At 42.4% G+C, this 49,011-nt stretch carries 38 protein-coding genes and 3 pseudogenes; 20 read left to right on the forward strand and 21 right to left on the reverse strand.

Annotated elements, in window-relative coordinates; all coding sequences use genetic code 11:
• Positions 1–101 (reverse strand): annotated as a pseudogene (locus tag C8D76_RS07880) (IS1595 family transposase); the annotation flags it as partial.
• 14 nt (positions 102–115) lie between these two features.
• Here C8D76_RS07880 and C8D76_RS07885 point away from each other — a divergent pair.
• The 4 genes from C8D76_RS07885 to hemN all read left to right on the forward strand — a co-directional run bounded on the left by C8D76_RS07885 (position 116) and on the right by hemN (position 4,960).
• A complete protein-coding gene (locus tag C8D76_RS07885; RefSeq protein ID WP_116632241.1) occupies positions 116–2,110 on the forward strand; it encodes a TonB-dependent receptor plug domain-containing protein in 1,995 nt (664 codons plus the stop codon).
• 413 nt (positions 2,111–2,523) lie between these two features.
• Complete coding sequence (gene yihI, locus C8D76_RS07890) at positions 2,524–3,087, forward strand: Der GTPase-activating protein YihI (RefSeq protein WP_116632242.1); 564 nt, start codon at positions 2,524–2,526, stop codon at positions 3,085–3,087.
• A 6-nt stretch (positions 3,088–3,093) separates the two neighbouring features.
• A complete protein-coding gene (locus C8D76_RS07895) occupies positions 3,094–3,531 on the forward strand; it encodes a DUF2489 domain-containing protein (protein ID WP_116632243.1) in 438 nt (145 codons plus the stop codon).
• A gap of 61 nt (positions 3,532–3,592) precedes the next feature.
• Complete coding sequence (gene hemN / locus C8D76_RS07900) at positions 3,593–4,960, forward strand: oxygen-independent coproporphyrinogen III oxidase (RefSeq protein WP_116632244.1); 1,368 nt, start codon at positions 3,593–3,595, stop codon at positions 4,958–4,960.
• A gap of 93 nt (positions 4,961–5,053) precedes the next feature.
• Here the strand turns inward: hemN and gdhA are convergent, their stop codons facing one another.
• The 5 genes from gdhA to hemC all read right to left on the reverse strand — a co-directional run bounded on the left by gdhA (position 5,054) and on the right by hemC (position 11,074).
• Positions 5,054–6,403: an NADP-specific glutamate dehydrogenase gene (gdhA, locus tag C8D76_RS07905; RefSeq protein WP_116632245.1), complete on the reverse strand. Its 1,350-nt coding sequence runs from the start codon at positions 6,401–6,403 to the stop codon at positions 5,054–5,056.
• A 291-nt stretch (positions 6,404–6,694) separates the two neighbouring features.
• A complete protein-coding gene (locus C8D76_RS07910; RefSeq protein WP_116632246.1) occupies positions 6,695–7,927 on the reverse strand; it encodes a heme biosynthesis protein HemY in 1,233 nt (410 codons plus the stop codon).
• 11 nt (positions 7,928–7,938) lie between these two features.
• The gene (locus tag C8D76_RS07915; RefSeq protein WP_116632247.1) at positions 7,939–9,345 is read right to left on the reverse strand and encodes a uroporphyrinogen-III C-methyltransferase; all 1,407 of its coding nucleotides are present in this window, start codon (positions 9,343–9,345) and stop codon (positions 7,939–7,941) included.
• 13 nt (positions 9,346–9,358) lie between these two features.
• Positions 9,359–10,126: a uroporphyrinogen-III synthase gene (locus C8D76_RS07920; protein WP_116632248.1), complete on the reverse strand. Its 768-nt coding sequence runs from the start codon at positions 10,124–10,126 to the stop codon at positions 9,359–9,361.
• 21 nt (positions 10,127–10,147) lie between these two features.
• A complete protein-coding gene (hemC, locus tag C8D76_RS07925; protein WP_116632249.1) occupies positions 10,148–11,074 on the reverse strand; it encodes a hydroxymethylbilane synthase in 927 nt (308 codons plus the stop codon).
• Positions 11,075–11,233: 159 nt separating this feature from the next.
• On the opposite strand from hemC, the gene C8D76_RS07930 reads away from it, so the two are divergent.
• The 5 genes from C8D76_RS07930 (at position 11,234) to ppx (ending at position 22,005) form a co-directional block, all read left to right on the forward strand.
• Positions 11,234–13,786, forward strand: coding sequence for a class I adenylate cyclase (locus C8D76_RS07930; RefSeq protein ID WP_116632250.1), 2,553 nt, complete (start codon positions 11,234–11,236; stop codon positions 13,784–13,786).
• Between the two features lie 63 nt (positions 13,787–13,849).
• Entirely contained in the window at positions 13,850–14,479 is a 630-nt protein-coding gene (locus tag C8D76_RS07935) for a response regulator (protein WP_116632251.1), read from the forward strand.
• Positions 14,480–14,655: 176 nt separating this feature from the next.
• Positions 14,656–16,512 carry an autotransporter assembly complex protein TamA gene (tamA, locus tag C8D76_RS07940; RefSeq protein WP_116632252.1) on the forward strand — a complete coding sequence of 619 codons (1,857 nt, stop codon included), beginning with the start codon at positions 14,656–14,658 and terminating at the stop codon, positions 16,510–16,512.
• Between the two features lie 9 nt (positions 16,513–16,521).
• Positions 16,522–20,448 carry an autotransporter assembly complex protein TamB gene (gene tamB / locus C8D76_RS07945; RefSeq protein ID WP_243405832.1) on the forward strand — a complete coding sequence of 1,309 codons (3,927 nt, stop codon included), beginning with the start codon at positions 16,522–16,524 and terminating at the stop codon, positions 20,446–20,448.
• Between the two features lie 12 nt (positions 20,449–20,460).
• Positions 20,461–22,005 (forward strand): exopolyphosphatase, encoded by a 1,545-nt coding sequence (ppx, locus tag C8D76_RS07950; protein ID WP_116632253.1) that lies wholly within the window; start codon positions 20,461–20,463, stop codon positions 22,003–22,005.
• Positions 22,006–22,065: 60 nt separating this feature from the next.
• Here the strand turns inward: ppx and polA are convergent, their stop codons facing one another.
• Together polA and C8D76_RS07960 are read right to left on the reverse strand one after the other, a co-directional pair.
• Positions 22,066–24,936 carry a DNA polymerase I gene (gene polA, locus C8D76_RS07955; RefSeq protein WP_116632254.1) on the reverse strand — a complete coding sequence of 957 codons (2,871 nt, stop codon included), beginning with the start codon at positions 24,934–24,936 and terminating at the stop codon, positions 22,066–22,068.
• A 113-nt stretch (positions 24,937–25,049) separates the two neighbouring features.
• Positions 25,050–26,834 (reverse strand): ABC transporter ATP-binding protein/permease, encoded by a 1,785-nt coding sequence (locus tag C8D76_RS07960; RefSeq protein WP_116632255.1) that lies wholly within the window; start codon positions 26,832–26,834, stop codon positions 25,050–25,052.
• Between the two features lie 167 nt (positions 26,835–27,001).
• On the opposite strand from C8D76_RS07960, the gene C8D76_RS07965 reads away from it, so the two are divergent.
• Together C8D76_RS07965 and srmB are read left to right on the forward strand one after the other, a co-directional pair.
• A complete protein-coding gene (locus C8D76_RS07965) occupies positions 27,002–28,666 on the forward strand; it encodes a putative transporter (RefSeq protein WP_116632256.1) in 1,665 nt (554 codons plus the stop codon).
• 108 nt (positions 28,667–28,774) lie between these two features.
• Positions 28,775–30,100, forward strand: coding sequence for an ATP-dependent RNA helicase SrmB (gene srmB, locus C8D76_RS07970; RefSeq protein WP_116632257.1), 1,326 nt, complete (start codon positions 28,775–28,777; stop codon positions 30,098–30,100).
• 126 nt (positions 30,101–30,226) lie between these two features.
• Here the strand turns inward: srmB and purB are convergent, their stop codons facing one another.
• The 4 genes from purB to tsaA are packed head-to-tail and all read right to left on the reverse strand — an operon-like array spanning position 30,227 to position 33,411.
• A complete protein-coding gene (purB, locus tag C8D76_RS07975; protein WP_116632258.1) occupies positions 30,227–31,594 on the reverse strand; it encodes an adenylosuccinate lyase in 1,368 nt (455 codons plus the stop codon).
• A 14-nt stretch (positions 31,595–31,608) separates the two neighbouring features.
• Positions 31,609–32,223 (reverse strand): high frequency lysogenization protein HflD, encoded by a 615-nt coding sequence (gene hflD, locus C8D76_RS07980; RefSeq protein WP_116632259.1) that lies wholly within the window; start codon positions 32,221–32,223, stop codon positions 31,609–31,611.
• A gap of 44 nt (positions 32,224–32,267) precedes the next feature.
• Positions 32,268–32,690 carry a GNAT family N-acetyltransferase gene (locus C8D76_RS07985; RefSeq protein WP_116632260.1) on the reverse strand — a complete coding sequence of 141 codons (423 nt, stop codon included), beginning with the start codon at positions 32,688–32,690 and terminating at the stop codon, positions 32,268–32,270.
• A gap of 10 nt (positions 32,691–32,700) precedes the next feature.
• Positions 32,701–33,411 carry a tRNA (N6-threonylcarbamoyladenosine(37)-N6)-methyltransferase TrmO gene (tsaA, locus tag C8D76_RS07990; protein ID WP_116632261.1) on the reverse strand — a complete coding sequence of 237 codons (711 nt, stop codon included), beginning with the start codon at positions 33,409–33,411 and terminating at the stop codon, positions 32,701–32,703.
• A 152-nt stretch (positions 33,412–33,563) separates the two neighbouring features.
• Between tsaA and C8D76_RS07995 the strand changes: the two genes are divergently transcribed.
• Both C8D76_RS07995 and rraA read left to right on the forward strand, forming a co-directional pair.
• Entirely contained in the window at positions 33,564–34,469 is a 906-nt protein-coding gene (locus C8D76_RS07995; protein ID WP_116632262.1) for a 1,4-dihydroxy-2-naphthoate polyprenyltransferase, read from the forward strand.
• 44 nt (positions 34,470–34,513) lie between these two features.
• Positions 34,514–35,014 carry a ribonuclease E activity regulator RraA gene (gene rraA / locus C8D76_RS08000; protein WP_116632263.1) on the forward strand — a complete coding sequence of 167 codons (501 nt, stop codon included), beginning with the start codon at positions 34,514–34,516 and terminating at the stop codon, positions 35,012–35,014.
• 142 nt (positions 35,015–35,156) lie between these two features.
• On the opposite strand, the gene C8D76_RS08005 is transcribed toward rraA, so the two are convergent.
• The 6 genes from C8D76_RS08005 to C8D76_RS08030 all read right to left on the reverse strand — a co-directional run bounded on the left by C8D76_RS08005 (position 35,157) and on the right by C8D76_RS08030 (position 40,534).
• The gene (locus C8D76_RS08005) at positions 35,157–36,533 is read right to left on the reverse strand and encodes a GntP family permease (protein ID WP_116632264.1); all 1,377 of its coding nucleotides are present in this window, start codon (positions 36,531–36,533) and stop codon (positions 35,157–35,159) included.
• Between the two features lie 204 nt (positions 36,534–36,737).
• On the reverse strand, positions 36,738–37,088 hold the full coding sequence (gene rplS, locus C8D76_RS08010) for a 50S ribosomal protein L19 (protein ID WP_116632265.1): 351 nt from the start codon (positions 37,086–37,088) through the stop codon (positions 36,738–36,740).
• A 35-nt stretch (positions 37,089–37,123) separates the two neighbouring features.
• Positions 37,124–37,861 (reverse strand): tRNA (guanosine(37)-N1)-methyltransferase TrmD, encoded by a 738-nt coding sequence (gene trmD / locus C8D76_RS08015; RefSeq protein ID WP_116632266.1) that lies wholly within the window; start codon positions 37,859–37,861, stop codon positions 37,124–37,126.
• 49 nt (positions 37,862–37,910) lie between these two features.
• A complete protein-coding gene (gene rimM / locus C8D76_RS08020; RefSeq protein WP_116632267.1) occupies positions 37,911–38,438 on the reverse strand; it encodes a ribosome maturation factor RimM in 528 nt (175 codons plus the stop codon).
• Positions 38,439–38,472: 34 nt separating this feature from the next.
• On the reverse strand, positions 38,473–38,718 hold the full coding sequence (gene rpsP / locus C8D76_RS08025; RefSeq protein ID WP_116632268.1) for a 30S ribosomal protein S16: 246 nt from the start codon (positions 38,716–38,718) through the stop codon (positions 38,473–38,475).
• 241 nt (positions 38,719–38,959) lie between these two features.
• On the reverse strand, positions 38,960–40,534 hold the full coding sequence (locus C8D76_RS08030; RefSeq protein ID WP_207775014.1) for a glycosyltransferase family 2 protein: 1,575 nt from the start codon (positions 40,532–40,534) through the stop codon (positions 38,960–38,962).
• A gap of 165 nt (positions 40,535–40,699) precedes the next feature.
• On the opposite strand from C8D76_RS08030, the gene C8D76_RS08035 reads away from it, so the two are divergent.
• The 4 genes and pseudogenes from C8D76_RS08035 to C8D76_RS08050 all read left to right on the forward strand — a co-directional run bounded on the left by C8D76_RS08035 (position 40,700) and on the right by C8D76_RS08050 (position 43,628).
• Positions 40,700–41,455 (forward strand): M48 family metallopeptidase, encoded by a 756-nt coding sequence (locus C8D76_RS08035; RefSeq protein WP_116632270.1) that lies wholly within the window; start codon positions 40,700–40,702, stop codon positions 41,453–41,455.
• A gap of 119 nt (positions 41,456–41,574) precedes the next feature.
• Positions 41,575–41,679, forward strand: a pseudogene (gene lptM / locus C8D76_RS10045) (LPS translocon maturation chaperone LptM); the annotation flags it as partial.
• Positions 41,680–41,751: 72 nt separating this feature from the next.
• A complete protein-coding gene (gene lysA / locus C8D76_RS08045) occupies positions 41,752–42,999 on the forward strand; it encodes a diaminopimelate decarboxylase (RefSeq protein WP_116632272.1) in 1,248 nt (415 codons plus the stop codon).
• A gap of 11 nt (positions 43,000–43,010) precedes the next feature.
• Positions 43,011–43,628: a glutathione S-transferase family protein gene (locus tag C8D76_RS08050; RefSeq protein WP_116632273.1), complete on the forward strand. Its 618-nt coding sequence runs from the start codon at positions 43,011–43,013 to the stop codon at positions 43,626–43,628.
• Between the two features lie 94 nt (positions 43,629–43,722).
• Here C8D76_RS08050 and pgeF read toward each other — a convergent pair whose 3' ends face one another.
• Entirely contained in the window at positions 43,723–44,457 is a 735-nt protein-coding gene (pgeF, locus tag C8D76_RS08055) for a peptidoglycan editing factor PgeF (RefSeq protein ID WP_116632274.1), read from the reverse strand.
• Positions 44,458–44,630: 173 nt separating this feature from the next.
• On the opposite strand from pgeF, the gene cyaY reads away from it, so the two are divergent.
• The 3 genes from cyaY (at position 44,631) to C8D76_RS08070 (ending at position 47,349) form a co-directional block, all read left to right on the forward strand.
• Positions 44,631–44,939, forward strand: a complete 309-nt coding sequence (gene cyaY, locus C8D76_RS08060) for an iron donor protein CyaY (protein WP_116632275.1) — start codon at positions 44,631–44,633, stop codon at positions 44,937–44,939.
• Positions 44,940–44,954: 15 nt separating this feature from the next.
• A complete protein-coding gene (gene recQ / locus C8D76_RS08065) occupies positions 44,955–46,829 on the forward strand; it encodes a DNA helicase RecQ (RefSeq protein ID WP_116632276.1) in 1,875 nt (624 codons plus the stop codon).
• A gap of 145 nt (positions 46,830–46,974) precedes the next feature.
• The gene (locus C8D76_RS08070; RefSeq protein WP_116632277.1) at positions 46,975–47,349 is read left to right on the forward strand and encodes a hypothetical protein; all 375 of its coding nucleotides are present in this window, start codon (positions 46,975–46,977) and stop codon (positions 47,347–47,349) included.
• Positions 47,350–47,408: 59 nt separating this feature from the next.
• On the opposite strand, the gene C8D76_RS08075 is transcribed toward C8D76_RS08070, so the two are convergent.
• Complete coding sequence (locus C8D76_RS08075; protein WP_116632278.1) at positions 47,409–48,731, reverse strand: anaerobic C4-dicarboxylate transporter; 1,323 nt, start codon at positions 48,729–48,731, stop codon at positions 47,409–47,411.
• A 204-nt stretch (positions 48,732–48,935) separates the two neighbouring features.
• Positions 48,936–49,011, reverse strand: a pseudogene (locus tag C8D76_RS08080) (IS1595 family transposase); the annotation flags it as partial.

Below are 49,011 nucleotides of genomic sequence, written 5' to 3' on the forward strand. Positions count from 1 at the left end.
CCAAGTAAATCTGCAGCTGAGCGAGCCGTGACTTCTAGCACAAAAAATTCAAGTAATTTTCTCTGTATAGATTTCTTTAGTTTACAATGAGTTATCTTCATTTTTGTAGATTAGCATAGTACCTAATCTACGTCAGCCCCAAACATTATTATGTACGGCAATAGCGCTCGCTTGCACGCCAAGTTATGCCGAAGTTTTCCAACTTGGCGAGATTGAAGTGGTGGCAAACCAAACGGATATTAGCACTGCAACAGCTGATCAGGCAGAACTCCGCAAAAATCAAATTACAAATGTCGCACAAGTCGCCAAAATCTTACCTGGTGTTTCTTTTCATCGTGGCGGTGCAAGAGGAGAACAAAATGTGATGGTGCGGGGGTTTGATGCTCGTCGAGTGCCAGTATTTATTGACGGCATCCCTGTTTATGTGCCTTATGATGGCACGATGGATTTGGGGCGTTTTACTACTTTTGACCTTGCGAAAGTGGATATTTCCAAAGGGGCAAGTTCAGTCTTATATGGCGCCAATACTATGGGTGGTGCGATTAATTTAGTCAGCCGCAAGCCAAGCCAGCCACTAGAGGGAGTGATCGGCTATGGTTATCAATCTGGTAAAAATGCGCATACTGCGACCAATCAACCTTATTTCAGCTTAGGTGCAAAGCAAGAAAAATTCTATGCTCAAATCAGCGGTAGCTTTGTAGAACGTCAAGGTATGCAACTTTCCCATCATTTTAAACCAACGACTTATGAAGATGGTGGACGTGCAGAAAATTCTACAAGTCGTGACCGCAAATTAAGCGTACGATTAGGTTATACCCCAAATGAAAGCGATGAATATACCCTTTCCTACACCACACAAAAAGGTGAAAAACAACAACCGCTTTATACAGGCAAGGGAACGCCTCGAGCATGGCGCTGGCCAGCTTGGGATAAGGAAAGCCTTTACTTCCTTTCTCATACCGAATTTGCACAAGGCAAATATTATCTAAATGGCAAATTATTTCACGATACGTTTAAAAATGATCTCTCCGCATTTGACGATCCGACTTTCAAAACACAAAAGAAAGGCAGCTCATTTAATAGCCATTATCGGGATTACTCCTATGGCGCAGGTTTAGAATTTGGTGCGAAAACTCACAAAAATAACGAGTTAAAACTTTCGGCATTATATAAATTTGATGTGCACCGTGAGCATAATGACGGCGAACCTGTTGCTCGTAATGAAGATCGTACTTACAGCGTGGGCTTAGAAGACACTTATCGTTTCAGCGAAAAAACGCGTTTGACAACAGGGCTAAGTTATGACTACAAAGATGCAGTACAAGCACAAAACTATCAACGATTGAGTGCAAGTAGCCCATTGAAAGGCATTTATCATTTTGAAACGGGTTCGCAACATGCGTTAAATTATCAAGCGAAATTAGCGCATAATTTTAGTCAAAACGATGAATTAGGTTTCAGTTATGCCCATAAAACACATCTGCCAACAATGAAAGAACGCTATTCTCGCGGTTTAGGAAGAAACCCTAAAGCGCCGAATCCATTCCTAAACCCTGAAATTGCGGATCATTTTGAATTGAGTTACTACCGCTCTTTCGCCGATAAAATAAGCGTTGAAGGGGCTGTATTTTATAGCCGCATAAAAGATGCTATTGAAGCAGTGAATATTGGCGGCAATACCGAGCAAAATCAAAATGTTGGCAAAGCAACGCACAAAGGTGCAGAACTCAGTATCACCGCATTCGTGAACGATAAACTAACATTAGGCGCAAATTATAGCTATATTCGTGCGAAAAATAGTCATCGTGACATTGTGATCACGGATTTACCCCGCCACAAACTCTTTGCTTATGCCGATTGGAAAGCTACGCCAAACCTTTCCGTTTATGTGAGCCAAAGTGCAGAATCAGGGCGTTATAGTCAAGTAGATAGCAAATATGAAAAATTATCAGGATTTAGCACGACTGATGCGAAACTGACTTATGCGTTCACTGACAATTTCACCGTTGATGCAGGTGTATCCAACATTTTTGATAAAAACTATTACCTTGCTGAAGGTTATGCAGAAGAAGGACGCGTGTATTTTGCCAATGTAAAATATCAGTTCTAAATGTATTAAACATAAAATAAATAACTATGGGCGGTGAAAGCTGCCCTGCTAAATAGCCCCATTGACAAATCCATTATCGCAGTGGGTATTCTTAATGAATATTCGCGAATAATTTATTAAAGTGAGTCATTAATTAGCAAAAAGTGCGGTCATTTTTTCAAAAATTTTTCTATCATATTGCCATTAAGCAATATTTCCCCGTGTTTCTGTTATATTTTCATCCTATTCCATTACATAATAAGAAAACTGAGCGCCCCCCTTCTAATGCTCTTCGCCTTGTTCTAAGGTTAAAGATATCGAAAGATCGAGATTAAATTTAAGTGTAACAATTATTCACCCATGCTGAAAATTTCATAAATCCAAGGGCTTTTATGTTACAATTCAGTCAATTTTAGCTAAAACCCCATTTTATTATGTCTAGACAAAAAAAATCCCGTCGTATTACCGACACTATGCCTGTGCGCAAAACCGATAAAAAACCTGAGGGCAAACCGCTTTCGGGTAAGAAATTAACGCGTTATGAATTAGACGCCAAAGCGCGTGAAGAAAAACGTAAGCGTAAACATAAGGGCTTGGATTCAGGTTCTCGCCATAGTGCTGCGGAAGCTAATCATAAGCAGACAGCGGCAGAGAAAAAAGATCCGCGCATTGGCAGCCGTAAGAAAGTGCCATTGGTGGTAGAGTTCGTGAATAAGCCAGAGAAAGGTCAGCAAATTCCGCCAGTTAAAATTGAGCAAAAACCGACCGCACTTTCACCAGAATTAGAACTGGAGCAACTTGAAAATAACGAATGTTTAAATGATTTGCTCGATCAACTTGATGCAGGGAAAGCCATTAGTGCGGACGATCAAAAATTTGTCGATGAATGTTTAGATCGTATCGCCGAATTAATGGATGAATTAGGCATTGAAGATGAAGAGGGCGAAGATGATTTACTCAATACCTTCGAGAAAATTGATATTAACCAATTTAGATAAGCGTTTATGTGGACTACCATTTTACTTGTTATCGCCGCGCTAATTTTAGTTGCTATGGGCATATACACCATCTATCTGCTCGCCCAATTACGCAAGCAAAAGCAGTTATTCGAGCAAGCCAAACAAGCGCGAATTATTCGCCTGAAAGAAAGCATTGAGATTATTGCGCGTGCGATGCACTGCGGCGAATGTAACCATTCCGAAGGCGTGTTGCGTCTTCGAATGTTGCTTGAACCGTTGGGGCAAAAACGTTTAAATGATTATCCTGCGATGTGGGCATTATATGATGTGATCAAAGAAATGCCGACCCATGATGAACGCAAAAATTTGAAGAAAAATGTGCGTATGAAACTCGATCTTGAGCGTGAAAGCAAAGAGGTTGAACTCGAAGATCAAATCAAAGCAGAAACCTTGTTGCTGTTAGAAGATATAAAAATATGCTAAATTTTGACCGCACTTTTGGCGAGCCGATACGCTCCTTACTCTTAGCGATAACCAAAAACTCATGAACAATATTACTTTCGATCTCGATCTTATCCAAAAATACAATCAATCAGGACCACGTTACACCTCCTATCCTACCGCATTAGAATTTCATGAAAATTACACTAATGAGGATTTCAAAGCGGCGGCAGAACGTTATCCTGATCGCCCGCTGTCGCTTTATGTGCATATTCCTTTTTGCCATAAATTATGCTATTTCTGCGGCTGTAATAAAGTGATTACTCGCCACCAGCACAAAGCAGATATTTATCTCGATTTTTTAGAGAAAGAGATCGCCACGCGCGCACCATTATTTAAAAATCGTGTCGCTACCCAAATTCACTGGGGCGGCGGCACGCCAACTTATTTATCAGAACAGCAATCGGCGCGTTTAATGAAAATGCTCACAACGCATTTCAACATTGCTGAAAATGCTGAAATTTCGATTGAAATGGATCCCCGCGAAATTGAGCTTTCAATGCTCAATCATCTCAAAAAAATCGGTTTCAACCGTATTAGTATGGGCGTGCAGGACTTTAATAAAGAAGTACAAAAAGCGGTGAATCGCGAGCAAGATGAACATTTTATTCATCAATTATTAGAACGTGCGCGCGAGCTAGGTTTTCAATCGACCAATTTGGATCTGATCTATGGCTTGCCATTGCAAACCGTGGAAAGTTTTATGTTTACTTTGCAAAAAGTGATTGAACTCAATCCAGACCGACTCAGTGTATTTAACTACGCCCATTTACCAAGCCGTTTTGCGGGACAAGCTAAAATTAAAAATGAACAGTTGCCCGCGCCGCAAATTAAGCTGACAATTTTAGAAAAAACAATCGAAACCTTGGGTAACGCAGGTTATAAATTTATTGGTATGGATCACTTTGCCAAACCTGATGACGAGCTTGCCATCGCGCAAGATAACGGGGTATTGCACCGTAATTTCCAAGGCTACACAACACAGGAAGAATGTGATTTATTGGGGCTTGGCGTGTCTGCGATCAGTTTATTGGGCGATACCTATGCACAAAATCAAAAAGAATTAAAACATTATTATGCTGATGTGGATGCAACAGGCATTGCCTTGCATAAAGGCTTAGCATTAAGCGAAGAAGATTGTTTGCGCCGCGATGTTATCAAAGCCTTAATTTGTAATTTCAAATTAGATTTTGCGCCAATCGAACAGCAATATCACATTGATTTCCGCACTCACTTCGCAGAAGACTTAGCACTGCTCAAACCGCTAACGGAAGATGGCTTGGTCACAATTCACGAACAAGGCATTGTGGTTTCTTCATCAGGGCGATTATTGATCCGCAATATTTGCCTTTGCTTTGATACTTATTCCCGTCAAGCGGCAAGAAGACAGCAATTCTCAAGAATTATTTAATAAAAAATTTACTCAAAAAAACCGCACTTTGCGATTCTTTTCAAAAGAACAACAAAGTGCGGTTAAATTTTATCTTGTTTTCTAATTCAAAGATTAGTAAACACCTTGTGCAAGCATAGCATCAGCCACTTTTACAAAGCCTGCCACGTTCGCACCAACGACATAGTTGATATTCGCTTTGCCTGGTTGTTGACCATATTTTTTACAGTTAGCGTGAATGTCTAACATAATGTTGTGTAATTTTTGGTCAACGACTTCTGCAGTCCAGTATTCACGTTGTGAACCTTGTGCCATTTCTAAACCAGACGTTGCCACGCCACCTGCGTTAGCTGCTTTACCCGGTCCAAACAACACGTCTGCCGCTAAGAATGCATCTGTTGCTTCAATTGTGGTTGGCATATTCGCGCCTTCAGCCACTAATTGTACGCCATTTGCGATTAATTTTTCTGCATCCGCTAATTCAAGTTCATTTTGAGTTGCGCATGGAAGTGCGATATCCACTTTCACACCCCAAGGGCGTTCACCCGCAACATATTGTAAACCGAATTGTTCTGCATAGTCTTTCACACGGCCACGTTTCACATTTTTAATTTCTAATAATGCCGCTAATTTTTCAGTTGTGAAACCTTCTGGGTCGTAAACATAGCCCGCAGAGTCTGAACAAGTCACAACTTTTGCACCTAGTTGTAATGCTTTTTCAATTGCATATTGCGCAACGTTTCCTGAACCTGATACAGACACAGTTTTGCCTTGGAATGATTGTCCTTTTTCCGCTAACATTGCTTGTGCAAAGTAAACTAAGCCATAACCTGTTGCTTCTGGGCGAATTAAGCTACCACCGAATGATAAGCCACGACCAGTGAACACACACGCTGCTTGGTTAGATAATTTTTTCATGTAACCTGCAAGATAGCCAACTTCGCGACCACCTACACCGATATCACCAGCTGGCACGTCTGTGTCTGGACCAACGTGGCGGTATAATTCAGCGATTAACGCTTGGCAAAAACGCATAACTTCGCCGTCTGATTTGCCTTTAGGGTCGAAGTCTGAACCACCTTTACCACCACCCATAGGTAATGTTGTTAATGAGTTTTTGAAGATTTGTTCAAACCCTAAGAATTTTAAAATTGAAAGGTTTACTGATGGGTGGAAACGCATACCACCTTTGTAAGGGCCGATTGCACTACTGAATTGCACACGGAATGCACGGTTTACTTGTGTTTGACCTTTATCATCAGTCCAAGCCACACGGAATTGGATTGCACGTTCTGGCTCAACTAAACGCTCTAATAACGCTTGTGAACGATATTGTGGGTTCGCTTCCAAAAACGGCCAGATTGAAGTAAATACTTCACGAACAGCTTGTAAAAATTCAGGTTGGTTACCATCACGTTTTGCAACAGATGCTAAGAACTCTTCTAATGATGCTACTTGAGACATGGCGCATTCCTCTTTATGTTGATGTTTACAATTTTATAATTATTACCAAACTCTACTGCGTTCGGCTTGATTACAATATGCAACAAAACATAAAAGAATAGCAACTATTTTTAGCAAATATTTTGATAAACTTAAATAACATTAAATTAAATTTAACAAAACAAAGAAATTATTAAATTTTATATAATTTATCTCTATGTAAATATCCTCTTTTTATATAGACATAAAAAAACGGTGCCAAAAATATTTTGGAACCGTTTTAAATTACAGTATTTGATCACTAAAGTGCGGTCAATTTTCTGCTATTTTTTCATTTTCCGTGATCGCCATAGCAGATTTTAAGATATCTTCACGGATTGCTTTCGCCGCAACAACATCGCCAATCTGCTCAAAAACATAGGCTGCCATTGTTGCATCATATTGTTTCATTTTATCTTTATGGGCTAAGACTTTCTTGAATGCATCACTTGCTTTGTTAAAATCATCAGCGCGAACATAGAGATAACCTAACGCTCGATGAATACAGCCTTCGGCCTCTTCTGGTGATTGGCTTGCACGTTTTTCCAATAATTTCACTAATTTATGGCTATCCATTGGCTGCAAACGTGTAATTTGACCGTATAAAGCGCTGCTGAGCGCTTTGTCCCCTTCAACTTTTTTGAAGGTGTCCAATACAAGCTCATAGGCACTTTCATGATCATTGCAATCAATCAAACGCTGAATTAAACCGATACGCACATAGTTGTCATTACGGCGTTTACGCGGCTGGTCATCCCACCACGCCAATAAACCATCAGCGCCCTCTTCATTCATTTTTTCATCAAGTAAACCGTCTTTCACTTCATGTGTTAGGCTGGTAAACTCCGCCTCGGTATATAATCCGTCCACCGATTCTAAAATATCATCTAGCGCGCTATATGCTTTTGATTTGCGATAGATTTCTACGGCTAATTTCAAGACTTCAGGATTCTTCGGCGCTAATTCCAATAAACTATCAACCGAACTGCGCGCAGCAGGTAATTTATTTTGTTGCAATAAAATACGTGTACGAGCAAGCTCCACCACCAAATTATCAGATCCCGCTAATTCCGTTGCGTCCATCAAATATTTATTCGCCGCAAATTCATCGCCGCGTTGCTGCGCAGCTTCTGCCGCTTTAATGAAATTCAGAATTGGCTTATCAGAATATTTGGCGTTTTTACCAATTAATTTTTCCGCTTTAGAATAATCGCCTTCGTTCATACGCATTAACCCTTCAAGGGTTTGTTTTTGCGCTTTCACACGTTTGCGGCGACTAAACCAACCATAGGTGCTGTTGCTTAATCGGCAGAAACGTCTCAACAACCATTCAATGCTATAAACAATTGCCATGCCAATAACGAAAATCACCACTAATAAGACCACTGACAATTCGTAGTTATTGTTTTCAGTTTGAATTAACACATAGCCTTGTTTGCCTGCAAGATAAGGGCCTGCTATCAATCCCGCAAGCAATACAACCATCAAAAATAAAGATCTAAACATAATTGGCGTCCTTATTGTTGTTCTGCTTTTTGAGATTCATCAGCTGGTGCCGTGGCTGCGGGTTCAGCGTCATCAGATTTCTTCTCTGCTGCTTTGTCATCAGATTTATTCTCTGCCGCTTTGTCCTCAGCCTTAATTTCTTGCGCTGCTGCTTGGTTTGCTTCTGTTAATGCTTTATCTGCAGAAATTTCCACTTTTTGAACTTCTTGTGGCTGTTTATTAAGCACTTTATCTAAAGCAATTAAACTTGAAAGTTGATTTGGCACATCAACATAAATAGATTGATCCGCCAATTCATCTAGCGATTTTAAGAAATTCGCTGCCACTTCAGTATTCGTGTCAAAATAGCTACGAATCCAAGCCGCTACGGTTTCAAGCGATTGTTTGTAAAGCTCATTTTGTTGGCGTGGCACCGCTAAAATCGCAATCTGTAAACGTAAACGAATATTTTCGCGCAAATAAATATCTTGATTCGGCGCTAACAATGCTTGGGAAGCGCTATCTGTACGCGGCGTAATGCGAATAAAGTGATTCATAAACGATCTTGCCGTTTTTTCTAAATTCGCTTTCCAATCCATCACATCATCAGACACTTTGTCATTATTTGCGGCGGGTTCATCACCAAAATTCACATTCATCACCACCAATTCATCGACACTATTGGCAAGCTGCGATAATGTTTGCATTAATGTATTTTGGTCAACACGGTTTAGCGATAATAATTGTTTGAGATCGTTATTAATCGCCACACGCACCGTTTTCGCCGCAGGATCTGACACTTTCGCTAGCACTTCATCAGAAATTTTAAGCAATGAAATACTGGTATCCACATCATTGTCTAACACTAATTTTCGCAACGCATTTGTCAACAAGAAATCCGCTTCCGATAAAAGCCAATCATTTGGCTGCGCAGTTGCATTATTTCCAAGTTTAGCGACGTCATCTCGTAATGCCGCCAACGCTTTTTCTTTATCAGAAAGTGAAATTTCCAAGGCAGAAACTTTGTCTTCTGTTGATTTCAAATTTGCCGCCATATCAGACAATTGGCTTAATTCTTTTTCAACATTTGGCATTTCTGCGCTGTTTTGAGATGCCATCTCTGATTTTTCAGAAATGGTATGCCCCATATGGCTTTCAAGTGCGGTGAATTTTTGATTAATTCTTTCGACTTCTTGCTGACCAAAATAATAACCTGCACCGCCAACGCCCAATGCCACTAACAACGATAAAAATGCGAGACCAGAACCGCCTTTTTTCACAACCACAGTTTCGGTTTTATCCACAGATTTTTCTTGCGCAATTTCCGCTTGCTTATCTGTCTTCTGGCTATCAGCATTTTGCTTCGCGCCATTATCTGTTGTTTCAGCACTGATTTCAGTTTCCACTGCGTCAGTTTGAAGATCCTTTTTATTACTCATTGTCTTGCCCTTCTTAATCGAGTGATGTTCTCGTTGTGACTAAGGTTTCCACCAAGCTCGCATTATCTGCCCTTGCTGAAATTAAAATATTTTCGCTTTTCCAACCGCACTTTATCGCAAAATTTGCAATGCGGCGACTCACCGTGACTAACCGACAAGCTTTTAGCCAGTTCTGTTCTTCTGGCGGCACAAATTCAATTAAAGCCTGCAAAATGGCTAAACTGGTAACAATTAAACTTTCGACACCAGATCGTTTGCATAAATCCACTTGCGCAATATTATCATCGTATGCCACAGGAATGCGTTGATAGCATTCTAACACATCTACTTTTGCACCACGCGCCTTTGCTTGCTCGGCTAACAATTCACGCCCACCATTTCCGCGTAAAATTAACACCGTCTTTTCATGCAACTGTTGCATTTGGGGTAAATTTAGCACCCCTTCGCTATTTTCTTGCGCAAAGGGATAAATTACCGTTTGCTCTGACAGTGAAGACAAGCAGCACGCCGTGCTTTGCCCAACTGCGATATATTGTACATCATTACGCCAATGAAAACCGATACTTTTCAATGTTTCTGCGGCGAATTTGACCGCATTTTTAGACACAACAAAAATAATATCGCCCGCATTTAGCTGATTAATTTTATTGGGCAATTCATTTAGTTCACGCCCTGCAGAAATAGAGAATAAGGGCAAATGAATTGCGGCGATGCCGGATTTATTTAACATTTCGACTAGCTGCGCCCCACGTTCATCAGGGCGTGTCACTAATACCGCCATAGGCTACCTATTCATTGTCATTTAATCTTTATACACGTCTGCCAGAATTTTATCTGCGCCTTGTGCCAACAGCTGTTTGGCAATTTGCACGCCTAAAACTTCGGCATTTTTGACCGCACTTTTGCCTTCCGCGCGGATAATCTGAGAGCCGTCCACTGCGCCCACCAAAGCGCGCAAATGTAATTCATCGTTATGCAACACAGCAAAACCACCAATAGGCACTTGGCAGCCGCCTTGCAAATGGTTATTCATTGCGCGTTCTGCCAATACGCAAGCGGTGGTTTCCGCATCCGCTAAAGGGGCAAGCAATTGTTGCACACGCTGATCATCCACACGGCATTCAATGCCAACCGCGCCTTGCCCAGCCGCAGGCAGCGAAATATCGGTGTCAATAAACGAAGCGATGCGTTCCTTTAATCCCAAACGAATTAAGCCTGCGGAAGCAAGGATAATCGCATCATAATCGCCATTATCTAGCTTACTCAAACGCGTTCCCACGTTGCCACGCAAAGACTGAATTTGTAAATCAGGACGCAATTTTTTTAATTGACATTGGCGGCGCAAACTTGACGTTCCCACAATCGCGCCCTGTGGCAATTCATCTAAAGTTGAAAATTTATTAGACACAAAGGCATCACGAGGATCTTCGCGCTGACAAATCACGCTTAAACCTAAGCCTTCAGGAAATTGCATCGGCACATCTTTCATCGAATGCACCGCAATATCCGCCGAGCCGTTTAATAACGCATTTTCAAGTTCTTTTACAAATAAACCTTTGCCACCAATTTTCGCCAGCGGGGTATCTAAAATCACATCCCCTTTGGTCACCATTGTCACCAGTTCAATGGTTAAATCGGGATAAAGTTCTGTTAAACGGTCTTTCACGAAATTCGCTTGCCACAATGCCAATGGACTTTGACGAGTGGCGATTCTGAGCATATTTTGCATATAAATGATTGATCTAACTATTGATAAATGTGTCTATCCTATCATAATTTTTAGAAAAACCGGCAAAATTTAACTGTACTTTCCTTGATTTCTGTCAATTGCTTTCCCTAACACAAAATGCTAGATTAACGAGCGTGATTTATTCTATCGGGTAGTCCTTTGAAGTACGATATCGAATTTGCACGGAAACAAGTTGCAGATCTTGAGCGTTATCGCACGGTGCGTGCGCTATCAGGCGCGACAGAAGAATTTCGGCATGTTTTTCAACTCATTTCATTGTTGTTACACAGCAATCACCCAAATCTACCAGGGTTCATCCATGATGCACCTTTCGGCATCTTTGATTTCAAATTAAACGACTATCAACGTAAATATCTTCATAATCTCTTTCCTAATACGCCGATTTACCAAATTATTCCCAATATTGACCGCACTTTTTTAGCCATTAATGGCGTTTATGTGATGGGCAGTATTGCCTCTATTTCGCAAACAACCTCTTCCGATTTAGATATTTGGGTGTGCCACCGTGAAGATCTGAGCCCCACAGAATTAGACAAATTACAACAAAAAGTCACCGCACTTGAGAAATGGGCAAAGCAGTTTGATATTGATATGAACCTGTTTCTTATGGATGAAATGCGTTTTCGGGATTTTCGTTATTCAGAAGCGATGACCAAAGAAAATAGCGGTTCAGCTCAATATATGTTATTGCTTGACGAGTTTTATCGTTCCGTCATTCGCCTTGCGGGAAAACCGTTGTTATGGCTTCATTTATTAGTGGAAGATGAAACCGCTTATGAAGACGAAGTAGAAAAACTGATTAAAAATAAAGAGATCGATCCGCAAGAATGGGTGGATTTTGGTGGCTTGGGGAAATTTTCCGCCAATGAATATTTTGGCACGAGTTTATGGCAATTATATAAAGGAATTGATTCCCCCTATAAATCCACGATTAAAATTCTATTATTAGAGGCCTATTCTTGGGAATATCCGAATACGCGGTTAATTTCTTCTGATTTTAAATTCCATTTATTAATGGATCATACCGAAGATCATCACTTCGATTCTTATTTAGAAATGCTTGAGCGCGTTACAGCCTATCTCACTTATCATAAAGATTTCAAACGTCTTGATTTCGTGCGCCGCTGTTTCTATATGAAAGCCACGGAAGATCTCTGGTATTATCGGGGTAGCAACTGGCGTTTTGACTTGCTGAATGAACTCACTCAACAATGGGGGTGGGATCAAAAAACCATTGATGATTTGAAACAACGCCCCTTCTGGAAAATCCGCCGTGTGAAAAAATCTTACAATATGGTGGTACAAATGTTGATGTTAAGTTATCGCCATTTAATCCATTTCGCACGGAAGAATAATGTGAATGCGAGCATTATGCCGCAGGATATTAGCGTGCTAACCCGTAAAATCTACACCGCATTCGAGGAATTGCCGGGCAAAGTGATGCTGATTAATTCGCAGCTGTCTAATGATTTAGCCGAAAGCGATTTAACTTTTATTGAAATACCGAAAACAACCAAAACGCACAAGGCAGGTTGGTATCTATTAAATCAAGCGCACAAGGCAGGTTGGTATCTATTAAATCAAGCGCCCAATATGAGCTGTTTTCTGCAACCGCGCCATGTTGAATACAATCCCAATTTACACAAATTAGTCGCTTGGGCATATTTCAATACCTTGCTCACCCCTAAAACTCGGGTGCATATCCATAGTGACAATGTTGATGCAACAGTATTAAATGAATTTATCGCGGATCTGGCGAATACCTTTCCAGTAAAAGTGCCACCACCAACAAATGAAGAACTGAACCACCCCTGTGAAATTCGTCAATTGTTGGTTGCAGTGAATTTAATTTCGGATCCCACCAAAAATTTAGCGCCCGTTGGGTATGACGTAAAACAAAGCGATTTATTCAGTTTTGGTGCAGATGAACGCAGCCTTGTCGGCAGTATCGACTTAATTTATCGCAATTTATGGAACGAGGTACGAACCCTGCATTTTGAAGGAGCAAACGCGATTTTATTAGCCTTAAAAGTGCTTTCCAATAAAATCCACCGTGGCTCCACCACGCCACGCTCTGTACATGTATTTAGTTATAGCGAAAACTATCGCCGCACCTTGGCAGAAGCCGTTTCCACCTTAATTAATAAATGTATCAGCATTCAATCTGGCAACACGCCACCGTCAAAAATCCACAACTTATTGCGTGTGGCAGGGAAAAACTGGCAATTTTTCTTTGAAGATCGCGGCATTAGTTTGCAAGAGTTTCAACAAAGCAATATTCCTCAATATCGCGACTTTGGCGATGATTTACACGAAAAACTCGCGCAAAATGAACCGCACTTTAAGCGTTCTAATATCAAACAAATCCGCAAAGCCAATAAAGAATTATACCCCGCAGAACTAGATGCGTTTGCCAGCGAAGGTTTTTTGCAATTTTTCTTTGAAGATACCGTTGATGGTTTGTTTAACGTCTATATTTTAGATGAGCAAAATCGTATTGAAGTTTATCGCAATTGTGATGGCGAAAAAGAACAAAAAATTCGTGAAATCAATCACATCTATGCTACGGCAGATAAAAATGGCAATAATCCCTATGGCATCGTACAGCGTGACTTCAACTACCCACAATTTTATCGCCTACAACAAATTGATAATCAGACCAAAATCACCCCTTTCCAGCGTTATCTCTAACGCCTAGAATTTAAACTTTGATTAGTCTATAATAGCCAGCCTAACCCAAATAGGTAACTTAATATGACAGATAAAACCAAAGTATTGTTGATTGACGACCACCCGCTTATGCGTCGCGGCATTAAACAATTAGTTGAATTAGACGAAAATTTTGAAGTCATCGGCGATGTCGGTAACGGCAATGACGGCATTGCGATTGCCCTAGAAAAAGAACCTGATCTCATTGTGTTAGATCTCAATATGAAAGGTTTATCGGGTTTAGACACATTAAAAGCATTGCGCACAGAAGGCGTGGACGCGCGTATTGTGATTTTAACTGTATCTGATGCGAAAAATGACATTTTTTCTTTAATTGATGCAGGCGCTGACGGCTATTTATTAAAAGATACTGAGCCTGATACCTTGCTCAATCAAATCAAACAAATTGCCCATGGCGAAGTTATTCTCAGTGACAGCATTAAAAATCTATTAATCGAACGCCATTCTATCCAAGGCCCATTAGATTCCTTGACCGAACGCGAAATGGATGTATTGCAACAAATCGCCACAGGCTTATCCAATAAACAAATCGCGGCAAAACTCTTTATTTCTGAAGAAACCGTAAAAGTGCATATCCGTAATTTATTGCGCAAACTGAATGTACACTCTCGTGTTGCCGCGACAGTGCTATATTTAGAGCAGAAAGGCACGTAAACCACGCTTCTAATAATTCCTAAAGCACGTAATTAACGTGCTTTTTTATTGTCATCAGTTTTCTACCCCAAAACTTCAATCTTAGCGACATTGTTACCAATTTCCTGCCTGTGGAAAAAAGAGAATAAACCCGTTAGAATACGTATAATTTTGACTTGCTATTATTGAGAATAAAGATGAAATTAACCACCAGACTCACTGGTATTTTGCTAGCATTTGGGGCTTTGGGATTTGGCTCTGCGATAGCTGCTCAAGAAGCACAAACAGGCATCGCAGAAAACCGCGAACAGACAATTTCAGATCAGACTGAAAATGACACTAAAAGTGCGGTCAATTCTGAGCAAGAAATTTCAGGTGCGATCCCTAAAGTGAATGTGAAAATCCAAGGCATTCATCAAGAAAAACTCAATAATAACGTCCAAATTTATTTACAAACGATAGACAAGGATGAATTTGACGGTTCTGAACATCATCAGCATTTATTAACTGAAAATATCGATAAAGCCTTGCGCCCATTTGGTTATTACAATAGCCGCGTGTTTTATCAACTGCAACCAACTCACCCAAAGCCGACTCTTGTTGCCACTGTTGATGTGGGAGAGCCTGTTAAACTCGAAGGCACGGATATTAAACTGACGGGGGCAGCGACGACTGATCCCGAATTTCAGAAACTTGATAAAAAAGTGCCCCCAAAAGGCGCTATTTTAGAACATGAAGCCTACGATAATTATAAAAATTCGCTAGAAAAACTTGCACAGCAACGTGGTTATTTTGATGCCGACTTTCCTGTCCATCAGTTACAAGTGATGCCATCAACGAATCAAGGTTGGTGGTATATGGTATTTAATAGTGGCGAACGTTATCGCTATGGCAATATTTCCTTTAAGCACGCTCAAATTCGCGAAGATTATTTGCGTAATATCCTAAAAATCAAATCGGGCGATGAATATCTGATTAATGATATATCAACCATGACCAGTGATTATTCCTCCTCTGGCTGGTTTCAATCTGTCATGGTGAAACCAACCTTGCATGAAAAGAGCAAATTGGTCGATTTGGACGTGCTCATGTATCCCAAAAAGAAACACAGTATGGAACTTGGGGTGGGCTATTCTACGGATTTAGGTCCACATGCGAAAATTGGCTGGACGCGTCCATGGATTAATAGCCGCGGCCATAGCGTGCATTCCAATTTGTATATATCTTCGCCCAAACAAACCTTTGAAGCCAGCTACAAAATGCCGCTACTAGAAAACCCGTTGAATTATTATTACGAATACGCAGTGGGTTTTGAGAAAGAAAATAATACTGATATTGACACCGAGTCAACGGCAGCAACGGCAGCAGCATTGCGCTATTGGAATAATCCCACTGGTTGGCAATATTCTGTGGGTGTGCGAGCACGTTACGACAAATTTACCCAAGCAAATACCAGTGAGAAAACGTGGTTGCTCTACCCGACCACGACCATCAGTCGTTCACGTTTAAGCGGTGGTTCATTTCCTGATCGCGCCGATACGCTGAGCTTAACCGTCGATTTAGGGAATAAGATCTGGACATCAGATGTGAATTTCTATCGTGTTCGTGCTACCGCAGGTTGGATCAAACGATTTGCCCATAATCACCGTTTCTTAACGCGAGCGGAATTGGGCTATTTGCATACCAGTGAATTTAATCGCATCCCCCCTGCCTTGCGCTTTTTTGCTGGCGGCGATCGCAGCGTGCGTGGTTATGGTTATAAAAAAATCTCGCCAAAAGATAAAAATGGCAAGCTGCTGGGCGCTTCACGTTTAGCCACAGCGACTTTGGAATATCAGTATCAAGTGGTTGATGGCTGGTGGTGGGCAAGTTTCTTTGATGCAGGTCTTGCCGCCGATCAATACAAAACCGATGAATTACGTTATGGCGCTGGTATGGGGGTTCGTTGGGCATCGCCTGTGGGCGCAATTAAATTTGATATTGCCACCCCTGTGCGCGATAAAGATGACAGCAAAAATATTCAATTTTATATTGGCTTAGGCGCGGAATTATAGGATAAAACGATGACAATGAATAATCCAAACCAAACACAAAGTGCGGTCAAAAATGACAAAGTTTCCTCCGCGACAAAGCCAACTCAAAATAACAACAATAAAAAAAATAAGAAAATTTTTCGCCGCACTTTAGCGGTTATTGGCATATTTCTAGGCTCAACACTTGCTGGAACAGTAGGCATTATCAGCACGGAAAGCGGCACCAAATGGGCGCTAGGTTTAGTGGATGATATGGTTGACGGCTTGAGCATTGGTGAAGTGAGTGGCAAATTACAAAATGGTTTAACGCTAAAAGACGTGAAATTTGTTACCGATGGCGTGGATGTCAATGTAGCGAATGCGCACTTACAATTGGATTTTGGCTGCTTACTTCACCGTGAAATCTGTATCGAAGATGCCAGCATTAAGCGCACTTATGTTGCGGTAAACACCGCTTTGCTCCCCCCTTCACAAGAGCAGAAAGAAGAAAGTGGCCCGATGAAACGCATAAGCTTGCCGATTTCTGTTAAGGTGAAAAATATCGCTGTTGAAGAGACGCAAGTACAAACCGATCAGCAGCAATTGACGCTCGCTAAATTGCAAAGTGCGGTCAGTTTAAACAATAATTCTGGGCTGACATTAGCGCCTACGCTAATTGAGCATTTCCGCGTTGAAACTGCACTCAGCAAAGAGCAATTTGAACAGCAGCAAAAACAAGCAGCAGAGAAAGCGCAGTCCGTAACACCTATTGATTGGAATGCCCTTGAGCAAACTTTAACACCTGCGCTTTTGGGCAATCTTAAGGAAATTACCTTGCCATTTGATATGCACATAGAAGATCTGCAAATCAAAGAAATGCGCTATCAATCGGAAGTGGATAATAAAATCACACAACAGATCACGATCCCAGAGGCGCAACTGCAAGCCCATGTGAATGGCTATAATGCTGAATTGAAAACGATGGCCATCACCAGTTCGTTGGGCAATGTGAACGGCAATGGCACAATGCAACTTGATGGCGATATGCCGCTGAATATTCATCTTCAAACGGAGATTGCGCCAATAAAATCAGATAAGGATCTCTTATTCCCACGTACCACAGCGGATTTGGTTCTATCAGGTTCACTGAAAAATGTTGCCGCGCTAGAACTCAATACCAAAGGGGGAATTAATGCGAATTTGAAAGGGCAAGTGGAGCTCAACAAAGAAAAAACGCCCCTACAAATCAGCCTAACCAGCCAAGCGTTACAATATCCTTTTTCTGGCAATGATCCACTTAAAGTGAAAAATCTCAATTTGAACGTGACGGGCGATTTATTAGATTATCATGCCAGTTTACAAGCCCAAGCTGAAGGAATGGGCGTGCCGAAAAGCGAGCTAGATTTTTCCGCCGCGGGCAAACTCTACCAAGCCAATATTGAAAAACTTCATCTTCAAGCCTTAGACGGAAAAGCTGATGTGAGTGGCAACGCCAATTGGAAAGAGGGTATCAGCTGGCAAAGTGCGGTCAAATTAGACAAAATTAATCTCGGTGCTTTTGTGAAAGATTTCCCTGCTGTACTCTCGGGCAATTTGGCTTCAACGGGGGCGGTCAATCACGACGGCTGGTCGATTAACGTTCCTGAATTAGATATTAATGGTTCGGTAAGCCGACACCCACTCACCTTGAAAGGTGTGTTCACATCGAGCCGAACAGAACTGGTGAATGTGCCTAATTTATTGCTCACTTATGGCGAAAATAAAATCACCGCACAAGGTATATTAAGTGAGAAATCAGATTTTCATCTTGATGTCCAAGCCCCTAATTTACGCGGTTTATTACCAGATTTAACCGCATCTTTAAATGGCAAAGCCATACTAACAGGGAAAATCACTGAGCCGCATCTTGATTTAGATCTCAATGGCGGAAATATCCAATTCCAAGATCTCAAACTCAGCAAAATCAACGCCAAAGGCAAAATTGATTCTCTGCCATTGATACAAGGCAATTTGAACATCAATGCGGAAGGTTTCAAATATGCTGACAATGTGGAATTAAAATCTATCAGCTTAACAGCCAATGGCGATGAAAAAGCCCATAAATTACAGCTCCGCTCACAGGGTGAGCCTGTGGCTGCCAATCTTGATTTAGTGGGAAGTTTTGACCGCACTTCGCAAGTGTGGAACGGCACAATCAGCCAAACCAATATAAAATCACCAGTGGGCGAAATTAAAAATAATCAGTTTAGCGTGAGTTATGACAACAAAGCAGTGAACGCCAATATTTCCGCCCATTGTTGGAATAATCCAGATATTGAGCTTTGTTTTCCACAAGCCTTTAATGCGGGCAAGAGTGGTGAAATTCCGTTTAATCTGAAAAAATTAGATCTCAATTTAGTGAATAAGCTAGCGGAAAATGAGCTGTTAAAAGGGCAGCTCACAAGCCAAGGAAAGTTCGCGTGGTACACGGATAAACCCATAAAATTAGATCTACAAGTCAATGGCAAAAATATTAATTATGCGCAGAAAATAGATTATCGCACCTTTAAACTAGCCGTGCCGAGCCTAAACCTTAATGCACAAATTGCAGATAATAATCTCAATGCGAAGACGGATATTCGTATCCAAGATCAAGGCAATATCAATGCGGATGTAAAAATTACCGATCTTGCGAAAGCGCGTAAATTAGACGGCAAACTAAAAATTGCGGGATTAAATTTAAATGTTCTAAACCAACTGCTAACAAATAAAGAAAAAGTTTCAGCAGATGTGAATGCCAATCTCAATTTCGCAGGCAGTTTAAACGCGCTATTGATCAACGGTTCATTCAATATCAATCACACCAAAGCGGTAATTGGCGCGATGCCTTTTGATATTAATGACGGTGAGTTAGCCTTACAATTTCATGGCAACAGCTCTACCCTAAGAGGGCATATTACTACGCCTGAAAGCCGTTTAGATTTAGACGGCAACGCGAGTTGGAAAGATCTCAATGATTGGCGCACCCAAATACACGCCAAAGCCCATGAGTTCTATCTCAATATCCCATCAATGGCGAAACTCAAAGTTAGCCCTGATGTGAAAATGGAAGCCACGCCAACAGTCTTAGATTTAACTGGGGAAATTGATATTCCATGGGGGCGAATTGCCATAGAAAGTTTGCCTGAAAGTGCGGTGACCACAAGTAGCGATGAAGTGATTTTAGATGAAAAAACTGATCAGGCATTGCTGCCTTTAGCTACGAAAACACAAGACGGACAAATGATTCGATCCGATCTACAAATTCACATTGGCGATGATGTTACCGTCAATGCCTATGGGCTAAATAGCAATTTAGAAGGGCGATTGCTCGTGAAACAAGCAAAAGGGAAATTGGGCTTATTTGGCGGCATTGATTTAAAACATGGGCGCTATGCTTCATTCGGGCAAGATTTACTCATTCGCAAAGGGCAAATCAGCTTTTCGGGTATGCCATCAAACCCAATGCTCAATATTGAAGCCATCCGTAATCCAGAAGCAATGGAAGATAGCAACATTATTGCGGGCGTGAAAGTCATTGGTATTGCAGATGCCCCTGAAGTTACGGTATTCTCAGAGCCAAGTATGCCACAGGATCAAGCCTTGGCTTATCTGTTAACAGGTCGCTCCCTTGAAAATAGTGGCGAAGCGGGCTCGGGCGGTTCGATTGGCGCGGCATTGCTCGGAATGGGCTTAGCCAAAAGCGGCAAAGCAGTGGGGAAAATTGGCGAAGTCTTTGGTATTTCCGATCTCAATGTCGGCACTGCAGGCGTTGGCGACAGTTCCAAAGTGGTGGTCAGCGGCAATTTGACCAAAGATCTCCAAATTAAATACGGTGTTGGTTTATTTGATGGTTTAGCTGAGATCACACTGCGCTATCGCTTGTTGCCGCGTTTATTTTTACAATCAATTTCTAGCACAAATCAAACAGTTGATCTCATTTATCAATTTGAGTTTTAAATTTTAACTATTATGAATAACGAAAATTTAATCAAAAAAGCGACCGCACTTTCGCTTGAAAAAAATCCGAATATGCGTGAAATTGCTGCGATCGATCTTGGTTCAAACAGCTTTCACATGATTGTGGCGCGCATTGTCAACGGTTCGATCCAAATTCTCTCGCGCCTAAAACAAAAAGTGCAACTCGCCAAAGGTTTAGACGAAAATAATGTCTTAGACCAAGAAGCGATCACTCGTGGCGTGAATTGTCTGGCTTTATTTGGTGAACGCTTGCAAGGTTTCAACCCTGAAAATGTGAGCGTGGTCGGAACTTACACCCTAAGAAGTGCGGTCAATAATGATGAATTTTTGCGCCAAGCACAGCGAGTTTTCCCTTACCCCATTAATATTATTGCGGGCGAAACGGAAGCCAAAATGATCTACGCAGGCGTATCTCATACTCAACCTGAAAGCGGGCGAAAATTAGTTATTGATATTGGCGGCGGTTCCACCGAAATGATCATCGGCGACAATTTTGAACCGCTGATTGCCAACAGTCGAAATATGGGCTGTGTGAGTTTTGCCAAGCATTTTTTTGAGAATGGCGAAATTACTCCGCAGCGTTTTGAACAAGCTCGCCGCACTGCGTTATCGCACATTGCTGATTTGGCTGAACCCTATAAATCTCTCAACTGGCAACACGTTTTGGGTTCATCAGGCACCATTAAAACCGTGCATCAAGTGATCGCCGCCACCTTAGATCCAGACGGTATCATTACTGCGGGGCGCTTAGATTTTTTGATTGAACGCACGTTGAAATTCAGCCATTTTGATGAACTCAAAATTCCAGGGCTAAACGATGAACGCGCAGATGTGTTTGTGCCTGGGCTAGCAATTCTGAGCGCGGTATTTGATACCTTTGATATTGCTCAAATGCGTTATTCCGATGGAGCCTTGCGTGAAGGTGTGATGTATGATTTGGATAAAAATTTCCAAGTGATCAATATTCGTCAACGCACGGCTGAAGGGCTTGCCGAACAGTTTAATATTGATCGTCCGCAAGCAGAACGTGTGAGCAAAAGTGCGGTGCGTTTGGCGCAACAATTTCAAGATTGGCAAGCCAGTGAATTTGCCGAAGAAATGCAAGAAATTTTGCTTTGGGCGGCGTTATTGCACGAAGTGGGCATTGTCATCAATCACAAAAATTCACAAAAACACTCCGCCTATATTCTATCGAATATGGAATTGCCGGGTTTTGACAAAGAGCAACAACGTCTGCTCGCCACGCTAGTGCGCCATCAAATTCATCACTTTCATAATGATGAAATTGGACAATTTGCGCGTTACACGCCACAAGATGTGCTCACGCTGATCCGCTTGTTGCGTTTGGCAGTGCTGCTCAATAAACCGCGCCAAGCCACAGAAACTTGCGCTGAAATTTCGCTAAAAACTGACCGCACTTTGTGGCAGCTAAACTTTACGCATCATTATCTCGCCAACAATCCGTTGATTTTGAATGAATTACGCATGGAACAAAAAGCGCTGATTGAAATTGAGTTAGAACTGAATTTTACCTAGTCCAAACAACAATCACACAAAAAAGGCTTGCCAACGCAAGCCTTTCGTTCATTTAGACAATCAATGAGCTTCGTCCCAATTTTCGCCCACGCCCACATCAACGATCAATGGAACCGCAAGTTGAGCGGCGTTTTCCATTTTTTGTTTAATCAGCTGGCGATAAAATTCCACTTTTTCTGACCGCACTTCAAACACTAATTCATCGTGCACTTGCATAATCATGGAGATTTCATCGTTACCCGCGATTTCTTGATCAATGGCAATCATCGCTAATTTGATAATGTCGGCAGCCGTGCCTTGCATTGGCGCATTAATCGCCACTCGCTCCGCCCCTTTGCGGCGCATTGCGTTGCTGGAGTTAATTTCTGGCAAATACAAGCGGCGCCCGAATAAGGTTTCTACATAGCCTTGAGCTTTGGCTTTTTCTTGAATATCGTGCATAAAGCGTTGTACGTTTGGATAACGTTCAAAATAAAGATTCATATATTTTGTGGCATCGGCACGAGAAATTCCAAGCTGGCGAGACAAGCCAAAAGCCGACATACCATAAATCAAACCAAAGTTAATCGCTTTGGCACTGCGGCGTTGTTCGCTGCTGACTTCATCTAAGGCTAAGCCAAAAATCTCTGCCGCGGTGGCTCGGTGAATATCTTTGCCTTGCGCAAAGGCGGTGGTTAGCCCCTCATCGCCCGATAAATGCGCCATAATGCGTAATTCAATTTGTGAATAGTCCGCGGCAATAATGCTGTAACCCTCGCGGGCGATAAATGCCTGACGAATGCGGCGCCCTGTTTCGTTACGAATCGGGATATTTTGCAGGTTTGGATCGCTAGAAGATAAACGCCCTGTTGCGGTAACCGCCTGATGATAAGAGGTATGCACTCGCCCAGTTTTGGGGTTAATCATTTGTGGCAATTTGTCCGTGTAAGTGGATTTGAGCTTCGACAAACCACGATGTTCCACCAGCAATTTAGGCAATTCGTGATCCAAAGCCAATTCTTCCAGCACTTCTTCTTTCGTGGAAGGATCGCCCTTTGGTGTTTTTTGTAGCACAGGCAAAGCTAATTTATTAAACAGAATTTCTTGCAGCTGCTTTGGAGACGCAAGATTGAATTTTTCTCCTGCTAATTCATAAGCTTGTTGCTCAAGTGCGGTCAATCTGGCGCTAATTTCTTTCGATTGTTGCAACAATGCCTCAGCATTAATTAGCACGCCATTGCGTTCCACGCGCGCTAATACATTCACTAGTGGCAGCTCAATGTCATTAAATAATGTCACCAATTCTGGCGTCTGCGCTAATTCCGCCCACAGGGTTTGGTGCAGTTTCATTGTGATGTCCGCATCTTCTGCGGCATATTCAGCGGCTTTCGCCAATTCAATTTTGTCAAAGGTGAGCTGATTTTTACCTTTACCCGCCAATGCTTCAAATTCAATGGTTTTATGCCCAAGATAACGCGCCGACAAATCATCCATATTATGGCGACCCGTGCTATTTAGCACATAGCTTTCCAACATTGTGTCAAAGGCTAAACCCTGCACAAAAATGCCGTTATTGGCAAAAATCAGCTGATCATATTTGAAATTCTGCCCTATTTTTTGGATAGCAGGATCTTCTAAAAGTGGCTTTAATTGCGCAAGGCAATGGGCTTTATCTAATTGTTCGGGCAGCAATTCCCAATGGGGTTCCGCACTCGCAGTGGGTTCTGCAAATAAGTCTGCTTGCGCCGCGCCACTCTCATTCGCCACTTGATGTTGATGCGCCAATGGAATGTAGCAAGCTTCGCCATTTTCTAGCCCAAAAGAAATTCCCACAAGTTCCGCTTGCATTGCATCTAGCGCATTGGTTTCGGTATCTACCGCAACCAATTTTGCCTGCTGAATTTTTTTAATCCACGCGTCAAGCTGTGCCTGAGTGGTCACTGTTTCATACAAAGTGCGGTCAATTTTCGGGAAGTTTTTTGGCGCGCCTTCCGTTTTCGGGACAGACGGGGTCGCTTGATAATGATTCACTTTAACTGCTTGTTCCATCGGATTGGTGACGGAACTATTCCCAGCGAGCACTTCGTTTAGCCAACGCTTAAATTCATAACGCCCAAACAGCGTAGCGAGTTCATCATTATTTGCGTTGCCAATGGTCAATTCATCAATCGTCACATCCAAGGCAACATCCGTTTTGATTGTCGCCAGCACATAAGATAAATCCGCATCCGCTTTCGCCGCCAACAGTTTTTCGCCCAACTTTTTGGCACCACGAATCGGCAAATCCGCCACTTTTTCCAAATTTTCGTAGATCTCAGTCATTGAGCCAATGCCTTGCAATAAGCCCAAGGAGGTTTTCTCGCCAACGCCTGCCACGCCGGGAATATTGTCCGCACTGTCGCCCATTAAGGCGAGATAATCAATGATCAATTCAGGCGGAATGCCATATTTTTCAATCACGCCATCACGATCTAGCAAGCTGTTATTCATCGTATTAATCAGCATAATGTTATCATCGACCAACTGTGCCATATCTTTATCGCCAGTGGAAATCAGCACTTTTTTGCCTTGCGCCGATGCTTGCAACGCTAATGTACCAATCACGTCATCTGCCTCTACCCCCTCAATGGATAACAAGGGAATGCCTAAAGCGCGAATCATATTGTGTAAGGGCGCAATCTGCTGCCGTAAATCATCGGGCATCGGCGGACGGTGGGATTTATATTGCTCAAATAGCTCATCACGAAAGGTTTTGCCTTTTGCGTCAAATACCACGGCGATATGGCTTGGCTGAACTTGCGAGATCAAACTTTTTATCATATTCAGCACGCCATACATTGCCCCTGTTGGTTCACCTTGTGAATTTGTCAACGGCGGGAAAGCGTGGAAAGCGCGATATAAATAGGATGAACCGTCCACAAGAACGAGTGGGTTTGCAGCAATTTGAGCCATAATATTTCTCTATTCGATTAAAAGTGCGGTCGATTATAGCTTAATTTTACTTATAAATAAAAAAGCACGAACCGAAGTCCGTGCTTAAAAATAATCGAAAAATTGACCGCACTTTAAATCAACTGCCAGCTTTGATCCGTTGGGTTGATGATCAGTTGTTGTTGATGATGCACTTGCAATGTTGAACGATGTCCAACGCTGATGATAGTTGTTGTTGGCAGCTCTGCGCGCAATAAGCGATACATCGCGTCTTCCAAGCCTTCGTCCATACTTGCAGTGGCTTCATCTAAAAATGCTACCACGGGTTTATGCAACAGCAAACGTGCAAAGGATAAACGTTGTTGTTCCCCAAGAGAAAGCATGCGCATCCAGTCATTTTCTTGTTCTAATTTATCGGCAAGATGCCCTAACTGAACTTTTTGCATGGTTTGTGCCGCTGCAGCTAAATCCACATCAGCGGGCGCGACTTCGGGATAATACAAGGCATCAATTAAACGACCTTGTGGCAAATAAGGTTTTTGCGATAAAAATAAGGCATTATGTTGCGGGCAATATACTGTTCCTTCTGAAAACGACCACAACCCTGCGATGGTGCGCAATAAGGTGGTTTTGCCTGCGCCTGACGCGCCTTTGATTAATACCGTTGAGCCTTGAGGCAAGTTTAAATTCAGATCTTTTATCAGCGTTTCGCCTGTCGGTTTTTTCACGGAAAGTTGTTCAAAAATGACCGCACTTTCACTCGGTTTGATCGTAATATTAGCAGTTTGGGTTGCCTGATTAATCGCTGTGTGGAAGCCTGTTAAACGGTCTAAAACAGCGCGATAGCCAGTAAAATCATCATACACATTACGGAAATAAGACAAGGCAGACTGCACGCGTCCGAAAGATTGTGCCGTTTGAATTAAATCGCCTAATTGAATTTGCTTACTAAAATAGCGTGAGGCTTGGATAATAAACGGGAAGATCACCGAAATTTGCGTCATCATCACGTTAAATCCCGATAATTTCAATGTCATATACACCATCTTCCATACATTATCGATCACATGGTCGAATTGGCGAAATAGCACATTTTTTTCCATTTTTTCGCCACGGAAAAAGGCAATGCTTTCCGCATATTCTTTCACACGAATGAGAGAATAACGGTAGTTCGCATTTAAACGTTCATTTAAGAAATTTAATTTAATTAATGGGCGACCAATGCGGAAAGCAAAAATACTGGTGATCAGCACATAAATAAACACCAGAAAGACCATAGCGTGCGGCACAGTGACGCCTGCAATGGTCATAGGGCCCGCTAAATCCCATAAAATTTGGGTGAACGCTACAATGGATACCACCGATGAAATCACGCCTGTGGCAAAACCAATTGATGAGCTCACATAAGATTGCACATCTTGTTGAATACGTTGATCGGGGTTATCAAGCTGATTATACACATATTGCGATTTATAATAGGCTTGCTGCGCCATCCATTTTTCTACCATTTGCTCATTCAGCCACGTGCGCCATTGAATGATAAAACGCTGGGTTAAATAATAAGTCAGCAAAATATTGGCGATATGAATGGTGGCGAGCACTGAAAATACGACCATTTGCAACCAAAATACATTCGCGTCCATTTTTTGCAGGGCGTCATACATGGCTTTATACCAGTTGGAAAACAAAATATCCAAGCGGACAGAAAGCAAATTAAAGAACACGATCACCGTAAAATAAATCAGCGGTTTTAAACTGCGTTTGGGTGAAAGATAGTCTTTAGCCAGTAGCCAAAATTGGTGTCCCCAATGGGTGGTTTTCACTAATAGCCAGACCACCAATGAAAAAACAACCGCCGTGATACCAATAGCTTTTATTATCCATAAAAAAGAGTCTAATAATTCTTGAGAATAATTCATTAAATTTGCGAATAAGTTAAAAAACGAGCGGCTATTGTTGGGTAAAATGAATGATTGTGCAAGAAAAATGTGACTAAGTTTACACTTTTTGATCTTAATCATTGGCTGTTGAGCGCAGATTGCTATAATCAAAACAGTTTATTCTTAATCACCCAAGGTAGGTATTTATGTCAGATGTGGCAATCACAATGAGCCTGCTCGCACTCGTTGCTGTACTCGGGTTGTGGATCGGCCATTGGAAAATCAAAGGCGTAGGTCTTGGTATTGGTGGCGTGTTGTTTGGTGGGATTTTAGTTGCCCATTTCACCAATCAATATGGGCTCCAATTAGATGCGCATACGCTCCATTTCATTCAAGAATTCGGCTTGATTTTATTCGTTTATACCATCGGTATTCAAGTGGGGCCGGGGTTCTTTTCATCATTACGAAAATCAGGGTTAAAACTCAATGGTTTTGCTGCCTTGATCGTATTACTAGGTTCTATCATCGTTGCCCTATTACACAAATTTGCCGATGTGCCATTAGATATCATTTTAGGGATTTATTCAGGCGCGGTAACCAATACGCCTTCTCTTGGTGCAGGGCAACAAATTCTCGCCGAATTAGGAATGACAAATCTTACAGAAACCATGGGAATGTCCTATGCAATCGCTTATCCATTTGGTATTTGTGGCATTTTACTGAGTATGTGGTTGGTGCGCTTGTTCTTCCGAGTAAAAATTGACGATGAGGCGGTAAACTTTGATCGGGAAACAGGCAAAGATAAAGAAAGCCTAAAAAAAATCAATATCGTGGTGGCTAACCCAAATTTAGATGGATTGCCACTAAAAGAAATTCTCGGCTTTGAAGGCAGTAAAGATGTGGTCTGCACTCGTTTAAAACGTGGAGATGAAATTAGTGTTCCCCAAGCGGAAACTGAAATTCACCTAGAGGATCTGCTCCATTTAGTCGGCGATCCACAAAGTTTGTACAAATTACGCCTAATTGTTGGGAAAGAAGTTGAAATTGAAACCAATATCCTTAATACAGGGCATATTCGCTCTGAACGTGTGGTGGTAACAAATGAAAAAGTGCTCGGTAAAAAAATTCGCGCCCTTGCAATCCATCAAAAATATGGCGTGATGATCTCGCGCCTAAATCGTGCTGGGGTGGAATTGGTGCCTACCGCAAATTCAACCTTACAATTCGGCGACGTGTTACATATTGTCGGAAATGCCGATGTGATGGATCGCGTGATTTCCATTATCGGCAACGCACAATCAAAATTGCAACAAGTGCAAATGCTACCAGTGTTTATCGGGATTGGGCTTGGTGTTTTGTTAGGCTCTATTCCATTCCATGTTCCGGGCTTTCCCGTCGCATTAAAACTCGGCTTGGCGGGCGGTCCATTGGTGGTTGCGCTGATTTTGGCGCGTATTGGCTCTATCGGCAAACTCTATTGGTTTATGCCGCCAAGTGCCAACCTTGCTCTGCGTGAAATTGGCATCGTGCTTTTCCTTGCGGTGGTGGGGTTAAAATCAGGTGGCAACTTTGTCGATACCCTCGTCAATGGCGGTGGCGTGGAATGGATGGGTTACGGCGCACTTATCACCTTTTTGCCATTGATGATTGTTGGTGTGCTAGCCCGTTTCTATGCAAAAATGAACTATCTCAGCATTTGCGGCTTGCTCGCAGGCTCAATGACCGATCCACCCGCCCTAGCTTTTGCCAACGCAATTAAAGAAGAAAGTGGCGCTTCCGCTTTATCTTACGCAACGGTTTATCCATTGGTGATGTTTTTGCGGATTATCTCGCCACAATTACTCGCCATTTTGTTGTGGACGATTGCTTAATCGCATATCGTCAAAAATCTTACGAAAAATTGACCGCACTTTTCCCCAATTAGGGCGCAAAGTGCGGTATAATTTTCGCTAATTTTTACCCTATTCTTAGAGAACTTTATGTCCCAACCGACTTTCGATGATTTTGATCTTGCCCCCGAATTGCTAAAGGCTTTAGCGAAAAAAGGCTATGACCGCCCCACAGCGATACAACAACAAGCGATCCCTGCCGCAATGGAGCAGCAAGATGTGCTAGGCTCTGCACCGACTGGCACAGGCAAAACCGCCGCCTTTTTGCTTCCCGCTATCCAGCATTTATTGGATTATCCACGCCGTAAACCAGGTGCGCCACGCATTCTTGTCTTAACGCCAACCCGCGAACTGGCGATGCAAGTGGCAGAACAGGCTGAAGAATTTGCGCAATTTACCAAACTCAGCATTGCCACCATCACAGGCGGCGTGGCGTATCAAAATCACGGTGAAATTTTTAACAAAAACCAAGATATGGTGGTCGCCACACCGGGGCGTTTGTTGCAATACATCAAAGAAGAAAACTTTGATTGCCGTTCCGTAGAAATTCTGATTTTTGATGAAGCCGATCGCATGTTGCAAATGGGTTTTGGGCAAGATGCCGAGAAAATTTCCGTGGAAACACGCTGGCGCCAACAAACTATGTTGTTCTCCGCCACCTTGGAAGGCGAGTTACTCACCGATTTTGCCAATCGTATTTTAGAAAATCCCGTTAAGATTGATGCCGAGCCAAGTCGCCGTGAGCGCAAGAAAATCAACCAATGGTATTATCATGCGGACAGCGTAGAGCATAAAACCAAATTGCTTGCCCGTTTTATTGTCGATGAACAAATCAGCAAAGGGATCGTGTTTGTGCGCCGCCGTGAAGATGTGCGCGAATTATCAGAAACCTTACGCAAACGCGGGATCCGTTCCACTTATCTTGAAGGGGAAATGGCGCAAACACAGCGAAACAATGCCATTGATAAACTCAAAAATGGCATTGTGACCGTGTTAGTGGCAACGGACGTAGCTGCCCGTGGTATTGATATTGAAGATGTGAGCCATGTCATGAATTTTGATTTGCCTTACAGCGCAGATACCTATTTGCACCGCATTGGTCGCACAGCACGAGCGGGCAAAAAGGGAACGGCGGTGTCTTTTGTGGAAGGGCATGATTATCGCTTATTAGGGAAAATCAAACGTTACACTGAAGAATTGCTGAAACCTCGTGTCATCGAAGGCTTAGAGCCTCGCACGAGTCCGCCTAAAGACGGTGAAGTAAAAACGATCTCGAAAAAAGCTAAAGCGCGTAGAAAAGAAAAATTAGCCGAGAAGAAAAAAGCGGAGCAAAAGAAAAAAACGAAGTTGCGCCATAAAGATACAAAAAACATTGGCAAACGCCGCAAAGCCACAAGTGCGGTGGAAAATCTGTAAATTTCGACCGCACTTAGCTAAGCTTGAGCACATTTAAACAGGCTAAACAAAAAGCCGCAAAGCGGCTTAGTTCAATTAACCCCATGCGATTGGCATGGGGTTTTGTCATAAAAGTGCGGTCAGAAATTACAATTTTTCGACCAATTGCACTGCCGCGCCGATATAGGTCACAGGCGTTAATTGTTGAAGGCGCGCTTTTTCTTCGGCTGGAATGTCGAGTTTTTCCACAAATTCACGCATAGCCTGCTCATCCACACGTTTGCCACGGGTTAACTCTTTCAGTTTTTCGTATGGTTTTTCAATGCCATAACGGCGCATTACTGTTTGGATAGGTTCGGCTAACACTTCCCAGTTTTGGTTTAGCTCATCGCGTAAATGTTGTTCATTCACTTCTAATTTGCTGATACCTTTACGCGTTGCCGCATAAGCGATCAAGCAATAGCCTAGCCCCACGCCTAAATTACGCAACACAGTGGAATCCGTTAAATCACGTTGCCAACGAGAAACAGGTAATTTTTGCCCTAAATGCGCCATAACAGCATTAGCAAGCCCCAAGTTACCTTCTGAATTTTCAAAATCGATTGGGTTCACTTTGTGCGGCATTGTTGATGAACCAATTTCGCCCGCAATAGTGCGTTGTTTGAAGTGATTTAACGCAATGTAGCCCCATAAATCACGGTCGAAATCGATAATAATGGTGTTGAAACGTGCGACACAATCAAAGAATTCAGCGATGTAATCATGGGGTTCAATTTGTGTTGTGTACGGGTTCCAAGTTACCCCTAATGAGCTCACAAATTCTTCACTAAATTGGTGCCAGTTGATTTCAGGATAAGCGCTCAAATGTGCGTTGTAATTCCCTACCGCGCCATTGATTTTTCCTAACACTTCAATTTGTTGCAATTGTTTATACTGGCGGCGTAGGCGATATACCACGTTTGCCATTTCTTTGCCCACCGTTGACGGCGAAGCAGGCTGACCGTGGGTGCGTGATAATAATGGGATATTTTTATATTCATTCGCAAGGCGTGTAATTTCATCAATCAAACGTTGCCATTCAGGCAAAATCACCTCTTCACGGGCGGTTTTCAACATTAAAGCGTGTGAAAGATTGTTGATATCTTCCGAAGTGCAAGCAAAGTGGATAAATTCACTGACGGCGGCTAATTCTGGAAGTGCGGTGGATTTTTCTTTTAAAAAGTACTCTACCGCTTTCACATCGTGGTTTGTGGTGCGCTCAATTTCTTTAATTCGTTGTGCATCTTCAATGCTGAAATTAGCTACGAGCTGATTTAAATATTCATTCGCCTGTGCTGATAATGCCGCCACTTCTTTGATCTCTGCCGTTGCGGCGAGTTTTTGTAACCAGCGAACTTCCACCGTAACACGGAATTTTAATAAACCGTATTCACTGAAAATGCCACGAAGTGCGGTTGCTTTATCTTGATAACGTCCATCAATGGGGGAAATTGCTGTTAACGCATTGAGTTGCATAGGATTTACTCCGATTAAAGTGAATTGTAAAGATGTTGTGCCGCATTCAAAATCTTACGGCGCGAAAAAAGGATTTGCCATTTAGTCCCGCCCACTTGCTGCCATAACAAAGCAGAACGAATTCCTGCGAGCAAGCAAGCACGAACACGATTTTGGATATTTTCTTGTGATAGATAAAGCGGTTTGCCTTGCACCAATAAACGCTTGCCTAAAGGGCTAACGAGATCCGTGTACATTGCGGCGATAATGGCGATGATTTCATCATCAAATAGATCGTGGAATTCAAGCTGAGTCGGTAAATATTGAATACGGCGTGCTAATTCGCTCTTCGCTTCGGGATTTTTCGCTAGTTTGCCAGCAAGTGCCAACAATCCTAACCAATAACGTGCCAGCTCAACATTTTTTCCCTCAAGCTGTTCAAGCAAGGTGGCTAAACCGAGTTTTAAATTTCCAGCATCGCCCCCATAAACAGCAATCGCACTCTCTGGGTGCGTTTGTAATAAACTGGATAGCGAAGTTTCAAAAGCATCTAAATCCGCCTGCCCATTATGTGCCAATTGCTGCACTAATTTTGCAGATTGACACACCCCTGCAAGGGATAACACAATTTGATCGTAATCGTTTGCCATATTCTATTTATCTGGTTTCAAGTGCGGTGAATTTTAGCATAGTTTTAATTAAAATTCTTAGAAAAATAATTCAGTTGGGTCTGTAATGTCCAACCCGTGCGCTGCCAAAATTCTGTCGCGCCTGCGTTATGTTTAAAGGCTAATAATCGCCCTTTCGTCACGCCTTTGCTATGCAACGCGGTTTCTAAAACGCGCAATAAGGCACGCGCAATGCCTTTGCCTTGAAATTCTGGCTTGACCGCCGCGTGGTAAATCGTGGCACGGCGACCGTCAAAACCACACATAATCACGCCGACAATTTGCTCATCGGCTATCGCGATATAATTCAAATTGGGATTGAAAGCCAAAAAATCGCTTATCGCCTGCGCACTATCGTCTAACGGATTTAATTCCACGCCCGCCATCGACTGCCACAGGGCATACACTTCATCATAATGATGGGGCAACATTGGTTGGATCTGAAACATCGTTTTCTCTCTAAATTTCTTCAATATCAATCACTTGTATATTTTCTGTATCGACAAATTGGAAACGTACATTAAATTCGTACAAATGTACGCCATAAACCCGCGCTGAAATTTTGCCTTGCTGATAGGCGGGGCGCGGATCTTGTTGCAACACTTCACAAATAAAGCGTTGAAAGTGCGGTAGAAATTCTTCAATTTTTTTGACCGCACTTTGCGCTTTTGGGCTAAAGCCCACTTTCAAATGTGAGGAAGGCTTATCCTGAGCAAAACCAGACTGGGCTGAAGGTTCGCTATCCGCATAGGCGAGATAAGGTTTTATATCAAAAATCGGTGTGCCATCAACCAAATCAACAGAGCCTAAATGCAATAACACTTTCCCCTGTGAACATTCCACTTTTTTTAATTCAACTTTAGACAATCCTAGCGGATTTGGGCGATGTGTCGCACGAGAAGCAAATACCCCAACGCGCTGATTTCCGCCTAAACGCGGCGGACGAACGGTCGGCTGCCATTTTCCCGTTGGGATTTGATCGAACTGAAAAATTAACCATAAATGGGAAAATTGCTCTAATCCTCGCACCGCTTCAGCAACATTATAAGGCGCAAGCAATTCCACAATGCCTGTGCCATCTTGAACTAAATTCGCTTGGCGTGGCACGGAAAATTTTTCTTTATAAGGAGTGTGAATAATTGCAATGGGGGTTAGGCTCAAATCAGACATTGTATTTTTTCTATGTTAAAATTCGTGCTTTAATCATACCCGAAACCGCTCTTGAGTGCGCTGACAAATCGCAAAGATTTTGTACGTTGCGTTGAGTAAAGAGTATCGGGTGGAAAATCATCACAATAATTTCTAATATATCTTGAAAATTTATGGCTAATCCAACTTTTAAAGCGTGGTTTTCAACCGCTCGTCCCAAAACCTTGCCATTGGCAGTCGCGATTATTTTAACGGGCTCTGCGCTTGCCCAATGGAACGGTAAATTTAACGCCGCGATCACGGTATTATGTTTGCTCACCGCCACGCTATTACAAATTCTCTCTAATTTTGCCAATGATTATGGCGACCATCAAAAAGGCTCTGATACCGCCGAACGCATTGGCCCGTTGCGTGGAATCCAGCAAGGCGATTTAACCTTTGCGCAATTGCGAAAAGGGTTAATTACGGCCGTTATCGCCAGTTTTCTATCTGGTGCATCGCTCATTGCCTTGGCATACGAAAACGTCAATGATCTGATCGCTTTCGGCATATTAGGCGTATTGGCGATTTTGGCGGCAATCACTTATACCGTGGGGAAAAAACCTTATGGCTATCTCGGGCTTGGCGATATTTCCGTCTTTCTGTTTTTTGGCTTGCTGGCGGTTTGTGGCACTTATTATCTGCAAACGCACAGTCTGAGTGCGGATATTTTCCTGCCTGCCGCGGCTTGCGGTTTTCTTTCTACGGCTGTTTTAAATATCAATAACTTACGCGATATTGAACAAGACAAGAAAGCAGGAAAAAACACATTAATCGTGCGCATTGGTGCGGAAAATGGACGCAAATATCATTGCATTTTATTAGCAAGTGCGGTCATTTGTTACGCTATTTTTGCGATTCAGTACAAACCACAACTGCTGTTCATCATCGCTTTAATCGCCGTGCTATTAGCCAAACATGCCCATTTTGTTTATGTGCATAAAGATCCCATCGCATTGCGCCCGATGCTCGGCAAGATGTCGATGCTCGCACTTTTCAGCACCGCCTTATTTAGTTTAGGCTTGCTAATACTGGCATAACAGGACTATACTAACCTTAGTCAAATTAACAAAAGGACTTTCCTATGCGTATTGATACATCTGAACTCTGTGACATTTATCTCGACCAAGTGGATGTGGTGGAGCCTATTTTTTCCAGCTTTGGTGGTATTAGCACTTTTCATGGCAAAGTGGCCACCGTTAAATGCTTTGAAAACAATGGCTTAATTGAAGAAATCCTTAGTGAAGATGGCACAGGACGCGTACTTGTTGTCGATGGCGGCGGCGCAGTTCGCCGCGCATTAATTGATGCAGATTTAGCACAACTTGCCGCTGACAATCATTGGGAAGGCATTATTGTTTTCGGCGCCATCCGCCAAATTGCCGATCTAGAAAATATTGATATTGGCATCCAAGCTCTTGCCCCAATTCCTGTGGGTGCCGATGAATCAACACAAGGCGAAAGTGATGTCCCCGTTAATTTCGGCGGCGTCACCTTCTTCCCAGAAGATTATATTTACGCAGATTTAACCGGCATTATTCTTTCTCAAGAAGCCTTGGATCTTGATGAATTAAATGAAGAATAAATAATTTCATAACATAAAAAGTGCGGTCAAAAAATATAAAGAATTTTGACCGCACTTTTTTGTTTTTACTAACAGAATTTATCTCTCCTGATTTTTCTTCATTAAATCAATAAAACCAGAGGATTTGCACTTCCAATTGAGCTCATAACAAAATTAACGACAGCACATATACTGTCAACATTCCTACAATCCCCATAATAAAGGTCATTGTAGTTTGTGTACGATAACCTTGTTGCGCTGTCATTTTGGTAAAGTTTGTTACTACCCAGAAATAGCTGTCATTAGCATGTGAAACACACATTGCACCAGCAGAGATTGCCATTACAACCAATGCAGCAGCAATCTCACTGGTAAAACCTAGCACAGCCATCAAACTTTCTTCACTAGTAAACATCCCCATAATTGAAGCGGTGGTGATAATCGCTACAGTAGAGCTACCTTGTGCCGTTTTCAAAATCGCTGAAATTACGAATGGGAAGAAAATACCGGCCACACTGATCACTTGTGCATTTTGTTTTATAAACTCTACAAAATCCGCTTCTGTAATCACTTTTCCCAATACGCCACCCGCAGCAGTAATAAAGAGAATTGGGCCTACAATTTTTAAAGTTTCATTAGTTAAATCATTAAATTCAGCTAATTTATTGGTATTCGCAAGCAATAAGATTGCAAAAAATACACCAATTGCCAATGCTATAATTGGGTTACCTAAAAATTGAATCACCACGCCGAGCGTTCCATCAATTCCGATAATTTTAGCAATAGACCCTAATGCCATAAATACGATCGGCATTAAAATCGGCGCAAGGCTTAAAAAGCCACTAGGTAATTGACCGTAATGCTGAATTAATTCGTCATAACCTTGTGCAATCACTGCATCAGCATCGCCTTCATCAATTTCTACACGTTTACCAATATATTTCGCAAAGAAATAGGTTGCGGTTAAAACAGGAATAGACACAATCGTTCCCATAATAATCACGAGTAATAAATTGTTGCCAACGCCAACCGCCCCAGCTGCGGCAATTGGCCCCGGTGTTGGAGGAATAAAGACATGTGCGGCATACAACCCACCACTTAAACCAACAGCCATACCAACAGGATTTGCTGCAATTTTACGACGTAATGCTTCGCGAATTGGATTCAATACTACAAAACCGCTATCACAAAATACGGGAATACCAACTACCCAACCCATAATCAACATTGCAAGTTCAGGGCGTTTTTTGCCGACTGCTTTTACCACAATATCAGCCAGTTTAAATGCCGCACCTGTTTTTTCCAAAACCGTACCAATAATTGCACCGAAAATAATCACAATCCCGATACTTTTAAAAGTACTACTGAATCCATCACCAATGATTCCTGGAATTCTAGCTAAATCAATGCCAGCGATTAAGGCTAAAGCAAGGGAAATTGACATTAAAGCAAGGAAAGGATGAACTTTTAGTTTGGCGATCATCCATATCATGATGATAATCGCGATCACAAAACTAATAATCAAAGACATACCGCTCATAATAAACTCCTTTTTGAAGAGAATCTAAGCGAATCTTAGCAGAGATTATCAGAGAAAAATCTGAAGCTGATCACAAATCATACAAAAGTGCGGTCAGATTTTTCAGAAAAATAATAAACAGTTAGCCAAACTCTTGATTATATTATTGAATAAAAAAACAAAAGGCTCGGAATTATCCGAGCCTTTTTGTGCGCTAATTCTAAATTATGCGCCAAGACGTTCTTTGATACGTGCAGATTTACCTGAACGTTCACGTAAGTAGTAAAGTTTCGCTTTACGAACTGCACCTTTACGTTTTACTGCGATGCTGTCAATTGCTGGTGAGTGAGTTTGGAATACACGCTCAACACCAGTACCGTTAGACACTTTACGCAATGTGAATGCGCTGTGTAAACCACGGTTACGGATTGCGATAACGACGCCTTCAAATGCTTGTAAACGTCTTTTAGAACCTTCTACTACCCATACTTTAACTTCTAATGTGTCACCTGGGCGGAAGCTAGGTACGTTTTGTTTTAATTGTTCATCTTCGAGTTGTTTAATGATGTTGCTCATTTTTAAACCTTCATAAATTAACTAGTATTAACTGATTATGCTGTTTCAGATTTTATCTGGGCGAGCATTTTCCTTTGTTCGTCAGTCAGAGCTAGTTCTTCCAGTAGCTCAGGGCGTCGTAACCACGTTCGTTGTAGCGATTGTTTTAATCGCCATTTACGAATTTCTTCGTGATTGCCCGACATCAGCACAGGAGGTACAGCCAAACCGTCTAACACTTCAGGGCGGGTATAATGCGGGCAATCTAATAATCCCTCGGCAAAAGAATCTTCTTCTGCGGAGGCTTGCTTGCCTAACACGCCAGGGATAAAACGTGCAACAGCATCAATTAATGTCATTGCAGGCAATTCCCCACCCGTTAGAACGTAATCCCCAATTGACCATTCTTCATCAATTTCAGTTTGAATCAATCGTTCATCAATGCCTTCGTAACGCCCACACACTAAAATCATTTTGTCATTTAGTGCCAGCTCTTTTACACCAGCTTGTTCTAGCTTACGTCCCTGCGGCGAAAGATAAATGACTTTCGCCCCCTCTCCTATTTCCGCTTTGGCATGAGAAATGGCATCACGCAAAGGTTGCACCATCATCAGCATACCTGGGCCACCGCCATAAGGGCGGTCATCTACGGTTTTATGTTTATCGTGAGTATAATCACGCGGATTATAACAACACACATCAAGGAGATGTTGTTTAACAGCTCGTCCTGTAACCCCAAATTCGGTGATTGCTTTAAACATTTCAGGAAACAGGGTGACGATCCCTAACTTCATAATTTTAAATCCAAAATGTTAAGACCAAAGCGCAACCGCATACCTGAGATTAGAAACCAGCGTCCCAATCCACTTCAATCGTCTTTGTGGTGAGATCTACTCTTTTAACTACTTGTTCGTACAAGAACGGAATTAAACGTTCTTGTTTGCCAAAAGCATCTTTCGCGTTTGCACGCACGACTAACACATCATTAGATCCCGTTTCCATCATTTCTGCAACTGTCCCCATGGTATAACCTTGTAAGTTCACCACTTGGCAGCCAATTAAATCATGCCAATAATAATCGCCCTCTTCCAATTCAGGAAAAACGGACAAATCCACGCCAATTTCAACATTCGCAAGGGTTTGTGCCAATTCGCGATCATTAACATTTTTCAACTTGACGATCAGTTCGTGATTATGATGTTTCCAACTTTCTAATTCTGTGGGCTGCCATTGTCCTTTAATTTTTAAGAACCATGGCTGATAATCAAAAATGCTTTCCGCGTATTCTGTTGATGAATAAATACGCAACCAACCACGAATACCATATGTGGAGCCTAATTTTCCGACTACTTCAATGCGTTGTTGTTCCATATTATTCACCTATAAATCGTTTAAATTAGGGAAATTATGCTTTTTGTGCTTCTTTCACTAATGTTGAAACGCGATCTGATAAAGATGCGCCTTGACCAACCCAGTGGTTAACGCGTTCTAAATTGATGCGTAAACGCTCAGCATTACCTGCTGCTAATGGGTTGAAAAAGCCAACGCGTTCGATGAAACGACCGTCACGTGGTGCACGGCTGTCAGCAACAACGATTTGATAGAATGGGCGTTTTTTAGCTCCGCCACGAGATAAACGAATGGTTACCATAACCTTCCTCTAAGTATTTAATAATAAAAGAAAACCTGCATTATCGGTGCAGGAATGCTTACTTTTTTCTCTGTATATATAGACAAAAAGCCCGAGAATTATACATTTATCGGGCTAAAAATCAAGTTTTATCTGTTGGTTTAAGCGAGCAGACCGCAAACAAAGTGCGGTCAAATTTCACCTAATTTTTTAATAAAAAAACGGTATTGCGCTTGTTGAACATTTCATCACGGCAAACGCATTATTCATCGTTTTTATGGATTTCCGCCACCCCATTTTCTGCTCGGATAATCCCGTTTTTCATGGCATTTTCTAGCAAGCGATCATTTTCGGGCAATGATGCACGTTCGGCTTCATTGTGCCACAAATGATAAGCAATGGCAGCGAATTTAATGGTTGCAATTTTGCCACCATTATTGAAAAAGCGCGCCACAAATTCGCTGTCTTCCCTGCCCCAGCCGACAAATGCATTATTAAAACCGTTAATCGCTAAAGCATCTTCACGGAAAAATGCCATATTGCAGCCACGGATATTTTTGTAGGCATAACGTTTTTCTTTGTTCAACAAGAAATGGGCAAGAAGCGGACAATGAATAGCCGAAAAACGTTTTTCAAAGCGTTTTTCCAAGCCTTTTTCATACCATTTCAATGGGCGATAACGATCAAGTGCGGTCAATAATTCCGCAGTTTTTTGTTCTGGCAACACAATGCGCCCACCTTGAATATAAACGCCACGTTTCGCCGCTTTTTTGTGATCCGCAATAAATTCAGGGTGCATGACCATATCGCCGTCAATAATCACAATATAATCACTGGTCGCCATAGCCAACGCACGATTACGGGATTCCGCTAAACGAAAGCCGTCATCAGGTTGCCATGCGTGTTTTACTGGCACGGGGCAACGTGCGCTAAAGGCGTCAATCACCGCTTTGGTTTCATCGGTTGAGCCGTCATCTGCCACAATCACTTCATCTGGTAATACACGCTGTGCAAGCACTGAATTCAACACCAATTGCAAGGCATCAGGGCGATTGTATGTGGTGATAATTAATGAAGTGGTTAGCGCTTGGTTTGCCTCGGCTAATTTTACATATTTATAATAAGCGCCACTGGCATTGGCGAAACTAATCACAAAACCATCCGTCCCCGAGAGAAATCCACGTTTTAGAATATAATTTTTGAAAAATGCCGAGATACCATGCCCAATGGCAGCGCCAATAGACGCCCGTTTACGGAATTTTTGTTGCTCGGCAAACAGGCTGGTGTATTGCTGCATTTTATTGATTAAACCGACCGCACTATCGAAGGAATAATGATTAAACGTGTGCGTCAATTTCACTAATTCCACATGTTTGGGCATTTCCAAGCCTTCATGCACTTGTTTATCATTAAAATTCACTTGTGTGCGATGATATAAACGTTTCACATAATCTGGATACCAACCACAGGTTTTAATCGGCTTGCCACGATAATGATTAATGCGCGAAATCGCATACACTTTGTTAATATCAGCAAAATCTAACTGGCTGATTTCTTCCACCAAATCAGCGGGAAACACTTCATCGCTGTCGATATTAATAATCCAATCATTGCGCGCAAAGCTCGCCGCTAAATTTTTCATCGGCCCGAAGCCATTAAATTCATGAAAATGAATGCGGACATTCTCAAATTGCTCGGCAATCGCCAACGTGCTATCCGTTGAGCCATTGTCTAATAAAATAATTTCATCGAACCTATCCAACGTGGCTAATACTTTGTGCAGATATTTTTCTGCATTTTTCACTAACATGGTGACAGAAACAGGAATTTTGCTCATAATTTTCTCTATAAAGTGCGGTCACAAAATCAGCTTTTGTGAATGAATTGTGGTGCTTTTGACAACATAAATTTACGCTATTCTAACCGCACTTTCTAGCAAAACCAACTAATTGGCATTATAATCCGCCCATTGAATGCAGATTTTGTTACAAGGGGAATCTCAATGAAAATAACAAATAAACTGACCGCACTTTTGTTTGTTGCGCTGCTAGTGGGCTGTGTGTCTAGCGCAGAAGTGAACCAACAAGCGGAAAACAACTACGCCACCATGGTGAAAAAGGCGCAAGATAGCCATCTGATTGACAATAGTTCGCCTACCGCGAAACGTATTCAAAACGTCTTCCGCATTATGGTGCCTTATGCGGATAAAGAAAACCAAACAGGGCAAAAATTCAATTGGCGTTTAACCGTGGTCAAAAGCCAAGAACTCAATGCGTGGGCAATGGCTGGCGGAAAAATGATGTTCTACACAGGTTTAGTGGATAAATTACACTTAACCGATGATGAAATTGCGGTAGTCATGGGGCATGAAATGGCGCATGCGTTGCAAGAACACAGCAAATCGGCACAAAACTTAGGCACGATGACCACGATTATTGGCGGAATTGCCGATGTGGCGGCATCAGTTGCATTGGGGGCTGACACAGGGGGCTTATTCCGCACTGGTATGGCGCTCGGCGTGGATATGCCTTATAGCCGCGGCAATGAAACAGAAGCCGACGAAGTGGGTTTAATACTGATGGCAAAAGCAGGATTCAACCCGCAAGCTGCGCCTAATTTATGGAAAAAAATGCAAGCTGCGTCAGGTTCTGGCGGTGGCGGTTTACTCTCCACTCACCCAAGTGATGAATCACGCCAAGCCAATTTACAACGCTTATTGCCGGAAGCAATGAAATATTACAAACCAAGAAAAGCATAATTTACCGCTTAAAAGGAAGAACAATATTGTTCTTCTTTTTATTTTCCCATTTATTGTTTGCCCACGGATAAAAAAAATAGTGTAGAATTTTATCACATTGCGCTATTTAGGAATTTATTATGAAAAAAATCATTTCTCTTTCAATTTTGACCGCACTTTTGAGCCTATTAACCGCTTGTGGCGTCAAAGGCCCTCTTTATTTCCCAGCAGAAGAGCCACAGCAAAACCAACAATCTCAGCAACCAATACAAAATCAACAAACGCAAAATCAAACACAGCAAAAATAGGATTTACCCATGGATTTCTTCCACTATCAAAACGACAAGCTCTATGTTGAAGACTTGCCCGTCAGCCAAATTGCACAACAATTCGGCACCCCACTTTATATTTATTCGCGCGCAACCTTAGAACGCCACTGGCACGCCTTCGACAACGCCTTTGGGGAACATCCGCATTTGATTTGCTTCGCGGTGAAATCCAATCCTAACATTGCCATTTTGCAAACGATGGCGAAATTAGGCTCGGGCTTTGACATTGTGTCGCAAGGCGAACTTGAACGCGTATTGACCGCAGGTGGCGATGCATCTAAAGTGGTTTTTTCTGGTGTCGCAAAAACCGAAAAAGAAATTGCTCGCGCCTTAGAAGTCGGGATTCGTTGCTTTAATGTAGAAAGCATTCCTGAATTACACCGCATTAATGATGTGGCGGGGCAATTAGGCAAAATCGCGCCGATTTCATTGCGCGTCAATCCCGATGTGGACGCCAAAACCCACCCTTACATTTCCACTGGTTTAAAAGAAAATAAATTCGGCGTGAGTGTAGAACAAGCGCGCGAAGTCTATCGTTTAGCCGCTAGTCTCGCCAACGTAAAAGTTGTGGGAATGGACTGTCATATCGGTTCGCAACTTACTGAATTACAACCGTTTTTAGATGCCACCGATCGTTTAATTCGCTTAATGGAACAGCTCAAAGAAGACGGCATTCACTTGCACCACTTAGATTTGGGCGGCGGCTTAGGCGTCACTTATACCGATGAAACACCACCGCATCCAACAGAATATACCAAAGCTCTATTAGCAAAATTAAAACACTACGATCTCGAAATTATTCTCGAACCTGGGCGCGCAATTTCCGCCAATTCGGGGATTTTAGTGACAAAAGTGGAATACATAAAAACCAATGAAAGCCGTAATTTTGCGATTGTTGACGCGGGAATGAACGATATGATTCGCCCCGCGCTTTACGAAGCCTATATGAATATTGTCGAAATTGACCACACTTTAGCACGCGAAAAAGCCGTCTATGATGTGGTCGGCCCAATTTGTGAAACCTCTGATTTCTTAGGTAAACAGCGTGAACTCGCCATAGCCGCAGGGGATTACATCGCCCAACGCTCTGCTGGTGCTTATGGCGCAAGCATGAGCTCAAATTACAACTCACGCCCACGCACAGCGGAAGTGATGGTGGATGGCGATCAAGCTTATCTAATCCGCCAACGTGAAAGTTATGAAAACTTATGGCAACTCGAACATCTCTTACCTTAGAAGGAAAAAATATGAAACTCTACTACTTAAAAGGCGCTTGCTCACTTGTGCCACACATTGCTCTTGAATGGGTTGGCAAACCTTATGCCGCCATTGAAGCAACGCATGAAGAGATTAAATCGCCAGAATACCTAGCCTTAAACCCGCTCGGCGCTGTGCCGTTATTAGTGGATGGCGATTTTGCGTTATCCCAAAATGTCGCGATTTTAAGTTATTTAGACAGCTTAAACCCTGAGACAAAATTATTCGGCAGCAAAACCGTTCAAGACAAAGCAAAAGCGATGAAATGGCTGGCATTTTGTAATTCTGATTTACACACGGCTTTCGGACCACTTTTCCATTCACCCGCTTATTTGGAAGGCAATGAAGAGCTAAAAAACACCATTCGCCAAGAGGCTGCTAAACGAGTATTAACCTTGCTTGCTGTCGCCAACGAATACCTAAGCCAGCACCTTTACTTAGGCGAACAGCTCTCTGTGGCAGATGCCTATTTATATGTAGAATTGCGCTGGTGTAAAGCCATCGGCTTAGACTACAGCCCATTAGTTCACCTAGAGCCTTTCTATCAACGTGTAGGCGAAAACCCTGGTGTGAAAGCCGCATTGGCAAAACAAGGCTTGCCAGCATAAATTAACAAAAAACAGACCGCACTTTTATGCGGTCTGTTATTTTTCTTGATCTAAATACTTGCCCGTAAACCCTACGAACACAATAATACAAACCTTACTCAAACCACACTAAACTTGCCATTCGCCCTGTTTTGCCTTCTCTGCGATAGGAAAAGAAGTGATCTTTTTCGCTATAAGTGCAATGTTCGCCACCGCTGATTTTTGTGATTCCCAAGGCATTTAGGCGTTGTGTAGCCAGTTGGTAAAGATTACCTAAATATTTGCCTTGTGCATTTGGGTCTGCAATAAATGCCTGTTTAGCGAGCGGATCTTTCGCCACAAACTGCGCCACGACGTCTTCCCCCACTTGGAATGCCGTTGAGCCAATCGCGGCGCCAAACCATGCGATGATTTCATAGCGGGGGCATTGAAATTTTTCCACCGTGGCTTTCAATACCCCATCGCAAAGCCCACGCCAGCCTGCATGCGCTGCCGCTACTTCATTGCCTTGTGTTGAGCTAAATAATACGGGCAGGCAATCCGCCGTCATCACTAAACAAACTTGATTGGGTTGGTTGGAATAGCAAGCATCTGCATTGAAATCTTCGCCCGAATAAGGCAAGGACAGCACCCTTGTGCTATGAATTTGATTGAGAAACAAAGGATATTGTGGCAACGCAAATTTTTCCACCAACAAATCTCGATTTTGTTTAACCGCACTTATGTCATCATCAACGTGCGCGCCCAGATTAAAGCTATCAAAAGGCGCAACACTCACGCCGCCAAGACGCGTTGTCATCAATGCTTTTACGTTGTGTGGGGCTTGCCACGTTGGATAAAGTGCGGTCATTTTTTTCTCTCTTTTTGGGAATTGTGTAGGGATTTTATCTGATCGGCGGAAAGTTTCCAACTTAGCATTGGTTCTTCACGGAAAACCTTTTATAATTTCCACCCGATATTGAACTCGATAGCTAAATAGCTAAGTAGCCAAATAATTAAGCAGCTAAATAATTAAGGCAAATTATGAATCTTGTAGAATTTCATCAAAATATAGAACAAGTGTGGGATCGCATTGAAGAACAGTGCGATGAACAAGGCGCGGATATTGATTTTGAACGCCAAGGCGCGGTGTTTACCATGACGTTTGATAACCGCTCTCAAATCGTAATCAACAAACAAGAGGCAATGCTGGAATTATGGCTTGCGAGCCGTTTAGGCGGCTTGCATTTTGCTTGGAATGGCAATGATTGGCTGAATGGGCAAGGCATCAACTTTTGGCAAGCGTTAGCTGAGGCTTGTGCCGCCCATGGCGAGAAAGTGGCATTTATTTAAAGCGGAATTTATTTAATGCCCCCATTAACTACGCCCCCTACGCAAGATAGCGCAAATGCGGTCAAAACTTCGCAAATTTTGACCGCACTTGACGTGCTACAACAAGTGTTCGGCTATCACCATTTTCGCAAGGGGCAAGAAGACGCCATTAATGCAACGCTCAACGGGCAAGACAGCCTTGTGGTAATGGCAACGGGCAATGGAAAATCCCTTTGTTACCAAATCCCTGCTTTATGTTTTTCAGGTTTAACGCTAGTGATTTCCCCGCTGATTTCCTTAATGAAAGATCAGGTGGATCAACTGCTTGCCAATGGCATTCAAGCGGACTATCTAAATTCCACGCAAACATTCGAGCAACAACAACAGGTGCAAAATAAAGCCATTTCGGGGCAATTGAAATTGCTTTATCTTTCACCTGAAAAAGTGATGACAAACAGCTTTTTCTCGTTTATTTCGCTTTGCAACGTGAGTTTTATTGCGATTGATGAAGCGCACTGCATTTCCCAATGGGGGCATGATTTTCGCCCTGAATATACTCAACTTGGCGGGCTAAAATCTACCTTTCCTAATGTGCCGATTATGGCGTTGACAGCAACGGCTGATAGCACGACACGCCAAGACATTCTGCAAAATCTTCGCTTAAATCGACCGCACTTATATATCGGCAGCTTTGACCGCCCGAATATTCGTTACACCCTTGTGGAAAAATTCAAACCGATGGAGCAACTGTGTAACTTCGTGGTGGCGCAAAAAGGCAAAAGTGGCATTGTTTATTGCAACAGCCGCAACAAATCGGAAAAAGTAGCAGATGCTCTGCGCAAACGTGGTGTATCTGCGGAGTTTTATCATGCAGGTATGGAATTTAGCGAGCGCGAACGCGTACAACATGCTTTTCAACGGGATAATATTCAAGTGGTAGTTGCCACCATTGCGTTTGGAATGGGGATCAACAAATCCAATGTGCGCTTTGTGGCACATTTTGATTTATCACGCAGCATTGAAGCCTATTATCAAGAAACGGGGCGCGCAGGGCGTGATGATTTGCCTGCCGAAGCCGTGTTATTTTATGAGCCCGCCGATTATGGCTGGTTGCATAAAATCCTAATGGAAGAGCCTGAAAGCCCACTCCGAGATATTAAACAACATAAACTGGAAGCCATTGGCGAGTTTGCTGAAAGCCAGACTTGCCGCCGTTTGGTGCTGCTCAATTATTTTGGTGAAAATCGGCAAACGCCTTGCGGCAACTGCGATATTTGTTTAGATCCGCCGAAAAAATATGATGGTTTGGTTGACGCGCAAAAAATTCTTTCCACAATTTATCGCACAGGGCAACGCTTCGGCGTGCAGTATATTATTGGCGTACTGCGTGGGCTTAATAATCAGAAAATCCGTGAACATCAACACGATCAGCTGAGCGTGTATGGCATCGGCAAAGAGAAAAGCAAAGAATATTGGCAATCTGTCATTCGCCAACTTATTCACCTTGGGATGATTAATCAAGTGATGAATGAAGTGGGCGTTCAACTGCAGCTCACTGAAAGCGCACGCCCTGTACTTCGTGGCGATATTCCATTAGAACTTGCCACCCCGCGACTTTCTGCGATTGCGACCATATCCGCCCCACAAAGAACGGCTGTGAGCAATTATGATAAAGATCTGTTTGCTCGCTTGCGTTTTCTGCGTAAGCAAATTGCTGATCGCGAAAATATTCCGCCTTATATCGTATTCAGCGATGCCACTTTACAAGAAATGTCGCGCTATATGCCAACCAGCAAAGTTGAAATGCTACAAATTAGTGGTGTCGGCGCAATCAAATGGGAGCGCTTTGCTCAACCGTTTATGAGCATAATCAAAGAACACAAGGCGTTGATTAGTCAGGCTCAATCCTAATTCTCATACAAAAACTTCTCTATTTTTGACCGCACTTTTCTTTTACTGCTCACTGTTCTCTCTGCCAATTTTCTTGCTAAATGGAACTTTTCATCCCTTCAAAGTTCAAAGACTGAGTGCTAACAATCATTAAAAAAGGAACATTATGAAAATTAATTCTAAATTAGCATTGATCGCAGGGGTCATTGGTTTGTTTTCTGCCAATGCCATGGCAGCCCATATTCCTAGCGAGATCTACAGACCCTTTGGCGGAAAATTAGTAAAAGCCGATCGCCAAGGTGGGGGTGAATTTGAAGTGGAATATCGTTTAGATGCCCGCCATACCAGTGTGCCTGCATTAGCGAGAAGAGTTATCTCACACGCGCGTAGTCACGGTTTTCATTTAGAAGAAAGTGATATTGAACATGACGATGCAGATTTAAAATTTGAGCGTGGTGACCAAGAGCTAGATGTGTCGATTGAGTTAAAAGATCATAGACGCATTGAATATAAAGCGGATTTGGATCTAGATAAAAACTAGTTCAAACCATACAAACAACAAAGCCCCGTTGATACGGGGCTTTTTGATAACCATAAAAATTAAAGCAAGATGTTGGCAAATAATAAGCCAAATACAAGACTGAATACCATGCTTAATAAGCCTGGGATCATAAAGCTATGGTTGAAGATAAATTTACCGATACGTGTTGTGCCTGTGGTATCAAAGTCGATTGAAGCGATGATTGGACCGTAGTTAGGAATGAAGAAGTAACCATTTACCGCAACAAACACCCCGACTAATACTGGCGCTGGGATACCTAATGCAATACCAAGTGGGAATAAGGTTGCCACTGTTGCACCTTGGCTATTGACAAGTACAGATAATACGAATAATGCGAAAGCAAATGCCCATGGCGCGGTTTCAACTAAATCAGAAACGAGCACTTTCACTTCGCTAATGTGTGCGCTCATTAATGTGTCGCCTAACCATGCGATACCGAAAATCGCGATAACTGCGCGCATACCTGCGTGGAATACAGAGCCTTTGGTGATTTCTGTGCCGTCTGGTTTGCAGAAGAAGATGATTAACGCACCGATTGTCAACATAACGATTTCAATGGTATGTGCCATACTCATTGGTTTGCCATCAAATGCTGGGCGTAATTCAGGCATTGCCCCCATAAGAACCACTAATAATGCACCGAATAAGAATAAGCCTACAGATAATTTTGCGGTTGGTTTTAATGGTGCGTCAGTTAAATCAACATCAGTATGATTTTCTTTCACATAATCTGGATCTTGTAAAAGGCGTTGGTAGTCTGGGTCGTCTTTTAATTCTTTACCCATTTTGTTTACAAATACACAAGCAAGGGCAAGACCTAAAATAGTAGAAGGAATGGTAACGGATAAGACATTACCTAATGTGATGCCTTGTGGTTCGAGATAGTTCACCACTGCCACAACCGCCGCAGCAATTGGGCTAGCGACAATAGCAAATTGTGACGCGATTACCGCCATTGAAAGTGGGCGTTCAGGACGCACGCCATTGTGACGGCTCACTTCCGCAATCACAGGTAAAACAGAATATGCAACGTGGCCTGTACCCGCTAACACAGTGAATGTCCAAGTAACTGCTGGCGCGATGAAAGTAATATACTTAGGATTACGGCGTAAAATGTTCGTCGCAATTTTGATCATATAATCTAAACCGCCTGCGGCTTGCATTGCCGCCGCTGCAGAAACGACCGCCATAATCATGAACATAACGTCAATTGGCAAGCCTGCTGGTTTTAGATCAAAGCAGAATGATAAGATGGCTAAACCTAAACCACCGAAAACCCCCAAGCCGATACCACCGACTCGAGCCCCTGCCAAAATACATAAAAGTACGATGGCAAATTGAATAAAAAACATCGCTGACATGTTCTATTTCTCCATGAATAAAAAAACGGGTAGAAAAATGACCGCCTCTAATCGCTAATCGTTTGCGTCACTTTTCCGCGGTGAATTTTAGTAGAAAAACCTTGATTTGCAAGTTTTTTTATACGCAACCGACATATAACTACAAAGGGTAAGTTTATTTGCGTAAATTACAACCTAATTTTTAGGGGCTGACGTAGATTAGCCCTAAATTTCACACCATTTTCGCAATGTTTTTAGCTGCATTTTGGGTGTTCCAAAGTTAAACCGAAATTCACATTCC

This window comes from Alitibacter langaaensis DSM 22999 (assembly GCF_003096995.1).
Classification (GTDB): domain Bacteria; phylum Pseudomonadota; class Gammaproteobacteria; order Enterobacterales; family Pasteurellaceae; genus Exercitatus; species Exercitatus langaaensis.

Coding starts and splice junctions, on each gene's coding strand:
- yihI (WP_116632242.1), top strand. CDS start 2,524: ATGTCTAGACAAAAAAAATCCCGTCGTATTACCGACACTATGCCTGTG.
- C8D76_RS07895 (WP_116632243.1), top strand. CDS start 3,094: ATGTGGACTACCATTTTACTTGTTATCGCCGCGCTAATTTTAGTTGCT.
- hemN (WP_116632244.1), top strand. CDS start 3,593: ATGAACAATATTACTTTCGATCTCGATCTTATCCAAAAATACAATCAA.
- gdhA (WP_116632245.1), bottom strand. CDS start 6,403: ATGTCTCAAGTAGCATCATTAGAAGAGTTCTTAGCATCTGTTGCAAAA.
- C8D76_RS07910 (WP_116632246.1), bottom strand. CDS start 7,927: ATGTTTAGATCTTTATTTTTGATGGTTGTATTGCTTGCGGGATTGATA.
- C8D76_RS07915 (WP_116632247.1), bottom strand. CDS start 9,345: ATGAGTAATAAAAAGGATCTTCAAACTGACGCAGTGGAAACTGAAATC.
- C8D76_RS07920 (WP_116632248.1), bottom strand. CDS start 10,126: ATGGCGGTATTAGTGACACGCCCTGATGAACGTGGGGCGCAGCTAGTC.
- hemC (WP_116632249.1), bottom strand. CDS start 11,074: ATGCAAAATATGCTCAGAATCGCCACTCGTCAAAGTCCATTGGCATTG.
- C8D76_RS07935 (WP_116632251.1), top strand. CDS start 13,850: ATGACAGATAAAACCAAAGTATTGTTGATTGACGACCACCCGCTTATG.
- tamA (WP_116632252.1), top strand. CDS start 14,656: ATGAAATTAACCACCAGACTCACTGGTATTTTGCTAGCATTTGGGGCT.
- tamB (WP_243405832.1), top strand. CDS start 16,522: ATGACAATGAATAATCCAAACCAAACACAAAGTGCGGTCAAAAATGAC.
- ppx (WP_116632253.1), top strand. CDS start 20,461: ATGAATAACGAAAATTTAATCAAAAAAGCGACCGCACTTTCGCTTGAA.
- polA (WP_116632254.1), bottom strand. CDS start 24,936: ATGGCTCAAATTGCTGCAAACCCACTCGTTCTTGTGGACGGTTCATCC.
- C8D76_RS07960 (WP_116632255.1), bottom strand. CDS start 26,834: ATGAATTATTCTCAAGAATTATTAGACTCTTTTTTATGGATAATAAAA.
- C8D76_RS07965 (WP_116632256.1), top strand. CDS start 27,002: ATGTCAGATGTGGCAATCACAATGAGCCTGCTCGCACTCGTTGCTGTA.
- srmB (WP_116632257.1), top strand. CDS start 28,775: ATGTCCCAACCGACTTTCGATGATTTTGATCTTGCCCCCGAATTGCTA.
- purB (WP_116632258.1), bottom strand. CDS start 31,594: ATGCAACTCAATGCGTTAACAGCAATTTCCCCCATTGATGGACGTTAT.
- hflD (WP_116632259.1), bottom strand. CDS start 32,223: ATGGCAAACGATTACGATCAAATTGTGTTATCCCTTGCAGGGGTGTGT.
- C8D76_RS07985 (WP_116632260.1), bottom strand. CDS start 32,690: ATGTTTCAGATCCAACCAATGTTGCCCCATCATTATGATGAAGTGTAT.
- tsaA (WP_116632261.1), bottom strand. CDS start 33,411: ATGTCTGATTTGAGCCTAACCCCCATTGCAATTATTCACACTCCTTAT.
- C8D76_RS07995 (WP_116632262.1), top strand. CDS start 33,564: ATGGCTAATCCAACTTTTAAAGCGTGGTTTTCAACCGCTCGTCCCAAA.
- rraA (WP_116632263.1), top strand. CDS start 34,514: ATGCGTATTGATACATCTGAACTCTGTGACATTTATCTCGACCAAGTG.
- C8D76_RS08005 (WP_116632264.1), bottom strand. CDS start 36,533: ATGAGCGGTATGTCTTTGATTATTAGTTTTGTGATCGCGATTATCATC.
- rplS (WP_116632265.1), bottom strand. CDS start 37,088: ATGAGCAACATCATTAAACAACTCGAAGATGAACAATTAAAACAAAAC.
- trmD (WP_116632266.1), bottom strand. CDS start 37,861: ATGAAGTTAGGGATCGTCACCCTGTTTCCTGAAATGTTTAAAGCAATC.
- rimM (WP_116632267.1), bottom strand. CDS start 38,438: ATGGAACAACAACGCATTGAAGTAGTCGGAAAATTAGGCTCCACATAT.
- rpsP (WP_116632268.1), bottom strand. CDS start 38,718: ATGGTAACCATTCGTTTATCTCGTGGCGGAGCTAAAAAACGCCCATTC.
- C8D76_RS08030 (WP_207775014.1), bottom strand. CDS start 40,534: ATGAGCAAAATTCCTGTTTCTGTCACCATGTTAGTGAAAAATGCAGAA.
- C8D76_RS08035 (WP_116632270.1), top strand. CDS start 40,700: ATGAAAATAACAAATAAACTGACCGCACTTTTGTTTGTTGCGCTGCTA.
- lysA (WP_116632272.1), top strand. CDS start 41,752: ATGGATTTCTTCCACTATCAAAACGACAAGCTCTATGTTGAAGACTTG.
- C8D76_RS08050 (WP_116632273.1), top strand. CDS start 43,011: ATGAAACTCTACTACTTAAAAGGCGCTTGCTCACTTGTGCCACACATT.
- pgeF (WP_116632274.1), bottom strand. CDS start 44,457: ATGACCGCACTTTATCCAACGTGGCAAGCCCCACACAACGTAAAAGCA.
- cyaY (WP_116632275.1), top strand. CDS start 44,631: ATGAATCTTGTAGAATTTCATCAAAATATAGAACAAGTGTGGGATCGC.
- recQ (WP_116632276.1), top strand. CDS start 44,955: ATGCCCCCATTAACTACGCCCCCTACGCAAGATAGCGCAAATGCGGTC.
- C8D76_RS08070 (WP_116632277.1), top strand. CDS start 46,975: ATGAAAATTAATTCTAAATTAGCATTGATCGCAGGGGTCATTGGTTTG.
- C8D76_RS08075 (WP_116632278.1), bottom strand. CDS start 48,731: ATGTCAGCGATGTTTTTTATTCAATTTGCCATCGTACTTTTATGTATT.